Annotated in this window: 50 protein-coding genes, 1 tRNA gene and 1 other RNA gene (1 of these 52 only partly in view); 37 read left to right on the top strand and 15 right to left on the bottom strand. The window is 70.2% G+C overall.

What is annotated here, in order from left to right:
* Positions 1–317 precede the first annotated feature (317 nt).
* The 4 genes from M2283_RS42815 (at position 318) to M2283_RS42800 (ending at position 5604) form a co-directional block, all read left to right on the top strand.
* Entirely contained in the window at positions 318–2000 is a 1683-nt protein-coding gene (locus M2283_RS42815; RefSeq protein ID WP_280881993.1) for a serine/threonine-protein kinase, read from the top strand.
* A gap of 191 nt (positions 2001–2191) precedes the next feature.
* On the top strand, positions 2192–3436 hold the full coding sequence (locus tag M2283_RS42810) for a serine/threonine-protein kinase (protein WP_280881992.1): 1245 nt from the start codon (positions 2192–2194) through the stop codon (positions 3434–3436).
* Between the two features lie 169 nt (positions 3437–3605).
* Positions 3606–4712, top strand: a complete 1107-nt coding sequence (prfB, locus tag M2283_RS42805) for a peptide chain release factor 2 (protein WP_280881991.1) — start codon at positions 3606–3608, stop codon at positions 4710–4712.
* A gap of 286 nt (positions 4713–4998) precedes the next feature.
* Positions 4999–5604: a hypothetical protein gene (locus tag M2283_RS42800; protein ID WP_280881990.1), complete on the top strand. Its 606-nt coding sequence runs from the start codon at positions 4999–5001 to the stop codon at positions 5602–5604.
* 99 nt (positions 5605–5703) lie between these two features.
* Here the strand turns inward: M2283_RS42800 and M2283_RS42795 are convergent, their stop codons facing one another.
* Positions 5704–5895 (bottom strand): hypothetical protein, encoded by a 192-nt coding sequence (locus M2283_RS42795; protein ID WP_280881989.1) that lies wholly within the window; start codon positions 5893–5895, stop codon positions 5704–5706.
* A 241-nt stretch (positions 5896–6136) separates the two neighbouring features.
* On the opposite strand from M2283_RS42795, the gene ftsE reads away from it, so the two are divergent.
* The 5 genes from ftsE to ssrA all read left to right on the top strand — a co-directional run bounded on the left by ftsE (position 6137) and on the right by ssrA (position 10134).
* Positions 6137–6826 (top strand): cell division ATP-binding protein FtsE, encoded by a 690-nt coding sequence (gene ftsE, locus M2283_RS42790; protein WP_020132390.1) that lies wholly within the window; start codon positions 6137–6139, stop codon positions 6824–6826.
* Between the two features lie 36 nt (positions 6827–6862).
* Entirely contained in the window at positions 6863–7783 is a 921-nt protein-coding gene (gene ftsX / locus M2283_RS42785) for a permease-like cell division protein FtsX (RefSeq protein WP_280881988.1), read from the top strand.
* A gap of 67 nt (positions 7784–7850) precedes the next feature.
* A complete protein-coding gene (locus tag M2283_RS42780) occupies positions 7851–9029 on the top strand; it encodes a S41 family peptidase (RefSeq protein WP_280881987.1) in 1179 nt (392 codons plus the stop codon).
* A 46-nt stretch (positions 9030–9075) separates the two neighbouring features.
* Entirely contained in the window at positions 9076–9618 is a 543-nt protein-coding gene (gene smpB, locus M2283_RS42775) for an SsrA-binding protein SmpB (protein ID WP_168528389.1), read from the top strand.
* 128 nt (positions 9619–9746) lie between these two features.
* Positions 9747–10134: a transfer-messenger RNA gene (gene ssrA, locus M2283_RS42770) on the top strand.
* A gap of 65 nt (positions 10135–10199) precedes the next feature.
* Here the strand turns inward: ssrA and M2283_RS42765 are convergent.
* The 7 genes from M2283_RS42765 to M2283_RS42735 all read right to left on the bottom strand — a co-directional run bounded on the left by M2283_RS42765 (position 10200) and on the right by M2283_RS42735 (position 21114).
* On the bottom strand, positions 10200–13100 hold the full coding sequence (locus M2283_RS42765; protein WP_280881986.1) for a glycoside hydrolase family 3 protein: 2901 nt from the start codon (positions 13098–13100) through the stop codon (positions 10200–10202).
* A 47-nt stretch (positions 13101–13147) separates the two neighbouring features.
* Positions 13148–14155, bottom strand: coding sequence for a LacI family DNA-binding transcriptional regulator (locus tag M2283_RS42760; RefSeq protein ID WP_280881985.1), 1008 nt, complete (start codon positions 14153–14155; stop codon positions 13148–13150).
* Positions 14149–16404, bottom strand: a complete 2256-nt coding sequence (yicI, locus tag M2283_RS42755; protein ID WP_280881984.1) for an alpha-xylosidase — start codon at positions 16402–16404, stop codon at positions 14149–14151. The genes M2283_RS42760 and yicI overlap by 7 nt, the downstream gene beginning before the upstream one ends.
* Before the next feature lie 11 nt (positions 16405–16415).
* Positions 16416–17237 carry a carbohydrate ABC transporter permease gene (locus tag M2283_RS42750; protein WP_280881983.1) on the bottom strand — a complete coding sequence of 274 codons (822 nt, stop codon included), beginning with the start codon at positions 17235–17237 and terminating at the stop codon, positions 16416–16418.
* A complete protein-coding gene (locus tag M2283_RS42745) occupies positions 17234–18205 on the bottom strand; it encodes a carbohydrate ABC transporter permease (RefSeq protein ID WP_280881982.1) in 972 nt (323 codons plus the stop codon). The genes M2283_RS42750 and M2283_RS42745 overlap by 4 nt, the downstream gene beginning before the upstream one ends.
* Entirely contained in the window at positions 18202–19530 is a 1329-nt protein-coding gene (locus M2283_RS42740; RefSeq protein ID WP_432423209.1) for an extracellular solute-binding protein, read from the bottom strand. Before M2283_RS42740 ends, M2283_RS42745 begins: the two co-directional genes overlap by 4 nt.
* 249 nt (positions 19531–19779) lie before the next feature.
* A complete protein-coding gene (locus tag M2283_RS42735; RefSeq protein ID WP_280881980.1) occupies positions 19780–21114 on the bottom strand; it encodes an MFS transporter in 1335 nt (444 codons plus the stop codon).
* Between the two features lie 99 nt (positions 21115–21213).
* Between M2283_RS42735 and M2283_RS42730 the strand changes: the two genes are divergently transcribed.
* The 4 genes from M2283_RS42730 to M2283_RS42715 all read left to right on the top strand — a co-directional run bounded on the left by M2283_RS42730 (position 21214) and on the right by M2283_RS42715 (position 26936).
* The gene (locus tag M2283_RS42730; protein ID WP_280881979.1) at positions 21214–22179 is read left to right on the top strand and encodes a LysR family transcriptional regulator; all 966 of its coding nucleotides are present in this window, start codon (positions 21214–21216) and stop codon (positions 22177–22179) included.
* A 490-nt stretch (positions 22180–22669) separates the two neighbouring features.
* Positions 22670–23419, top strand: coding sequence for a hypothetical protein (locus M2283_RS42725; protein ID WP_280881978.1), 750 nt, complete (start codon positions 22670–22672; stop codon positions 23417–23419).
* Complete coding sequence (locus M2283_RS42720) at positions 23419–25617, top strand: bifunctional polysaccharide deacetylase/glycosyltransferase family 2 protein (RefSeq protein ID WP_280881977.1); 2199 nt, start codon at positions 23419–23421, stop codon at positions 25615–25617. The genes M2283_RS42725 and M2283_RS42720 overlap by 1 nt, the downstream gene beginning before the upstream one ends.
* Positions 25614–26936, top strand: a complete 1323-nt coding sequence (locus tag M2283_RS42715; protein ID WP_280881976.1) for an acyltransferase family protein — start codon at positions 25614–25616, stop codon at positions 26934–26936. The genes M2283_RS42720 and M2283_RS42715 overlap by 4 nt, the downstream gene beginning before the upstream one ends.
* Before the next feature lie 69 nt (positions 26937–27005).
* Here M2283_RS42715 and M2283_RS42710 read toward each other — a convergent pair whose 3' ends face one another.
* Positions 27006–27266, bottom strand: coding sequence for a helix-turn-helix domain-containing protein (locus M2283_RS42710; protein WP_280881975.1), 261 nt, complete (start codon positions 27264–27266; stop codon positions 27006–27008).
* Positions 27266–27805, bottom strand: a complete 540-nt coding sequence (locus M2283_RS42705) for a hypothetical protein (protein ID WP_280881974.1) — start codon at positions 27803–27805, stop codon at positions 27266–27268. Before M2283_RS42705 ends, M2283_RS42710 begins: the two co-directional genes overlap by 1 nt.
* A 134-nt stretch (positions 27806–27939) precedes the next feature.
* Between M2283_RS42705 and M2283_RS42700 the strand changes: the two genes are divergently transcribed.
* From M2283_RS42700 to M2283_RS42685, 4 genes are read left to right on the top strand one after another with little or no spacing between them, the layout of a single operon-like run.
* Positions 27940–28596: a hypothetical protein gene (locus M2283_RS42700; RefSeq protein ID WP_280881973.1), complete on the top strand. Its 657-nt coding sequence runs from the start codon at positions 27940–27942 to the stop codon at positions 28594–28596.
* Positions 28593–28904, top strand: a complete 312-nt coding sequence (locus M2283_RS42695) for a hypothetical protein (RefSeq protein WP_280881972.1) — start codon at positions 28593–28595, stop codon at positions 28902–28904. Before M2283_RS42700 ends, M2283_RS42695 begins: the two co-directional genes overlap by 4 nt.
* Positions 28901–30292, top strand: a complete 1392-nt coding sequence (locus M2283_RS42690) for a putative T7SS-secreted protein (protein WP_280881970.1) — start codon at positions 28901–28903, stop codon at positions 30290–30292. The genes M2283_RS42695 and M2283_RS42690 overlap by 4 nt, the downstream gene beginning before the upstream one ends.
* A gap of 8 nt (positions 30293–30300) precedes the next feature.
* Positions 30301–30888: a hypothetical protein gene (locus M2283_RS42685; RefSeq protein WP_280881969.1), complete on the top strand. Its 588-nt coding sequence runs from the start codon at positions 30301–30303 to the stop codon at positions 30886–30888.
* On the opposite strand, the gene M2283_RS42680 is transcribed toward M2283_RS42685, so the two are convergent.
* The gene (locus M2283_RS42680) at positions 30871–31389 is read right to left on the bottom strand and encodes a hypothetical protein (protein WP_280881968.1); all 519 of its coding nucleotides are present in this window, start codon (positions 31387–31389) and stop codon (positions 30871–30873) included. The genes M2283_RS42685 and M2283_RS42680 overlap by 18 nt on opposite strands.
* 175 nt (positions 31390–31564) lie before the next feature.
* Here M2283_RS42680 and M2283_RS42675 point away from each other — a divergent pair, with 175 nt between their 5' ends.
* Together M2283_RS42675 and M2283_RS42670 are read left to right on the top strand one after the other, a co-directional pair.
* Positions 31565–32947, top strand: coding sequence for a nitrate/nitrite transporter (locus M2283_RS42675; protein ID WP_280881967.1), 1383 nt, complete (start codon positions 31565–31567; stop codon positions 32945–32947).
* Between the two features lie 109 nt (positions 32948–33056).
* Positions 33057–34217, top strand: a complete 1161-nt coding sequence (locus M2283_RS42670; protein WP_280881966.1) for a uroporphyrinogen-III synthase — start codon at positions 33057–33059, stop codon at positions 34215–34217.
* Here M2283_RS42670 and M2283_RS42665 read toward each other — a convergent pair.
* Complete coding sequence (locus tag M2283_RS42665) at positions 34166–34693, bottom strand: DUF1772 domain-containing protein (protein WP_280881965.1); 528 nt, start codon at positions 34691–34693, stop codon at positions 34166–34168. The two genes, M2283_RS42670 and M2283_RS42665, sit on opposite strands and share 52 nt — an antisense overlap.
* Before the next feature lie 210 nt (positions 34694–34903).
* On the opposite strand from M2283_RS42665, the gene M2283_RS42660 reads away from it, so the two are divergent.
* The 6 genes from M2283_RS42660 to M2283_RS42635 all read left to right on the top strand — a co-directional run bounded on the left by M2283_RS42660 (position 34904) and on the right by M2283_RS42635 (position 42096).
* Positions 34904–35500 (top strand): CGNR zinc finger domain-containing protein, encoded by a 597-nt coding sequence (locus tag M2283_RS42660; protein WP_280881964.1) that lies wholly within the window; start codon positions 34904–34906, stop codon positions 35498–35500.
* 329 nt (positions 35501–35829) lie between these two features.
* Positions 35830–36351: a sigma-70 family RNA polymerase sigma factor gene (locus tag M2283_RS42655; protein WP_010039908.1), complete on the top strand. Its 522-nt coding sequence runs from the start codon at positions 35830–35832 to the stop codon at positions 36349–36351.
* Entirely contained in the window at positions 36351–37166 is an 816-nt protein-coding gene (locus M2283_RS42650; protein ID WP_432423208.1) for an anti-sigma factor family protein, read from the top strand. Before M2283_RS42655 ends, M2283_RS42650 begins: the two co-directional genes overlap by 1 nt.
* 69 nt (positions 37167–37235) lie before the next feature.
* On the top strand, positions 37236–39665 hold the full coding sequence (locus M2283_RS42645) for a HelD family protein (protein ID WP_280881962.1): 2430 nt from the start codon (positions 37236–37238) through the stop codon (positions 39663–39665).
* 372 nt (positions 39666–40037) lie between these two features.
* Positions 40038–41453, top strand: coding sequence for an NAD-dependent malic enzyme (locus tag M2283_RS42640; RefSeq protein WP_280881961.1), 1416 nt, complete (start codon positions 40038–40040; stop codon positions 41451–41453).
* A 361-nt stretch (positions 41454–41814) separates the two neighbouring features.
* Entirely contained in the window at positions 41815–42096 is a 282-nt protein-coding gene (locus M2283_RS42635; RefSeq protein WP_105974351.1) for an HU family DNA-binding protein, read from the top strand.
* Positions 42097–42214: 118 nt separating this feature from the next.
* Here M2283_RS42635 and murA read toward each other — a convergent pair whose 3' ends face one another.
* A complete protein-coding gene (murA, locus tag M2283_RS42630) occupies positions 42215–43561 on the bottom strand; it encodes a UDP-N-acetylglucosamine 1-carboxyvinyltransferase (protein WP_280881960.1) in 1347 nt (448 codons plus the stop codon).
* 251 nt (positions 43562–43812) lie between these two features.
* Between murA and M2283_RS42625 the strand changes: the two genes are divergently transcribed.
* The 11 genes from M2283_RS42625 (at position 43813) to M2283_RS42575 (ending at position 56787) form a co-directional block, all read left to right on the top strand.
* Positions 43813–44385 carry a YqgE/AlgH family protein gene (locus tag M2283_RS42625; RefSeq protein WP_280881959.1) on the top strand — a complete coding sequence of 191 codons (573 nt, stop codon included), beginning with the start codon at positions 43813–43815 and terminating at the stop codon, positions 44383–44385.
* A 29-nt stretch (positions 44386–44414) separates the two neighbouring features.
* Positions 44415–44699: a DUF3039 domain-containing protein gene (locus tag M2283_RS42620; protein WP_280881958.1), complete on the top strand. Its 285-nt coding sequence runs from the start codon at positions 44415–44417 to the stop codon at positions 44697–44699.
* A gap of 206 nt (positions 44700–44905) precedes the next feature.
* A complete protein-coding gene (locus tag M2283_RS42615; protein WP_280881957.1) occupies positions 44906–46198 on the top strand; it encodes an extracellular solute-binding protein in 1293 nt (430 codons plus the stop codon).
* Between the two features lie 25 nt (positions 46199–46223).
* The gene (locus M2283_RS42610) at positions 46224–47150 is read left to right on the top strand and encodes a carbohydrate ABC transporter permease (RefSeq protein WP_432423207.1); all 927 of its coding nucleotides are present in this window, start codon (positions 46224–46226) and stop codon (positions 47148–47150) included.
* Positions 47147–47992: a carbohydrate ABC transporter permease gene (locus M2283_RS42605; RefSeq protein WP_280881956.1), complete on the top strand. Its 846-nt coding sequence runs from the start codon at positions 47147–47149 to the stop codon at positions 47990–47992. Before M2283_RS42610 ends, M2283_RS42605 begins: the two co-directional genes overlap by 4 nt.
* A gap of 1 nt (position 47993) precedes the next feature.
* Positions 47994–49625, top strand: a complete 1632-nt coding sequence (locus M2283_RS42600) for a beta-N-acetylhexosaminidase (protein ID WP_280881955.1) — start codon at positions 47994–47996, stop codon at positions 49623–49625.
* Between the two features lie 267 nt (positions 49626–49892).
* Positions 49893–50786: an FAD binding domain-containing protein gene (locus tag M2283_RS42595; RefSeq protein WP_280881954.1), complete on the top strand. Its 894-nt coding sequence runs from the start codon at positions 49893–49895 to the stop codon at positions 50784–50786.
* Positions 50783–52597, top strand: a complete 1815-nt coding sequence (locus tag M2283_RS42590) for a 2Fe-2S iron-sulfur cluster-binding protein (RefSeq protein ID WP_280881953.1) — start codon at positions 50783–50785, stop codon at positions 52595–52597. Before M2283_RS42595 ends, M2283_RS42590 begins: the two co-directional genes overlap by 4 nt.
* Positions 52594–54903, top strand: coding sequence for a xanthine dehydrogenase family protein molybdopterin-binding subunit (locus M2283_RS42585; RefSeq protein WP_280881952.1), 2310 nt, complete (start codon positions 52594–52596; stop codon positions 54901–54903). Before M2283_RS42590 ends, M2283_RS42585 begins: the two co-directional genes overlap by 4 nt.
* 19 nt (positions 54904–54922) lie before the next feature.
* Positions 54923–55465 (top strand): AAA family ATPase, encoded by a 543-nt coding sequence (locus tag M2283_RS42580; RefSeq protein WP_280881951.1) that lies wholly within the window; start codon positions 54923–54925, stop codon positions 55463–55465.
* A 149-nt stretch (positions 55466–55614) separates the two neighbouring features.
* Positions 55615–56787, top strand: coding sequence for an SUKH-4 family immunity protein (locus M2283_RS42575; RefSeq protein ID WP_280881950.1), 1173 nt, complete (start codon positions 55615–55617; stop codon positions 56785–56787).
* Between the two features lie 44 nt (positions 56788–56831).
* Here the strand turns inward: M2283_RS42575 and M2283_RS42570 are convergent, their stop codons facing one another.
* Both M2283_RS42570 and M2283_RS42565 read right to left on the bottom strand, forming a co-directional pair.
* Positions 56832–57212: an antibiotic biosynthesis monooxygenase family protein gene (locus M2283_RS42570; RefSeq protein WP_280881949.1), complete on the bottom strand. Its 381-nt coding sequence runs from the start codon at positions 57210–57212 to the stop codon at positions 56832–56834.
* 74 nt (positions 57213–57286) lie between these two features.
* Positions 57287–57361 (bottom strand) — tRNA-Cys (locus tag M2283_RS42565).
* A gap of 173 nt (positions 57362–57534) precedes the next feature.
* On the opposite strand from M2283_RS42565, the gene M2283_RS42560 reads away from it, so the two are divergent.
* Positions 57535–57671, top strand: the 5' end (the start) of a protein-coding gene (locus M2283_RS42560; RefSeq protein WP_280881948.1) for an MFS transporter. It continues 1315 nt past the right edge of the window; 137 of the gene's 1452 nt are visible here — the first part of the coding sequence; it begins with the start codon at positions 57535–57537; its stop codon lies off the right edge, out of view.

Here is a 57671-nt window from a genome sequence, read left to right as displayed (position 1 = left end):
CCCCACCCCACACGAGCACGTCGGCCAGTACTCCACGCATCCTCGCACCTGCCACTGACAACACGCCCACGGTCCAGCCAGAAGTGATCTTGATTGGTCGGCTCTGCCCTCAAAAGTGCCTGATCAGTACTTCACTGACGACCGCTTGAGATCGGTCACGCGCGGATCGGGCAACCGGAGGGACCGAGTCGAGCGTCTTTCCTTCGAACATGTACGACAAGCGGTACGTAAGACGCACGGAAAGTTGAGAAGTCGGTGCCGAGGGTGTCGGCACTACAGTGGGTCGGAACGTAGGCAATCGACAGGGAGCGCATGACGTGCGGCCGGTAGGCAGCAAGTACATCCTCGAGGAGCCGCTCGGACGCGGCGCCACGGGGACCGTCTGGCGAGCCCGCCAGCGAGAGACCGCGGGCGCCGAGGCGGCCGTGGCCGGTCAGCCCGGCGAGACCGTCGCGATCAAGGTCCTCAAGGAGGAGCTCGCCAGCGACGCGGACATCGTGATGCGGTTCCTGCGGGAGCGCTCCGTCCTGCTGCGCCTGACCCACCCGAACATCGTCCGAGTGCGCGACCTGGTCGTCGAGGGCGATCTGCTGGCCCTGGTCATGGACCTCGTCGACGGCCCCGACCTGCACCGCTACCTGCGGGAGAACGGCCCGTTCTCGCCGGTCGGCGCCTCCCTGCTCACCGCCCAGATCGCGGACGCGCTCGCCGCCAGTCACGCCGACGGCGTAGTCCACCGCGACCTGAAGCCGGCCAACGTCCTGCTCGCGTATCAGGGCGGCCAGATGCACCCGATGCTCACCGACTTCGGCATCGCGCGCCTCGCCGACTCCCCGGGCCTCACCCGCACCCACGAATTCGTCGGCACGCCCGCGTACATCGCGCCGGAGTCCGCCGAGGGCCGCCCGCAGACCTCCGCGGTCGACATCTACGGCGCCGGCATCCTGATCTACGAACTCGTCACCGGCCGCCCGCCGTTCTCCGGCGGCTCCGCCCTCGAAGTGCTGCACCAGCACCTGAGCGCCGAGCCGCGCCGTCCCTCCACGGTCCCCGACCCGCTGTGGACGGTCATCGAGCGCTGCCTGCGCAAGAACCCGGAGGAGCGGCCCAGCGCCGAGAACCTCGCGCGAGGCCTCCGTGTCGTCGCCGAGGGCGTCGGCGTGCACGCGAACGCCGCGCAGATCGCCGCCGCCGATTCCGTCGGGGCGCTGCTGATCCCCGAAGCCATGCCCGCCGCGGTCCCCGGTTCGGCCGACCCGACCCAGGTACTGCAGCACGGCCAGGGCGCGTACGACCCGAACGCGGCGACCAGCTACCTGCCGCACACCGGCGCACCCGGCCCGGCCGGCGCCGCCGACCCCACCGCCGTACTGCCGAACACGGGCGCGGCCGACCCGACCGCGGTCCTGCCGCCGGTGCCGCCCGGGCAGCCCGGCCAGCAGCCCGAGCAGCCGCACCCCTGGCAGAACCAGCTGCGCGCGGCCCGCGACCGCAACGAGCAGACCCAGGTCCAGTACCTCGACCCCAACGAGGACCCGCTGCGCCGCCGCCCCCAGCGGCAGGTCTCCCGGGGCCAGCAGCAGCCGCAGCAGCAACGCCCCCAGCAGCAGCGCCCGCCGCAGCGACAGCAGCCCGGACCCGGCTACGGCTATCCGCAGCAGCAACAGCCGCAGCAGTACGGCCCGCCGCAGCACCAGCAGGGCCGGCGCCCCCAGGAGCCGCAGCCCCAGCGCTACGCCCCGCCGCCGCAGCAGCCCCAGCGTGAGCCCAGGGAGCCGCGGCAGCGCGGCGCCAACCCGATGAAGATCCCGGGTCTCGGCTGCCTCAAGGGATGCCTGTTCACGATCGTCATCCTCTTCGTCGCCAGCTGGCTGATCTGGGAACTGAGCCCGCTGCAGGACTGGATCGGCACCGGCAAGGGCTACTGGGCGCAGCTCAGCGACTGGTTCGACACGGTGACGGGCTGGATCGGGGACCTCGGCGGAACCTCCTCGAACTAGTCGAACCGGCGGCACCTCCTCCAACGGGCGCGCGAACCGGCCGAACCAGGCGAGCGAATCAGTCGAACTGGACGAACCGACGACAGGGTTGGTGACTTGTCGACATCTGGCGGGTGATTTCCGCCTCCGCAGTGAAGGTTGACCCCTCGGACGCGTAGTTTTAGCGACAACACGCGTCGGTAGGAGCAGTCTTGGCACGGAAGATCGGCAGCCGGTACACCGCGAACCAGATCCTGGGGCGGGGCAGCGCCGGCACGGTGTGGCTGGGCGAGGGACCCGAGGGACCCGTCGCCGTGAAGCTGCTGCGCGAGGACCTCGCGTCCGACCAGGAACTCGTCGGACGCTTCGTGCAGGAGCGCACGGCACTGCTCGGCCTCGACCACCCGAACGTCGTCTCCGTCCGCGACCTCGTGGTCGACGGCAACGACCTCGCGCTGGTCATGAACCTGGTCCGCGGCACCGACCTGCGCACCCGCCTGGACCGCGACCGGCGACTGGCACCCGAGGCGGCGGTCGCGATCGTCGCCGACGTCGCCGACGGCCTCGCCGCCGCGCACGCGGCCGGGATCGTGCACCGGGACGTCAAGCCGGAGAACATCCTGCTCGACATGCAGGGCCCGCTGGGCCCCGGCGGCGCGCACCCCGCCCTCCTGACCGACTTCGGAGTGGCGAAACTCATCGACTCACCGCGCCGCACCCGCGCCACGAAGATCATCGGCACGCCGGACTACCTGGCTCCCGAGATCGTCGAGGGCCTCCCGCCGCGCGCGGCGGTCGACATCTACGCCCTGGCGACCGTCCTCTACGAACTCCTGGCGGGCTTCACCCCCTTCGGCGGCGGCCACCCCGGCGCGGTGCTGCGCCGCCATGTCACGGAGACGGTCGCCCCGCTCCCCGGCATCCCCGACGAACTCTGGCAACTCCTCGTCCAGTGCCTCGCCAAGGCCCCCGCCTCCCGGCTGCGCGCCTCGGAACTGGCCGCGCGCCTGCGCGAGTTGCTGCCCATGCTCGCCGGAATGCCCCCACTGGACGTCGACGAGCCCGACCCGGAGCTCGACGAGGAACCGGAGACGCCCACCGGCGAACAGCCCCCGCCCTCGGGCGAGCCGGTCCGCCGCCGCGGTGCGGTCCCCCTGGTCCCCGGCGCCAAACCGGCCGACTCCAACCGCGACACCCACACCTCGATGCGCGTCCCGGCCCCCGACGAACTCGCCGGCGGCGCCCGCGGCACGGCCCGAGTCCCCCGCCCCGCGGGCGCCCGCCGCCCCGGCTCCGCCCGCCACAAGGCCATCGCCCGCCGCCGCCGGATCGCGTTGAGCGCGGGCACGGTGGTCCTGGTCGCGGCGGTGGGTGCGGGCGCGTGGTGGGCGACATCGGGAGACGACGCCGGGGCGACCCCGCAGGACACGAGGACGTCGGCACCGGCGACGCCATGACGCCGGGGTCCGCATCTTTCAGCCCGTCCGGCGTCTGAGGGCGAGGCCGTCCAGGCCGAAGCGGGGGTCTGGGGGCGGCAGCCCCCGGCAGACGGCCACGAAAGCCCCGGTCACAGCTCAGGGACGCCTCACGACAGACCCCGGTTGCCACAGCCGTTAGGCTGGTGACGTGGCAGTCGTCGATGTATCCGAAGAGCTCAAGTCCCTCTCCTCGACCATGGAGTCGATCGAGGCCGTTCTGGACCTCGACAAGCTGAGGGCAGACATCGCCGTGCTCGAGGAGCAGGCGGCCGCGCCGTCCCTGTGGGACAACCCGGACGAGGCGCAGAAGATCACCAGCAAGCTGAGCCACCTGCAGGCCGAGGTCAGGAAGGCCGAGGCACTGCGCGGTCGGATCGACGATCTCTCCGTGCTCTTCGAGATGGCCGAGGAGGAGGACGACCCGGACACCCGCGCCGAGGCCGAGTCCGAGCTCACGTCCGTCAAGAAGGCACTGGACGAGATGGAGGTCCGGACGCTGCTCAGCGGTGAGTACGACTCCCGCGAGGCCCTGGTCAACATCCGCGCCGAGGCAGGCGGCGTCGATGCCGCCGACTTCGCCGAGAAGCTCCAGCGGATGTACCTGCGGTGGGCCGAGCAGAAGGGCTACAAGACCGAGATCTACGAGACCTCGTACGCGGAAGAGGCCGGCATCAAGTCGACCACCTTCGCGGTCCAGGTGCCGTACGCCTACGGCACGCTCTCCGTCGAGCAGGGCACCCACCGCCTGGTGCGCATCTCGCCCTTCGACAACCAGGGCCGCCGCCAGACCTCCTTCGCCGGTGTCGAGATCCTGCCGGTCGTCGAGCAGACCGACCACATCGAGATCGACGAGTCCGAGCTGCGCGTGGACGTCTACCGGTCCTCCGGCCCCGGCGGCCAGGGCGTCAACACCACCGACTCCGCGGTCCGCCTGACCCACCTCCCCACCGGCATCGTCGTCTCCTGCCAGAACGAGCGCTCGCAGATCCAGAACAAGGCGTCCGCGATGAACGTGCTGCAGGCCAAGCTCCTCGCCCGGCGCCGCCAGGAGGAGCAGGCCAAGATGGACGCCCTCAAGGGCGACGGCGGCAACTCGTGGGGCAACCAGATGCGGTCGTACGTGCTGCACCCGTACCAGATGGTCAAGGACCTGCGCACCGACTTCGAGGTCGGCAACCCGGAGGCCGTTTTCAACGGTGAGATCGACGGGTTCCTGGAGGCCGGAATTCGCTGGCGCAAGCAGCAAGAGAAGTAATTTTGTCGACTTGGTAATCCCAGGCAACTGCCGCCCGATGGGCGGCAGTTGCTTTATGTCTGGGTTTTACATCACACTCACAGGCTCCAACCCATCGCATAGAGCCCTTAGTTGGACATTGCGCACGCAACGGCCTTGACGTTGCTCTGAAAAATGGGAAGGGTGAAGGGTGGCATGCGTATCTCTGGGGCGCATGTGAACCGGGGGGCTCTCAACGAGCCGTCCCTGTCGATCACCGCCCCGGGCGCCGCCTCACCGACGATCAGCTACTGGGGGTAGCAAGCATATGACGAAGAAGACGCGGATCCGTGTCGCACGGATAGCCGCGGGCGCGGTGATCGCCGCCGGTGCCTCGCTGACCGCCGCCGGTGCCGCCTCGGCGCTGGACATCACCGCGAGTGTGGACGACAGCGGCGTCGCTGTGAACGTCAACACCGGCCTCGACGACGAGACCACTCCGCCGGCGACCGAGCTGCCCACGGACCCGCCGACCACCCCGGAAGAGCCCACGGACCCGCCGACCACCGAGGTGCCGACGGACCCGCCGACCACGGACGACCCGACCGAGCCCACCGGGGACCCGACGGAGCCCACCGAGGACCCGACGGACGACCCGACCGCCACGCCCACCGAGAGCAGCGGCACCGGGACCGGCAACAACAACACCGACCCCGACGGCGGCTCCGACGCCTCCGCGCAGGAGGAGGGCTCCTCGGCCCTCACCGACACGGGCTCGGACACCACGGCCCAGGGTGGCGGCGACGAGCTCGCCGAGACCGGTGCCGGCCAGACCGCGTTCCTGCTGATCGGCGCCGCGACGATGATCGCCGGCGGCATCGGCTTCCGTTTCCTGCCGCGCCTCGCGAGCGGCCGGGGCGGCGCTGCTGCCTGACGGTAGTCGCACGCACACACAGCGTGTGCACCGACGTACGACGAGGGGCCCGGAGCGACACACTCGCTCCGGGCCCCTCGGGGTGTCTGAGGTCCCGCGCTACGCGGTCTGGTGCGCCACCAGCGCGAGCGCCGCGATCAGCACCGCGAGCAGTGCGATCAGCGCCATGGGGTTCAGTCCCGCGAAGAAGTTCTCCTGCTGCAGCCGCTCGCGGTTGGCTCGGCACACGTGGCACCGGCCCTCACTCACGGGCGACGCGCAGTTCGCGCACACCAGCCGGTCGTACGTCATGCGCGCCCTCCTTGCCCAATGGTTCCTAGTGGAGAACGCCCGCCGGTCCGCGAACGTTCCCCCACTCACTACTCTGCCAGGTTCCTCCGAAGGGCGCGCGGGGGTCGCATCACGGCCCCGCGCCCGTACCGGCGTGCACATATGGGCACATCCGATACGCAACCCACTCCCGCGCCTGCGCTCGCACACCCGACTCGCGTATGGTCACGCTCATCTACCCCCGGCGACCCGTGGTGCACCCGTGATCCGATTCGACAACGTCTCCAAGGTCTACCCCAAGCAGACCCGCCCCGCACTCAGGGATGTGTCCCTGGAAGTGGAGAAGGGCGAGTTCGTGTTTCTTGTGGGGTCCTCGGGCTCCGGAAAGTCCACCTTCCTGCGGCTGGTGCTCCGTGAGGAGCGGACCAGCCACGGTCAGGTGCACGTTCTGGGCAAGGACCTCGCGCGCCTGTCCAACTGGAAGGTGCCGCAGATGCGGCGCCAGCTGGGGACGGTGTTCCAGGACTTCCGGCTGCTGCCGAACAAGACGGTGGCGGAGAACGTCGCCTTCGCGCAGGAGGTCATCGGCAAGTCCAAGGGCGAGATCCGCAAGTCCGTGCCGCAGGTGCTCGACCTCGTCGGGCTCGGCGGCAAGGAGGACCGGATGCCCGGCGAGCTGTCCGGTGGTGAGCAGCAGCGCGTGGCCATCGCGCGCGCGTTCGTCAACCGGCCCAAGCTGCTGATCGCCGACGAGCCGACCGGAAACCTCGACCCGCAGACCTCGGTCGGCATCATGAAGCTGCTCGACCGGATCAACCGGACGGGAACGACCGTGCTCATGGCCACGCACGACCAGAACATCGTGGACCAGATGCGCAAGCGCGTCATCGAGCTGGAGCAGGGCCGCCTCGTCCGAGACCAGGCACGCGGCGTCTACGGCTACCAGCACTGACCGCGACCGTCCACGGAAAGGCCTGAAGAAGACGCCATGCGCGCCCAGTTCGTACTCTCCGAGATCGGTGTCGGTCTCCGCCGCAACCTGACCATGACGTTCGCCGTCATCGTCTCCGTCGCCCTGTCGCTCGCCCTGTTCGGCGGGTCGCTGCTGATGAGTGATCAGGTCAGCACGATGAAGGGCTACTGGTACGACAAGGTCAACGTCTCGGTGTTCCTCTGCAACAAGAGCGACGCCGAGTCGGACCCCAACTGCGCCAAGGGCGCGGTGACCGACGACCAGAAGAAGGACATCCTCTCCGACCTGGACAAGATGACCACGGTCGTCCAGCAGGTGACGTACGAGTCGCAGGACGAGGCGTACAAGCACTACAAGCAGCAGTTCGGCGACTCGCCGCTGGCCAGCTCCCTGACGCCGGACCAGATGCAGGAGTCGTACCGCATCAAGCTGAAGGACCCGGAGAAGTACCAGGTCATCGCGACCGCCTTCGACGGCCGTGACGGTGTGCAGTCCGTGCAGGACCAGAAGGGCATCCTGGACAACCTCTTCGGGCTCCTCAACGGCATGAACTGGGCCGCCCGCGCGGTGATGGCCCTGATGCTCGTCGTCGCCCTGATGCTCATCGTCAACACGGTGCGCGTCTCCGCGTTCAGCCGTCGGCGCGAAACCGGCATCATGCGCCTGGTCGGCGCCTCGGGCTTCTACATCCAGGCGCCGTTCATCATGGAGGCCGCCGTCGCCGGACTGATCGGCGGCTCGGTCGCGTGCGGATTCCTGGTGGTCGCCCGGTACTTCATCATTGACCACGGCCTGGCCCTGTCCGAGAAGCTGAACCTCATCAACTTCATCGGCTGGGACGCCGTACTGACGAAGCTCCCGCTCATCCTCGCCACGAGCCTGCTGATGCCGGCGCTGGCTGCGTTCTTCGCGCTGCGCAAGTACCTCAAGGTGTGACGCACGACAAGAGGGCCGTACGGTCAACCGCCCGTACGGCCCTTCGGCTTGTCCTAGACTCACCGGCATGTCAGGTCGAGACCTGTTCTGTCAGCCCCGCCGCAGGCGCCGCGGGGCCGCTCTGACATTGGTTTTCGCGAGTGTGCTGGTGGCCGGGGCGGCGACGGGTTCCCTGCCCGAGGGTGAGCGGAAGTCCGCTGCCGGGCAAGACCGTTCGACGGTTCCCGCCAGTCATCATGAGGACGTGGCCAAGGCCGCCGCCGATGCCATGGCTGACGGGAAGTCACCCATGGAGGCCGCCGAGCGGGCGGTCAGTCGGAGTGGGGACCGGTGGGGGGCCGTGTACTCCGAGGGGGAGTACGAGGAGTTCGAGGAGGCCCTCGACGGGCAGTACACCGGCGTCGGGCTGTGGGCCCGCCGGGAGCGGGACGGGCGGATCGAGGTGACCAAGGTGCAGTCCGGGTCGCCCGCGGCCGCCGCCGGGATCCACAAGGGCGACCGGCTGCGCAGCGTCGACGGCGCGTACGTCGACGGGCGCCCGGTCACCGAGGTCGTCTCCTTACTGCGCGGCGACACCACGGACGCGGCGGCCGGTACGGCGGTGAAGCTCGGTCTGGAGCGCGGCACGCACGCGTGGAGCGAGACCGTGCACCGGGCCAAGCTGTCCACCGACTCGGTCACCGTCCAGCGGCTGGCCGGCGGGATCACCGTCATCAAGATCGCCGCCTTCACCAAGGGCTCCGGGGACGTCGTCCGCACCGCCGTGCAGCAGGCCTCCGCCGACGCCGGCGTCATCCTCGACCTGCGCGGCAACTCCGGCGGCCTGGTCACCGAGGCCGTCACCGCCGCCTCCGCCTTCCTCGACGGCGGCCTCGTCGCCACGTACGACGTGGACGGCGAGCAGCGCGCCCTGCACGCCGATCCCGGCGGCGACACCACCAGACCCCTGGTCGCGCTCGTCGACGGCGGCACGATGAGCGCGGCCGAACTGCTCACCGGAGCGCTCCAGGACCGCGGCCGTGCGGTGGTCGTGGGCAGCCGCACCTTCGGCAAGGGCTCGGTCCAGATGCCGAGCAAGCTGCCCGGCGGCGGGGTCGCGGAGCTGACCGTCGGTCACTACCGCACCCCCTCCGGCCACAGCGTCGACGGCCGGGGCATCACTCCCGACCTGGACGTCACCTCCCAGGGACAGGCCGCCGTCGAGCGGGCCGAGACCGTACTGGGCGGGCTCGGGGACGCTTCGTAATCGACTTTCCCTCGGACCCCTCCGTAGTGCGAAAATGGACGGCACTATGAGCAAGGGAATGTACGTACCCAAGGAGTCCCAGCCCAAGCAGGGCGGAGGGGCCGCGAAGGCCAAGGACGGCAAGCGCAAGATCGTCGCGCAGAACAAGAAGGCACGGCACGACTACGCGATCATCGACACCTACGAGGCCGGGCTCGTGCTCACCGGCACCGAGGTGAAGTCGCTGCGCCAGGGGCGCGCCTCCCTGACCGACGGCTTCGTCCAGATCGACGGGAACGAGGCGTGGCTGCACAACGCCCACATCCCGGAGTACAGCCAGGGCACCTGGACCAACCACACGGTCCGCCGCAAGCGCAAGCTGCTCCTGCACCGCGAGGAGATCGACAAGCTGGCGTCCAAGTCGGAGGAGACGGGCCACACGATCGTGCCCCTCGCCCTGTACTTCAAGGACGGCCGCGCGAAGGCCGAGATCGCGCTCGCGCGCGGCAAGAAGGAGTACGACAAGCGCCAGACCCTGCGCGAGAAGCAGGACCGGCGGGAGTCGGACCGGGCGATCGCGTCGGCGAAGCGCAAGCAGCGCGGCGAGTAGCCGCCGGGCGGCCCCCGGGTGTCCGCCCGGAATACGGTGGCATCGGCGTGCGTTGTTCACGTATGATGGCAACTGCACCCCACAGCGGGTGTGGCGCCCTCTTCACGGGGGGCTTGAAAAAACAACATGGGGATGATCGGTTTCGACAGCGGCTGTCGAAGCAGGTGAAGCGTGTCGAGGAAGCGGCAATGATCTCGTAAACCATATGTCGCAACCAATAATCGCCAATTCCAAGAGCGATTCCCAGTCCTTCGCCCTCGCTGCCTAATAACAGCGACTGAAGGACCCTAAAAGGGTGTCAGCCCGGGAGTGTTCCCGACCCGGACCCTGGCATAATCTAGGGAACTAAACCATCGAGCCCGGTCACGGGGTTCGATGGGAAATCAAACAGTGACTGGGCCCGTCGGCGACTTGTTCGCGTGATCACCGGGGCCGAGAAAATCACAGCGAACTGCACACGGAGAAGCCCTGATTCTGCACCGGTGGACGCGGGTTCGATTCCCGCCATCTCCACTCATCCCATGTTTCTAATTGAATACAGTGGTAAAGCCCCGCTGCTTCGGCAGCGGGGCTTTTTCCTTTTACCGGAGCGAGAAGGTCGATATGCGCATGCCTTCGCTCAGGACCAGATACACGTCCGTACGACCCTTCGCCCCGCCCGACAGCTCGCCGGTCACCGTCGTGTAGTCGTACGCCGATGACGTGCCCGAGAAGTGTGCCGTGCCCGCGAGGGTGCCGGTCGGCGAGCCCAGGCGTATCTCGATCGTGCCGGCGGCCGTTCCGGCGACGCGTGCGCTGAACCCGCCCGCCTTCAGGCGCGCGTCCGCGAACTTCAGCCACGCCCCGGCCGACGACGCCGACACCGCCGTACCCCGCTCCTTCGACTCGTCGGCCAGGCGGGTCCCGGAGTAGTCGTCGAAGTTCTCGGCGCGGGTCGGCTTCGACAGGTCGCGGGGCGGGATGGTCTCCCCGTGCACCTGCCAGGTGGCGCGGGCGCGGACGTCGGTGGAGGAGGAGCCGGCCAGGACGTCGTACATGCCGCTCTCCACGACCCACTTCGAGCGGGTGACGTCCCAGTGGGCGAGGTCCTTCGGCGTCAGCTTCAGGCGGACCGTTCTCGTCTCGCCCGGCTTCAACGACACCCGCTGGAACGCCTTCAGTTGCTTCAGGGGCTGTTTGTCGCGGGACGTGCGCTGGTGGGTGTAGAGCTGGACGACCTCGTCGCCGGGCCGGGTGCCGGTGTTGGTGACCCGCACCTCGTAGCCGCCGTTCACGCGCTTCAGGTCGCCGTAGCGGAAGGTCGTGTACGAAAGGCCGTAGCCGAAGGGGTAGAGGGGCCGGCCCTTGAAGTACTGGTACGTGCGGTCGGACTTGATGATGTCGTAGTCGAGGATCGACGGGAGGTCGGCGGTGGAGCGGTACCAGGTCTGGGTGAGGCGCCCCGACGGGTTGACGTCGCCGTAGAGGACGTCGGCGAGCGCGTTGCCCGTCTCCTGGCCGGCGTGGGACGTCCACAGGAGGGCCGGGGTCTCCTGCTGGAGGGCGCCGAGGGTGGTCGGGTAGCTGTTCTCGACGATCACCACGGTGTGCGGGTTGGCTGCCTTCACCGCTTTGACCAGGGACTCCTGGGAAGGGGCGAGGCCCATGTCCGTGCGGTCGTGGGCCTCGCGGCCGTTGATCGACGGGTTGGAGCCGATCACGACCACCGCCGTGTCCTTGCCCTTGACGGCCGCCACCGCCTCGGCCGTGCCGCTGCGGACGACGTCCTTGGTGTAGTGCGCGGCCTGGTCCTTGGCGACCAGGCCCAAGGTGCCGTCGGCATCGACCGGGCCGAGGTAGACCGGGCCGGCCCACCAGGGCTCCTCGGTCTCGTAACCGGCGTAGCGGAGCAGGTACGTGCCGTCGTCCTGCTGCTCCAGCTTGAACTGCTGCTGGACGTACCAACCATTGGGCTGTGCCTGGTCGTTGACGAAGGTCGACCAGTTGTACCCGACGTACTTCCCGTTGGCGGCGGAGCGCAGGGTCACGATGCCCGAGCCCCAGTCGAAGGCGTCGAACTGGGTCGGGGTTCCGGTATCCGCCGTCTCCTTCAGGGGAGTTCCCGCGTCGCCCGTCCCCGCCGTCACGTACTTGCCGGTCGCCGTGTTCCTGAGCGCGATGCGGTCGACGCCCTCGCTGCTCGTGACGTCCGTGCCGAGCTTGGCCGCGATGCCCTCGGCGGGGGTGACGGCGTAGGGGAGGGTGCCGGAGTACCAGTCGGTGTAGAGGGTGTCGGCGAGGGGGCCGACCACGGCCACGTCCTTGTCCGCCTTCCTCAGGGGCAGTTGGCCGGAGTTCTTCAGCAGGACGGTGCCCTCGGCCGCCGCCTTGCGCGCCAGTTTCCGGTGGGCCGGGCTGTCGATCACCGAGCGGTCGATCGAGCCGTACTTGCCGCCGCCCGGGTCGAACTCGCCCAGCCGGACACGGATGGAGAGGATATGGGACACCGCGGTGTCGATGTCCTTCTCCTTCAACAGGCCTTGCTGCAAGGCCGCGTTGACGGCGGCCACCGTCGGTCCGGCATCCGCGCTGTTGTCCGTGAAGCTGTCGATGCCGGCCTTCAGGGCTGCCGCGTCGCCCTCCGCGAGGGTGGGGTAGTAGCGCTGGTCGCCGGGGAGGTTGCCGGGGGCGAAGGCGTCGGTGACGTTCAGGAGGTCGCGGGAGGTCCAGGAGCGTACGAGGTCGTTCAGGTCCGGATTGACGGTGTTGGGGCGGCCGTTGACCAGGTTGTACGAGGACATCACGCCCGTCGCCGCGTCCGCCGCGATCGCCGGTTCGAAGGCCGCCTCGTCGTACTCCTTCGCGACGCGTGGCCGCAGGTCGGAGGAGGTGGTGGTGCGCTGGTACTCGTTGTTGTTGGCGAGGTAGTGCTTGAGGGTCGGGGCGGTCTTGAGGTGGTCCGGGTCGCCGCCGGTCAGGCCCTCGCCGTACGCGGTCGACAGCGCGCCGGTCAGTTCCGGGTCCTCGCTGTAGCCCTCCTCGTTGCGGCCCCAGCGCGGGTCGCGCAGCAGATTCACCACCGGTGCCCAGAGGTTGAGGCCCCAGCCGTCGGGGCGTTCCTGCTGGAAGCCGCGCGCCTCGTCGCCGACCGCCGAGCCGACCTGCTCCATCAGCGCCGGGTCCCAGGTGGAGGCGAGCCCGATCGCCTGCGGGAAGACGGTGGCCTTGCCGAGCCAGGCGACACCGTGCAGGGCCTCGGTGCCGGTGCGGAAGGGCTGGATGCCGAGGCGGGGGATCGCGGGCTCGTACTGGTGGAGGAGGGAGACCTTCTCTGGGAGAGTCAGGCGGCCCACGAGGTCGTCGACACGCTGGTGGACGGAGAGGCTCGGGTCGCGGAAGGGGTACGGCGTCTCGGCCGTCGCCGGAACGGTCGCTCCCAGACCGGCGATCAGCGCGAACGCCACGACGAGCGTGGTTCTGTGTCCTCTTCTCTTGCCTTTCATGTCACGGCTCCTTCAAGTAGGGCCTTGCACAGGGGACTTGTCGGAAATCAGGCATCCCGTGGCGCCGTGCTTCCGCGCTCCGTCAGCCGCGGTGGCAGCAGGGTCGCCTCCGGTACGGCCGTCCCGCCCAGCTTCTTCATCAGCAGTCCCACCGCCCGCTCGCCCACCTCGGCGGACGGCAGGGCGACGGAGGTGACGGGGACGCGGAGGGACTCGGCGAGTTCGTCGGGGCAGATGGCGGTGACGGAGAGGTCGCCGGGGACGCGCAGGCCGAGTTGCTCGAAGGCGTCGATCAACGGCTCCAGGATCGGCTCGTTGTGGACGACGACGCCCGTCAACGCGGGGTGTTCGCGCAGCAGTTGCTCCGCGATCCGGCGGGCGGCGGCGGGGGAGGCCTCGCAGGGGTGGACGGAGGAGGCCAGGCCGTTCCGGTCGGCGGCGGCCGTGAAGCCCTGCACCACCCGCTGGGCGAACGCGGTCTGGCGTACGTACACCTCGGGCGGCGAGCCGACCAGCGCCACCACCCGGTGGCCGAGTCCCGCGAGCCGTTCCACGCACACCTCGCCGGCCGCCATGAAGTCGAGGTCGATGCAGGTCAGCCCGGCGGGTTCGGCGGGGAAGCCGATCAGTACGGACGGGCGGTCCAGGGAGCGCAGCAACGGCAGCCGGGGGTCGTGGAGTTGGACGTCCATGACGATCAGGGCGTCCACGAGTGCCGTGTCGGCGACCCGGCGCAGTCCGTCCTCGCCCTCCTCCTGGGTGAGCAGCAGCACGTCGTGGTCGTAGCGGCGGGCCGTCGTCACCACCGAGACCGCGAACTGCATGACGACCGGGACGTGGATGCCGGTGCGGAGGGGGACGACCAGGGCGAGGACGTTCGAGCGGCTGCTGGCCAGGGCCCGGGCGCCGGCGTGCGGGCGGTAGCCGAGTTCGCGGATGGAGGCCTCGACGCGTTGCCGGGTCTCCTCGGAGATGGGCCGTTTGCCGCTGAGGGCGTAGGAGACGGTGCTGGGGGAGACGCCGGCGTGCCGGGCCACATCGGTGATCTTCACCATCGGCCCAGCTCCAGGGAGAGGAAGCCGGTGCCGGCCGGCGCGCTCGCCGTCCGTTCCCCGACGGCCAGGTTCCACGGCGCCGACGGGTCGCTGCACGAGGCGCGCAGGGTGTCGCCCTCGCGGACGACGGTGAAGGTCAAGTCGCCGACGGGTACGGTCACTTGGGCGCCGCGCGCGAGGCCGTACGCCCGGACCGTCACCCCGTCGGCGAAGTCGTAGTCGGGCCGGTCCGCCACCGCGCCCACCGGGATCACCGCCCCCGGCCTGACCAGCAACGGAACGCTCAGGAAGCCGTGTTGCTCGCGCACCCAGCGCGGGCCGGTGACGGTACGGCCGGTCAGGAAATGGGTCCAGTCGCCCTCCGGCACGTAGTAGGAGACGTCTCCCTCGTCGCTGAAGACCGGTGCGACCAGCAGGTCGGGGCCGAGCATGTACTGCCGTTCCAGGTGCGCGCACCCGGGGTCGTCCGGGAACTCCAGGACCATCGCCCGCATGACCGGCGTGCCCTCGGTGTGGGCGGTGCGGGCGGACTCGTAGAGGTAGGGCATGAGCTGGAGCTTGAGGCGGGTGAACAGGCGTAGCACGTCGACGGATTCGTCGTCGAAGAGCCACGGCACGCGGTAGGAGGAGCTGCCGTGCAGGCGGCTGTGCGAGGAGAGCATGCCGAAGGCGAGCCAGCGCTTGAACAGGGCCGGGGTGGGGGTGCCTTCGAAGCCGCCGATGTCGTGGCTCCAGTACCCGAAGCCGGACAGGCCAAGGGAGAGTCCGCCGCGCAGCGACTCCGCCATCGACTCGTACGTCGCCTCGCAGTCGCCGCCCCAGTGCACCGGGAACCGCTGGCTGCCGGCGGTCGCCGAGCGGGCGAAGACGACGGCCTCGCCCTCGCCGCGGTGTTTGCGCAGCACGTCGAAGACCGTGCGGTTGTAGAGGTACGCGTAGTAGTTGTGCATCCGCTCCGGGTCGGAGCCGTCGGACCAGGCCACGTCGACCGGGACGCGCTCGCCGAAGTCGGTCTTGAAGCAGTCGACGCCCTGCGCGAGCAGCGCCTCCAGCTTGCCGGCGTACCAGTCGCGGGCGGCCGGGCTGGTGAAGTCGACCAGGGCCATGCCGGGTTGCCACAGGTCCCACTGCCAGACGCTGCCGTCGGGCCTGCGCAGCAGATGCCCGAGCGCCTTGCCCTCCGCGAACATCGGTGAGCGCTGGGCGATGTACGGGTTGATCCAGACGCTGACGTGCAGGCCGCGCTCCTTCAGCCGGGCCAGCATGCCCTCCGGGTCGGGGAAGACCCGCGGGTCCCACTCGAAGTCGCACCAGTTGTACTCGCGCATCCAGAAGCAGTCGAAGTGGAAGACGGACAGGGGCAGTTCGCGCTCCCGCATGCCCTCGATGAACGAGGTCACCGTCCGCTCGTCGTAGGAGGTGGTGAAGGAGGTCGACAGCCACAGGCCGAACGACCAGGCGGGCGGGAGCGCGGGGCGGCCGGTGAGCTCGGTGTACTTGCGCAGGATGTCCTTCGGGCTCGGGCCGTGGATGACGTAGTACGTCAACTCCTGTGTCTCCGCGCTGAACTGGACCCTGGACACCGCCTCCGAGCCCACCTCGAAGGACACCTTGCCCGGGTGGTCGACGAAGACGCCGTAGCCCGCGTCGGTCAGATAGAACGGCACGTTCTTGTAGGCCTGTTCGGTGGCCGTGCCGCCGTCGGCGTTCCAGATGTCCACGACCTGGCCGTTCTTGACCAGCGGGCCGAAGCGCTCACCGAGGCCGTAGACGGAGGTGCCGACGCCGAGGCCGAGTTGCTCCAGCAGGTAGTGGGCGCCGGTCGCGTCCCGCATGATGCCCATGCCCTTGGGGCCGCTGGAGGTGAGGACGCGGCCGTGGGCGAGGAAGTCGACGCGCCAGGGGCCGGTGCGGGCCACCCGGACCGACAGCGCGCCGGCGGTCAGGGTCGCGTGCTCGTCGTCGTAGGAGACCTGGGGGCTGAACTCCGTGCGGTGCAGGTCGAATTCGGGGCCGCGCGGTTGCTCGCCCTCGAAGTGGGTGAAGGTGACGCCGATGACGTCGGGCAGCGGGGCGTGGGCGCTGATCGTCACGACCGGTCCCTTCAGCAGGTCGCCACGGTGGCGGACGGGCTGCGTCGGCGCGTGGATCTCCAACTCGCCGTCCACCGCGCTGACATCGAGCACCTCGGCCGGGTGGGCCGCGGTGACGCCCTCGCGCAGCAGCCAGTAACCGTCGGTGAACTTCACGTGGCGGGTCCTTACTTGACCGCGCCCACGGCGATGCCGCGGGTGAGGGTCCGCTGGAAGACGAGGAAGAAGACGAGGGCGGGCAACACGCCGAGCAGGGCTGCCGCGTTGGTCATCGTGGCGTCCATCAGACGTTGGCCCTGGAGGACGCCGAGGGCTACGGACACCGTCTGGTTGTCGTTGGAGATCAGCATGACCAGCGGGAGCAGGAACTCGTTCCAGGTCCAGATGAAGAAGAAGACCAGGAGCACGCCGAGGGTCGGGCGGCTGACCGGGACGACGACCCGCCACAGCACCTGCCACTTGTTGGCGCCGTCGATACGGGCCGCCTCGATGATCTCCTTCGGGAACCGGCTCAGCACCGACGAGAGGAGGTAGGTGCCGAAGGCCGCCTGGACCACCGTGAAGACGATGATCACGCTGAGGCGGGTGTCGTAGAGACCGGCCTGCTTGCTCAGGTAGTAGATCGGGTAGACCAGCGCCTCCTGCGGCAGCATGTTCGCCAGGACGAAGAAGGCCAGGACCCAAGTGCGGCCCCTGATCCGGCCGATGCCGATCGCGTACGCGTTCAGCACGGACAGGACGACCGCCAGGATCGCCACCGACCCGCTGATCAGTACCGAGTTGACGAGTTTCTGGCTGTAGTCGACGCGTTCCCAGAAGTCCTTCAGGCCGTCCAGATAGACGTCCTTGGGAAGGCTGAGCGGGCCGTGCTGGCTGTACTCCGTGGGGGACTTGACCGCGTTGACCGCCACGATCAGGAACGGGACGACCATGAAGAGGGCGGCCAGGCACAGGGCCACGAGGACCGGGTAACGGCGTACGGCGGTCATGCGGCTCGGGCTCCTTCCTCCGCGTCCTCCGTGCGGGTCTGGAGTTTCAGGAAGACCAGCGAGAGGACGAGGATGATCACGGTGAGGACGGTGGAGATCGCGGCGCCGTAGCCGACCTGCGTCTTCTCGAAGAACGTGGTGAAGGAGAAGTAGGACGGCACGTCGGTCACGCCGCCGGGACCGCCCTTCGTCAGGACGTACACCGCGCCGAACACCTTCAGCGCGGCGATCGTGCACCAGGTCAGGACGACGTAGATCTCCGGGCGGATCTGCGGCAGCGTGATGTGCCAGAAGCGGCGCCACCAGCCGGCCCCGTCCAGCTCGGCCGCCTCGTACAACTGCGGGTCCACGCGCTGGAGTCCGGCCATGAAGACGACCAGCGGGAAGCCGAGCTGGACCCAGACCATCACGCCCATGACGCTGTAGAGCGCGAGGTCGGGGTCGCCGAGCCAGTCCTGCTGCCAGGAGCCGAGGCCCACCGCTTTCAACAGGGCGTTCAGGGAACCGTTGTCGGGGGCCAGGATCCAGCTCCAGACGATGCCGGCGACCGCGATCGGCAGCACCTGCGGGAGGTAGAAGCAGGCGCGCAGGACGGCGGCGATCCGGGTGCCGAAGTGCTTGGCGACGTAGTCGAACAGGGCGGCGGCCAGGACGAGTCCGAGGACCGTCGGGACCGCCGCCATGGCGACCACCATGAACAGGCTGTGCCGGAAGGACGCCCAGAACTCCGAGTCGTCCAGCAGCTCACGGTAGTTGGCGAGGCCGGTCCACTTCGGGGTGCCCACGCCCTGCCACTCGGTGAAGCTCACCCCGGTGTTCATCAGGAACGGCACGACGATGACGACCAGGAAGGCGAGGATCCCGGGCAGCAGGAACAGGGCGTACGACTCGCGTGGGCGGGGGCGGCGCGGGCCGGTGTGCCGGTGGCTGCCGGCGGCTCGCGTGCCCCGTTCGACGGTGACCGTCATTGGTCCGGTACGCCCTTGTCGTACGCCTGTTGGAGGGCGCTGAGGTAGGCGTCCGGTTTTTCGCCGCCGGTCATGAGCTTCTGGGTCTCGGAGGTGAGGACGTCGTAGAAGCCGGTCACCGGCCAGTCCGGGTAGAAGGCCAGGCCGTCCTTGGTGGAGAGGGTGTTGAAGTTCTCGATCAGGGCCTTGGACTTGGGGTCGGTGATGGCCGCCGGGTCGGCGGCGACGGGGACTCCGCCCTTGTTGCCGAGCAGGTTCTGGATCTTCTTCGACATGGTGATGTCGATGAAGTCGTAGGCGAGGTCCTTGTTCTTGGCGTTCTTGGGGACCACCCAGAGGTTGCCGCCCGAGCCGAGGGTGAGGTTCGAGCCGGGCCACAGGGCGGTGTCCCAGTCGAACTTGGCCTCGGTCTGGAAGCGGCCGTACCACCAGCTGCCGGAGAACAGGATCGGCGCCTTGCCCTGGATCCAGGACACGCCCGCGTCCTCGGCCTTGGTACTGGTCGTCTTCTTGCTGATGTAGCCCTTCTTCACCCAGTCGGCGAAGGTGTTGGCGGCGTACGTCCAGGCCGCGTCGTGGAAGTCCGTCTTGCCCTTGTACAGCTCGTACTTGTCGACCCAGGAGCGGTCGGCCTTGGAGAGAGCGAGTTGGTAGAGGTACTGCTGGGCCATGTACTCCGCGCCCGCGTTGGCGAGCGGGGTGACGCCCTTGGCGACGAACTGGTCCATGGCGGCGGTGAGTTCGTCGAAGGTCTTCGGCTGGGCGATGCCGTACCGCTTGAACAGGGCCTTGTTGTAGAAGACCATCGTGTACTCGGCGTAGTTGGGGACGCCGTACCACTTGCCGGAGCCCATCACGCCGTTGGTGTCGTAGGTGCTTGTCGTGCGGACGGCCGCGCTGAGTTTCTTGTCCCAGCCGCGCTTGGTGGCTTCGGCGGTGAGGTCGGTCAGCAGGCCTTGTTTGGAGAGTTGGCCCGCGGTGGCGTTGCCCTTGTTGTATTCCATGAGGTCGGGGGCGTCCGAGGAGTTCAGGACCATGGGGGCCGTCTTCTGGATCTGTTCGAAGCCCTTCTCCTCGAACTTGACCTTGACGCCCGGGTGTTGGGCCTCGAACTCCTTGATCGCCTCGGTCCAGGCCGCGCCCATCGCGCTGTCGGGGCCCTCGTAGTGCCAGAGGCGGAGGGTCTTGGCGTCGCCTGACCCGCCGCCGTCCGAGTCGCCGCCGCATGCGGTGAGGAGCAGTGAGCCGGTGATGGCCAGTGCCGTGAGCGTCATCGCACTCCGTGCCGTACGCCTTCGTGCGCTACGCCTTCTTGCCGTCAACATCCAGTGCCTCCGGGGAGTCGGATGGGTATCGGGGCGTCACGTCCATCGGTCGTCGAATCGATTCGATGGGTGACGTCGAAGCGCTTCGACGGGGGAAGGTATGTGGGGGTTGCGAGCGCGTCAATGGATTGGACGGGATTCGGTTGGCGGGGGCTTGGTCGGGTGCGGGTCGGTGGGGGCTGGTCGCGCGGTTCCCCGCGCCCCTGGGTCGGTTTGCCGATCGCGTCTTCGGATGCGCCGCTGGTGTCATCAACCGGTTGGCGGCGTCCGCCACGTCAGGCTGATCATCAGAGCCGTTGCCGCCGCCGTCACCGGTACTCCGAAGGCCGCCGTCGCTGAGGCGTGGTCCGTCATCCAGCCGCCCGTTGCCGAGCCGCAGGCGATGCCCGCCAGGAGGCCTGTCACCGCGAGGGTCATGCCCTCGTTCAAGTGGGCCTCGGGGGTGCGTTGTTGGACCAGCGTCATGGTGGTGATCATCGTCGGGGCCGTTGCCATGCCGGAGATCAGGAGGGCCAGTGCCAGGAGCGGCAGCGAGTTCGTGCGGGCGGCGGCCAGGAGAGGGAGGGTCAGGAGGGTTGTCATCGCCGCCACGCACCAGGGGAGGCGGTGTTCCGCGGGGCCCGTCGGGCGGAGCGCTCCGAACAGCAGGCCCGCCGCGCACGAACCCGCCGCCTGGAGCGCGAGGATCACCCCCGCCGCCGCCCGGTGGCCCTCCGCGTCCGCGAACGCGATCGTGGCGACCTCCATCGAGCCGAATACCGCGCCCATGGCCAGGCAGGTGGCGAGGAGGGGCGGTATTCCGGGGGCCCGGAGGGGGGACCTGGCGAGTACGCGCGCGTGCACCGGCGGTTCCGTCGAGCGTTGTGCGGCGAACAGGAGCACGCCCGTCAGCAGCAGCACCGCCCCGACCAGCGTGCCCGCCTCCGGGAAGAACGCCGTGCACAGGAAGGCCGCGAGGACCGGGCCCAGCATGAAGCACAGTTCGTCGGCGGCCTGCTCGAAGGAGTTCGCGGTGTGCAGGGCGTCGTCGTCGCCCTTGAGCAGGTGGGACCAGCGGGCGCGGGACATGCCGCCGGTGTTCGGGGTCGTCGCGGTGGCGGCGTAGGAGGCGAAGAGGGTCCAGGCGGGGGCCTCGTAGTGCACGCACAGCAGGAGCGCGAGGGAGCCGAGCGCGGCGATCGCCGTCGCGGGTACGGCGATCCGGGCCTGGCCGTACCGGTCGACGAGCCGTGCGGTCCACGGGGCGACGAGGGCCGTGGCCGCGAGGCCCGTCGCGGTGACGGCGCCGGCCAGGGCGTACGAGCCGCGCGTACCGGCGATCATCACCACCGCGCTGATGCCGAACATGCCCATCGGGAGGCGGGCCAGGAGGTTCCCGAGGGTGAAGGCGCGGGCGCCGGGGACGGTGAACAGGCGGCGGTAGGGGCCGGGTGGGCGGGTGCGCCGGCTGCGGTTGCCGAAGCGGGGGCCGAAGTCGACGGCGACGAGGGCGTCGGCCGTCACGGTGTAGAGGGGTTGGCGGGGATCGCGGGGGTTCGGGCGGTTCGGGGCGTCCCCGGGCCGTGGCGGAGTCGGTTGCGGCATGGGCATCACCGTCGCCCCCGGCCGAGCACCGGGTCCAACACCTTCTCCGGGCCGATTCACGCACTTCCGTTGTGAGTTGGGCCGCTGTACGTTCGCCGGATGTCCGCTCACCTTGACACCCGCCTGCTGCGCGCCTTCGTCGCCGTTGCCGAGGAACTGCACTTCACGCGGGCCGCGGCCCGGCTCTTCATCGCCCAGCAGGCGCTCAGTCGGGATGTGCGGCGGCTGGAGCGGGAGCTGGGCGCCGACCTGTTCGTACGGACCACCCGGCAGGTGACGCTGACGGCCGACGGCGAGCGGCTGCTGCCGTATGCGCGGCGGGTTCTTGAGGCGCAGGACGAGTTGCTCGCCGCGTTCGGTGAGGCCCGGCCGCTGCTGGTCGATCTGAACTCCCCGGGCCTTGTCACGGGGCGTCGGGTGCTGCACCGGGCCCGGGAGCTCGCCCCCGAGTGCGAGCTGATGGCCCGCTTCGAGAGCGGTCTGACCGGCGCGGCCGGTGAGTTGCTCGCCGGGCGGCTCGACGCGTCCTTCGGGCGGTTCGCGGGTCTTGATCCGGTGCTGCGGGCGCAGTTGGAGCAGCAGCCCGTGCGGTACGAGCCGATGGCGGTCGTGCTGCCCGAGGACCACCGGCTGGCCTCGCTCGCGGCGGTGCCGTTGGCCGAGCTGGCGGGGGAGACGGTGTACGCCGGTGCGGGCAATCCCCGTACGCCGGAGTGGACCGATCTCGCGCGCCGCCTTTTCGAAGGACGGAGCATACAGATCGCGCCACCGGTGCCGCTCGCGGTCGGTGACGAGGAGTTCGAGCGGATCATGGCCAAGATGCGGAATCCGATTCTGGCCGTGGTGGATTTTCCGGCCATGCCTCGGACCGTCGTGCGTCCCTTGGTCGATCCCGTTCCTTTGTCGCTCGTGTCACTGGTGTGGCGGAAGGGGCTGGTGCACCCGGGATTTGCGGCGCTTCGGCGGGCGGCGGCCGAGCTTGCCGCGGCTGAGGGGTGGCTGTGCAAGCCAGATGATGGATGGATTCCAGCCACGGATTCGTACACTGTTCGGACCCACAATTGACACATTGCGAACACAGGACCCGCGCGTGCGCTACATTCGTGGCCTGAGCACCGTGTGGTAAAGGGGGCGCTCGGGCCGGGTGGGGGCCCGGTTCGGACGGCGGGTGCTTGAGTCGTAGGCGCACCCGGAACAGTCCCGTGGGGGGATGAGCGTGCGCGTGGAGAAGTGGCGAGAAGACACCCAACCGGAGTGGCCCGAGTCCGCATCAGGGCCCCGGCCCGGGGTGCAACCCGGGGGTACCACCCAGGAGTTTCCCGAGACGACGTTCTCGGATCTCCCGGAGGTGATCTCTGAGACAAGGAGAACCGGAGGGCGGGGCGGAAGCCTCGCCGACGCAGACGAGGCCGAGGTGCTGAAGGCGCCTGCGGAGGCTCGTGAGGCAGGCCGGTTTTCGGCCACTGACGGTCTCCCGGAGACCGGTCGTCCGGCCGCTCTCCGTGATCCCTGGGGGAGTTCGGCCGACGCCGATCACGCCCATGACCCGCACGAGGTGACCGTTCAGCTCGACGGCGTCGCTCTCCAGCGGGACCAGCGCCTGAAGGAGGCGGACGGCTCTGCGGCCGGTGCTCCGGGGAGTGCTCCGGGCAGTGCTTCGGCCGCCGGTGCGGACGCGTCCGACGCGCCGGTCTTCGTGGACGAGTCCGGTCGCCGCAGCCGCCGGTTCCGCCGTCTCGGCATAGCCGTCGGCCTGGCCTGCGCGGTGTACGCCGTCGTCATCGTCGTCACCCTGCTGTCCGGCAGTTCGGACGCGCCCTGGCTGCCCGTGCCGGGTCAGAAGGACGACCAGCCGGCCGGCAAGGTCGACACCTCGCCGCAGCCGACGCGTTCGGTCATACCCTCCGGGGCCGCCGGCGTCGTACCCGGTACGACCCCGACCGCCGTCGACGGCATCGTCCCGACGCCGGGTGCCAGCGGCACCGCTCCCGGAACCGGCACCAGCACCGGCGGCAACGGCACCCGCCCCGGCACCTCGGCCGACCCCGGGCCGACCGCGACCAAGACCACCACCGACCCGGGCACCGGCCCCAGCGGCCCCGCCTCCTCGGACCCGGTGGTCGATCCGTCGGTCAGCACGTCGCCCGATCCCAGCGGCCCGGCCACCACCTCGCCCGACCCCAGCCCCTCCATCGGCGGGGGCGGCCCAGGCCCCGTCGCGGACGGTCCGAGCGAGCCCAGCCCGATCGCCGTCGACCCGTCCGGTCCGGCGTCCCACTCACCGTCCCCGGAGCACATCCTCTGATGGCATCCCGCACCCGCCGTCAGGGGGCCGCGCACGGAGCCCCTGACGGCTCTCCGCGCCGCCGCCTGCCCATGCGCCTGTTGCTGCCCATGCTCCTGCTGGTCGCGCTCGTCGCGATGCTGATGCTGCGCGGCTACGTGCACAGCGAGATCCTCGCCGACCACCGAGTCCAGCCCGAGGCCTCCACCGACAAGGTGCCGGAGAAGATCATCGACGGCGGCCCCGTCATCGACACCCGCAGCGGCCGCACCACCAGCCTGAACGTGCCCGACCACCGGATGGTCCTCACCTTCGACGACGGCCCGGACCCGACCTGGACCCCGAAGGTCCTGGACGTGCTGAAGAAGCACCACGCCCACGCGGTCTTCTTCGTCACCGGCACCATGACCTCGCGTTACCCCGGTCTGGTCAGGCGGATGGTGGCCGAGGGCCACGAGGTGGGCCTGCACACCTTCAACCACCCCGATCTCTCCTATCAGTCGAAGAAACGAATCGACTGGGAGCTGTCCCAGAGCCAGTTGGCGCTCGCGGGCGCGGCCGGCATCCGCAGCTCGATCTTCCGGCCGCCGTACTCGTCCTTCGCCGACGCCATGGACAACAAGTCCTGGCCGGTGACGCGGTACATCGGCACCAAGGGCTACATCACCGTCGTCAACAACACCGACAGCGAGGACTGGCGCAAGCCCGGCGTGCGCGAGATCGTCCGCAACGCCACCCCGAAGGGCGGCAAGGGCGCCATCGTCCTGATGCACGACTCCGGCGGCGACCGGCACCAGACGGTCCAGGCCCTGGACACCTTCCTGCCCCGGATGCAGAAGCAGGGCTACGAGTTCGACAACCTCACCGAGGCCCTCGACGCCCCCAGCGCCTCGACCCCGGTCACCGGCGCCGAGCTGTGGAAGGGCAAGGCGTGGATCTTCCTGGTCGGTGCCTCCGACGGCATCACCGGTGCGATGGTGGTCGGCCTCTCGGTGATCGGCTCCCTGGTCATCGGCCGCTTCGTGCTGATGCTCGTGCTGTCCGGCGCGCACGCCCGCCGGGTGCGGCGCAAGGACTTCAGCTGGGGCCCACCGGTCACCGAACCGGTGACGGTGCTCGTGCCGGCGTACAACGAGGCCAAGTGCATTGAGAACACCGTGCGTTCACTGATGGCGAGCGAGCACCCCGTCGAGGTGATCGTCATCGACGACGGTTCAGGCGACGGCACGGCACGGATCGTCGAGGCGATGGGCCTGCCCAATGTGCGGGTGGTGCGCCAGCTCAACGCGGGCAAGCCGGCCGCCCTCAACCGCGGTCTGGCCAACGCCAGTCACGACATCATCGTGATGATGGACGGCGACACGGTCTTCGAACCGGCCACCGTCCGCGAACTCGTCCAGCCCTTCGGCGACCCGCGCGTCGGCGCCGTCGCCGGCAACGCGAAGGTCGGCAACCGCGACACCCTCATCGGCGCCTGGCAGCACATCGAGTACGTGATGGGCTTCAACCTCGACCGCCGTATGTACAACCTGCTGCGCTGCATGCCGACCATCCCCGGCGCGGTCGGCGCCTTCCGGCGCTCGGCGCTGGAGCGGGTCGGCGGCATGAGCGACGACACGCTCGCCGAGGACACCGACATCACGATGGCGATGCACCGCGACGGCTGGCGCGTCGTCTACGCCGAGAAGGCGCGGGCCTGGACCGAGGCCCCGGAGTCGGTGCAACAGCTGTGGTCCCAGCGCTACCGCTGGTCCTACGGCACCATGCAGGCGATCTGGAAGCACCGCCGCGCGATCGTCGAGAAGGGCCCCTCGGGCCGCTTCGGCCGCGTGGGCCTGCCGCTGGTGTCGCTGTTCATGGTCCTGGCCCCGCTGCTGGCCCCGCTGATCGACATCTTCCTGCTGTACGGGGTCGTCTTCGGCCCGACCGAGAAGACGATCCTGGCCTGGCTGGGCGTCCTCATGCTGCAGGCGGTGTGCGCGGCGTACGCCTTCACGCTGGACCGCGAGCGCCTCACACCGCTCATCTCCATGCCGTTGCAGCAGATCCTCTACCGCCAGCTCATGTACGTCGTGCTGCTGCAGTCCTGGATCACCGCGCTCACCGGCGGCCGGCTTCGCTGGCAGAAACTCCGCCGCAGCGGACAGGTGGCCACCCCCGGGGGTGTGCCGACACAGCGCCGACGCGTCGCGCACGAGGAACGGGAGTCCATCCGATGAGCGCGCTGCCCCCGCAGTCCCCGTGGCCACCGAGTGCCGGGGGGCCCATGGCCGACCTGCCGCCGTCCCGGGCCCACCCGGGGCGGGCCACGAACGGCACCCTGTTCACGGACACGGCCGTGCGCACGGACCCGGCACCGCCCGCGGCGCCCGCCTCCGCTCCCACCGCCGACGCCCCGCCGAAGCGGGCACCCGTCCGCGACCGCTACTTCGACCTGCTGCGCGCGGTGGCCCTGTTCCGGGTCGTCTTCTACCACCTCATGGGCTGGTCCTGGCTCCCGGTGGTCTTCCCGTCCATGGGTGTGATGTTCGCGCTCGCGGGCAACCTCATGGCCCGCTCGCTCAAGCGCCCGGCCACCCAGGTCATACGCAGCCGGATGCGCCGCCTGCTGCCTCCGCTGTGGCTGCTCGGCGCGATCGGCGTCACAGGCATGGTGCTCCAGGGCTGGGGGCCCAACTCGGAGGGACACCCCGGCTGGTGGTGGCTCCACCTCACCTACTGGATCGTCCCGCTGAGCGACCCGCCCTACGCCGACGGCCTGCCCGGCTTTCACCACATCCTCGGCGAGGACTGGGGCGCCGAACTCGCGGGACCGCTCTGGTACATCCGCGCGTACCTCTGGTACGTACTCCTGTCGCCGTTCATCCTCAAGGCGCTGCGGGCGCTGCCCTGGTCGACGATCCTGTCGCCCATCGCGCTGGCCGCGGCCCTGGAGTTCGGCTGGGTGCACATCCCGAGCGTGCGGATCGACTCGGCGGTCACCGACTTCAGCACCTTCGGAGCGTGCTGGATCCTCGGCATGGCCCACCAGGAAGGCATCCTGAAGCGCCTCCCGCGCTATGTCGTGCCGTCTTTGGTGCCGTTCGTCGCCGCTCTCGGTCTCTGGTACGCGCTGACGCACGGGTTCAAGGCGGGGCACGACCTGGACGACATCCCGTTCGCCCAGTCCCTGTGGTCCTTCGCCACCGTGCTGCTGCTCCTGCACATCAGCCCCTCGTGGTCCGAGTGGCCACGGCCGCTGCGCCGCTTCGACAGACTGATCACCCTGCTCAACTCCCGCGCGGTGACCATCTACTTGTGGCACAACCTCTGCATCCTCATCGCCGCGACCCTCTGGGACCGGCTCTGGGGCTTCGACGCGCTGGGGGAGCACTACGCGTGGCTGCTGAACAGCTCGTGGCCGGTCCTGGTCCTCGTCTGGATGCTCATCGCCACCTGCATCGTCAGCTTCGGCTGGATGGAGGACGTGGCGGCGAAGCGCAGTCCGCAAGTGTGGCCGGACGGGCATCAGAACAAGCCTGCTCACAAGCACAGGTGAACTCCGTGATGCATCTGTGAGACGGCCGGCCGGGAGTTTCGCCGAACTCCCGGCCGCCTTACGGGTCGTTCAGGGGGCCGGCGGACTCTTCCGACAGGTCAACAGGTCTCCCGGCTGGCACCCCAGCACTTCACAGATTCGGGTGAGGGTGGTGAACCGGATCGCCTTGGCGCGGCCGTTCTTGAGGACGGACAGATTCACGTTGGTCACGCCGACCTGGTGGGCGAGTTCGGTGAGGGTCATGCCGCGCTCGCTGAGGAGCCTGTCGAGGTGGACCTCGATGTCGTGGCCCTCGGCCCCCTCCTGGCCCTCGTGCGCGTCGCCCGCCATCAGACGACCCCTTCGAGGTCCTCGCGCATGGCCGCGCCGGCCCGGGTGATCCGGGCGAAGGTGAGCAGGCCGAGGCCGGTCAGGACGGCAAGCCAAGGGGGCGACCACAGGCCCAGCCAGGTCCCGGCCGTGAAGTCCGCCGTCCGGGCGAGGTCCGCGAGCACGGCCGCTCTGGCGTTGGACTCGATGATCTCGGCGACCAGGCTCCCGAGCAGCAGCCACCAGACGAGCAGCCGGAGCCGGGACGCCGTCTGTGCCGTGTATACGCCGTCCCGCGCCGCCCCTTGGAGGAGCCGGTGCAGCAGGAAGAGACCGCTGATCAGCAGCAGCGTCGACGGCAGATCGCCGAGCTGGTTCAGCAGCCGCAGGGTTGTGCCGGGGTTCTCGGCGCAGTAGCGGGGGACGGAGCCGAGCTGCGCTCCTGGCTCGGGGAGGAGGCCGGCGGGGGCGGCCGAGCTGGTGGCCGAGTCGTCGGTGACGCAGACGCTGACGTCCGCCCAACCGCCGTGCACGACGCTGGAGATCAGCCCCGCCGTCACGAGAGGCCCGGCGCAACCCGGGTAGGGAAGGGCGTCGGAAGGCGTGACGGATTCATGTGCGACCGGCGCGTTCCGGCCGCCGATCGCTAAGATGCGCGAGGCATGACGGGGGCAGGAGAACCACAGTGAGACAGGTGTCGAGTACGGAGTCGGGTGGAGAGCCGGGCGCGGACGAGCCGTCCGTGAGGGCGTCCGGCCGGGCGGTCCCGGTGTTCGGGCTGATCACACCCGGGGACTGGTACCGCATTCCGCTGCAGCCGCGGGAGCGCCGTGAGGCGTCCATGAGCGCGCTGATCAAGCGGCAGTTCGCGGGCGTCGACGACCAGCCGATCCTGCGCCGGAAGGCGGAGGAGCAGCTGCGCGGCACCGCCGAGGCGGGGGTCGAACAGGGCGGCGTGGTGCTGTACCTGTCCTTCCTCGAAGCCGGCGGCATCCCGCTCTCCGCCTCGCTGCTCGTCTCCCACCTGCACCGGAAGTTCGACAGCCTCGACGCCGTCGTCGCGCTGGCCGGCACCGGCGAGGTCGGTGTGGTCACGCTGCCCGAGGCGGGGCGGGCGGCCCGGCTGCTGCGGCGGCAGCGCACCAAGCAGGCACGGAAGCTGGGCTCCGAGTTCGAGGACACCGTCGTCGAGTACTTCGTCCAGGTGCCGGACCGCGACGAGGTGCTGATGCTGACCTTCAGCACACCGCTGGAGCCCATCGCGGACGCCATGGTGGGACTGTTCGACGCGGTGGCCGAAACCCTGCGCTGGCAGCGCCCGAGCGAGGAGACGAAGGGGGAACGGGAGTGAGCGGCGACGAGGGGAAGCTCAAGGTCTCCACGGACGATCTGCACACGGCCGGGGTCGGCCTGCGGACGGTGGCGACCGAGCTCGACGGGCTCGACAAGCTGATGGACGCCTACGACCTGCGCACGGTCGGGCACAAGACACTGCACGAGCGGCTGCAGGACTTCTCGGACGGCTGGGACGACAACCGCAAGAAGATGATCGAGGAGATCCAGGGCCTGGGCACCCTCGCCCACGAGGCCGGCAAGGCCTACAAGGAAGTCGACACCGCGCTGTACGACGCGCTCGTGGGCAAGGGGAAGAAGCAGTGACCCGGCCCGCGGACCAGCGCTGGGAGGCACTGGGGGAGCCCGCCGACCCGGTGCCCGGCGACGTCACGGACCTCAAGGCCCTGTCCCGCCGGTTCGAACTCACGGCGAAGACCATCTCCGACACCGCCGAGGCGCTGCGCCGGCTCGGGAACCTGGAGAGCTGGGACTCCAAGGCGGGCCGCGCCTTCGCCGAGAAGGCGACCGACACGGCGAAGACGGTCAGCAAGGCGCACGACCGCTATGCCGACGCCTCCTCCGCCCTGAAGACGTACTACACCGAGCTCGATTCGGTGCAGACCGAGGCCGACAAGCTCCTGCACCAGGCCGAGACGAAGAGCGGCGACCTGACGACGGCCAGGTCCAAGGCCGGCAGCCCGCCCAAGGGCACCGACGAGGCCGGGCAGAAGACGCTCGACAAGTCGGTGACCGACCTCCAGAAGGGGCTGGACGGGCTGCGCGATCAGCTCCCGCCGCTGAAGACCCGGCACAAGGACGCGGGCGACAAGGCGGCCCGGGCCATCCACGACACCACCGAGCGCGACGGCCTCAACGACTCGTGGCTGGACGACCTGCGCGACACCCTCAATCTCGTCGCCGACATCGCGGGAGCCGTCGCCGCGGTCTGCGGGGTGCTCGCGCTGCTGGTCGGCTGGATCCCGGTGATCGGCCAGGCCCTGGCCGGGGTGCTCGGCACCATCGCCCTGGTGGCGACGTGCGTATCGCTGGTCTGTCACGTCCTGCTCGCCATCAACGGCGACGGTTCCTGGGGCGATGTCGCGATGGACGTCCTCAGCCTCGCCACCTTCGGCGTCGGGCGCGTCTTCTCCGCGGGCGGCAAGGCCGCCGCCGTGGTCGGGCGCAGCCGGGTCTGGACGGCGGCGACGCAGTACGTCCGCGGCTGGAACCCCGCGATGTCCTCCGCCGCGCGCCGGGTGCTCGTCGAGTCGATGGTCGGCCCGCGGGCCGGCGCCACCGCCCGCGCGGCCCTGCCCGACGTGTCGCTCTCGGCCGCCTTCCGGGGGCTGCCGCGCTCCTTCGCGGAGGACCTGGGCGCCGTCCGCGGCAACTGGCGCCAGGCCTTCAAGTTCGGCGACAACCTGTCCGCGGCCCGCGACGCCTACTCCGCGGCCGGTCCGCGCGGCCTGGCCAGCATGTACGCCGGGCCCGGCATGGTCGACGAACTGGCCCGCGTCAAGAACATCGACCCGACGGACCTGGGTTTCATCGGTACGCCGGACGCCTTCAAGCAGGCCATGAACTACAACTCCCTCGCCCTGGGCGGCACCGGGGTGGGCGCGGCGGCCGACAGCTACCAGTTCGCCGGGCTGTTCGGCGGCGACGAGCAGCCCTCCGTCACCGGCCCTGACGCGTCCCTGGCCGGGAAGTGAGCGCCGCCATGGAACCCACCGCGGACTGGACCGAGTGCCAGGTGGCGCTGCCCGCGCTGCAGAACTGGCTGGTCCTGGACCTGGCCACCGAGGACCCCGAGCCCTGGGCCCGCGCGCTGGCCGCCGAGCACCTCGACAGCGGGGCCCGCCCGGAGTGGTGCGAGGCCTTCGCGGCGGACCTGCTCTGGTACTGGGGCGCGGCCCGACGGCAGGGCGCCCTGTGCGCGGCCGTGCTGGCGCCGGCCGACGGCGCGGTCATGGCGAGCTACACCGTGCGGGAGCTGAAGCTTCCGGCGGAGTACCTGAGCGTCGCCGCGTTGCGCGCCGAAGTGGCGCTCGCGGAGGGGCCGTTCTTCGGCTCCCAGGACCTCACGGAGGTCGACCTCCCGTTGGGACCGGCGTTGCGTGTGCACCGACTGGAACCCACGGAGCCCGAGTCCGACACCGGCGGCATCACGGAAGGCGTCGCCCACTACGTCCTGCCGAGCCGGTACCCGACGGCGCTGGAGTGCCGGCTGCTGTGGTCGACGCTCGGCTTCGGCGAGGAACTGGAGAAGGTGGCCGACGAGTTGGCGCGGTCAGTCACCCTGGCGTGAGGCCAGCCCGAGCCGCTCCCGCGGGATCATCGCCAGCGGCATCCAGCTGAAACCGACGGCGAACACGGCGATGGTGGTCGTGACCGCCTTCGGGAGCACCCACCCGAGCTGGGCCACCACCACCGCGAGCACCAGCACGTACACGTCGAAGGCCGGCAGCGCGAGCAGCTTGCGCCCGGCCGCACCGGCGCCGACCCGCGGCGTCTCCTCGTCGCCCTTCGCCATCCCGAACAACACCAACGGCAGTACGAGTCCGGTGACCCCGCCGGCCGCGATGCCCCCGACCACCAGGGCGTTGCGTCCGTCGGCGGGGACGATCGAGGACAGGGGCGCCGCGTCTGCCGCGGCCAGGAGCAGCGCCACCAGCGCGAAGGCGCCGAGCAGCGTGGTCGCCAGCACGACGAAGAACCCGGCCGCGAAGGCGACGTCTCCACCGATGGACCGCTGGGAGCGCTGCGGACGCCGCGCGTTCGGGCGTCCGGGGCCGGGCTCGGCGGACATGGGCTCTCCTGCTGGTGTGGGGGTCCGCTAGAGGATAGCCGCCGGGAACCTCTCACTCCCTGCCCGCGCCAGGTGAGAGCAACGTTCCTTTCCGGTCACCCAGTGCCACGGGCCGGAAACGCGCTCTCCCTACCTTCAGGGGCATACCCGAGCCCCGGAGCCCCGTGGAGGCGTCATGACAGCCCCGAGCACAGCCCCCGCACCCCCGAGCAGGGGCGGCCGCTGGATCCAGGAATGGGATCCGGAGGACGAGACCTTCTGGCGCGAGAAGGGGGAGAAGGTCGCCCGGCGCAATCTCCTCTTCTCCGTCCTGTCCGAGCACATCGGCTTCTCGATCTGGACCCTGTGGTCCGTCCTTGTACTCTTCATGGGCCCGGAGTACGGGCTCACCCCGGCCGACAAGTTCCTGCTGACCTCGGTGGTCACCCTGGTCGGCGCCGTCGCCCGCGTGCCCTACACGTTCGCGGTCGCGATCTTCGGCGGGCGCAACTGGACCATCGTCTCGGCGGGCCTGCTCCTCGTCCCGACGATCGCCGCGTTCGTCGTCATGGAGCCGGGCACGTCCTTCTCCACCTTCCTGTGGGTCGGCCTCCTCGCGGGCGTCGGCGGCGGCAACTTCGCCTCCTCCATGACCAACATCAACGCCTTCTTCCCGCTGCGGAAGAAGGGCTGGGCGCTCGGGCTCAACGCGGGCGGCGGAAACATCGGCGTACCCGTCATCCAGCTCGTGGCCCTCGCCGTCATCGGCGCCAGCGGCGGTCCGCGCGTGCTGCTCGGGATCTACATCCCGCTCATCGTCGTCGCGGCCACGCTCGCCGCGCTGTACATGGACAACCTGGAGAACGTGAAGAACGACACCGGGGCCGCCAAGGACGCGGCGCGGGACGCGCACACCTGGATCATGTCCTTCCTCTACGTCGGCACGTTCGGGTCGTTCATCGGCTACGCCTTCGCCTTCGGCCAGGTGCTCCAGGTCCAGTTCGGGCGGACCCCGCTGCAGGCCGCGTACCTCACCTTCATCGGCCCGCTGCTCGGCTCCCTGATCCGGCCGCTGGGCGGCTGGCTCGCCGACAAGTACGGCGGCGCGAAGATCACCCTCTACAACTACGTCGGCATGGCCGCCGCGACCGCCGTCCTGATCGTCGCCAGCATGCAGAAGTCGCTGCCGCTGTTCGTGACCGTGTTCATCGTCCTGTTCGTGCTCAGCGGGCTCGGCAACGGGTCGACGTACAAGATGATCCCCGGAATCTTCCAGACCAAGGCCCTCGCCAAGGGGCTGGAAGGCGAGGCGGCGGCTGCCTACGGGCGCCGGCTCTCCGGGGCCTCGATGGGTCTCATCGGCGCGGTGGGCGCGCTCGGCGGGGTCGGCATCAACCTCGCCTTCCGCCAGTCCTTCCTCAGCTCCGGCTCCGGCACCGGCGCCTTCGTGGTCTTCCTCGCCTTCTACGCCGCGTGCTTCGCGGTGACGTGGGCCGTATACCTTCGCCGCCCGGCCGACGCGGCCCGCGCCACGGCTGCCGCAGAGTCGAAGCCCCAGCTCAGCTATGCCGAGGTGTGACGTAACACCGGCGACATGAAGCCGAACCGAGCCTGTCACGAGCGGTTGACAGGCTCGGTCGTCATGCGGGCCAGCCGACCTGAGCCGAAAGACAGGCCCTAGGAGATCCATGTACGAGCAACAGCAGCCGCCGGATCCCGCCCCGCACGGCCCCCTCGCGGGGTTCACCGTGGGTGTGACGGCCGCGCGTCGCGCCGACGAGCTGGGCGCGCTGCTCCAGCGTCGTGGCGCCGCCGTGCTGCACGCGCCCGCCCTGCGGATCGTGCCGGTCGCCGACGACAGCGAACTGCTGGCCGCGACGAAGGGGCTGATCGACCGGGCGCCGGACGTCGTGGTGGCGACCACCGCCATCGGCTTCCGCGGCTGGGTCGAGGCGGCCGACGGGTGGGGGCTCGGGGAGGCGCTCCTGGACCGGCTGCGCGGGGTGGAGTTGCTCGCCCGCGGGCCCAAGGTCAAGGGTTCGATACGGGCGGCCGGGCTGACCGAGGAGTGGTCGCCGTCGAGCGAGTCGATGGCCGAGGTGCTGGACCGGCTGCTGGAGGAGGGCGTCGACGGGCGCCGTATCGCCGTACAGCTGCACGGCGAGCCGCTGCCCGGGTTCGTCGAGGCGCTGCGGGCCGCGGGCGCCGAGGTGGTGGGCGTGCCGGTGTACCGGTGGATGCCGCCGGAGGACATCGGGCCGGTGGACCGGCTCCTCGACGCCGCCGTCTCCCGGGGTGTGGACGCGCTGACCTTCACCAGCGCGCCGGCCGCCGCCTCCCTGCTGAACCGGGCCGAGAAGCGCGGGCTGCTGCCCGAGCTCCTCGCCGCCCTTCACCATGACGTCCTGTCGGCCTGCGTCGGCCCGGTCACCGCGCTGCCCCTCCAGGCGCAGGGCGTCGCCACGGTCTCGCCGGAACGCTTCCGGCTCGGCCCCCTCGTACAGGTGCTGTGCCAGGAACTCCCGGCCCGGGCGCGGTCGTTGCCGATCGCCGGCCACCGCGTGGAGATCCGCGGCCACGCGGTCCTGGTCGACGACGCCCTGCGCCCCGTACCGCCCGCCGGCATGTCGTTGTTGCGGGCCCTGTCCCGCCGCCCGGGCTGGGTGGTGGCCCGCTCGGAACTCCTGCGGGCCCTGCCGGGCGCCGGCCGCGACGAGCACGCCGTGGAGACGGCAATGGCTCGCCTGCGAACGGCACTCGGCGCACCGAAGCTGATCCAGACGGTGGTCAAGAGGGGTTACCGGTTGGCGTTGGACCCGGCGGCAGACGCCAAGTACGCCGACGTCTGACCACCACGGCCGTACAGCACCAACCCCCGGGCCAGAAGCCCCATCGCCACCGTCGACCCCACCGCCCGCACGATGTTCCACGCCACCCACGGATCCTCGAAGTGCTCGCGTGCCGCCGCCGGATCGGTCATGTCCGCGAGGTCGTTGTTGAGCGGGATGTTGACGACGACGGTGATGAGGAAGACCAGGGCGTAGGCGGCCAGGCCCGCCCACACCCACCACCGGTACGGCTGCCCGCGCAACTGCCACGCCGAAACCGCGGCCAGCAGCAGCGCGCCCATGAAGCTGAGGAAGAACACCGGGTTCTGGATCACGTCGTTGATGTCCCGCATGACCTCGACGAAGACCCGGTCGTCGCTGCGGGCCAGCGCGGGCATGATCGCGCAGGCGAAGGTGTAGAAGAGCCCGGCGATCAGGCCCATGGCGACCGTGGCCGCGCCCAGTACGAGTCCGGAAGCAGTCCTGTTCTGTGTCATGCCTCCAGTCAACGGCCGCCGCCCCGCCCCGGACATCGCCGAGACGCGCACCCGCATAAGCGCTCGTCCACCGCCCCTTCCTCCGCCCTTCGGTCCGCCCTTCCGCCCGTCCCGCCGGTAGGAGGGGTTCCGGCCGGGAGAGCGGGAAGGCACTGTATGAGGGAACGGTTCCTCTGCCCTCAGCTTCCCGAGCCAGGCGGTGACAGGCACATGGCACTGGGTACGGCCACGGTCGCGTACGAACTCCGGTACGACGCCGGGCGGGTCTGCCTCGACCTGCTCGCGACCTCCCACCCCGAGGAACGGTTCGACTCCGTGGAGGTTCTGTGCGCGTGGATCACCGGCGCGGACCTGGTCCCACCGGGTGCCCCGCTGACCCACGCCGGCCCCTCCTGGCTGGTCGACTTCCGTGAACTGCGCGGACATATCGGTCAGTTGGTGAGCGGCGCGGTGACGGCCCCGCCCAGGCCGGCGTACGACATCGCGCTCGCCCGCGTGAACGAGATCGCCCGTATCGCGCCGCCCGCTCCCAGAGCCGTGCGCGGCGAGGACGGCTCGCTGGTGCGGGAGTTGGACGGGCCGCCCGGGTGCGCGGCGCTGCTCGGGGCGATCGCGCGGGACGCCGTGGAACTGCTCACCGACCCGGTCGCGCGGGCCGGACTGCGCCAGTGCGAGGGCGACAACTGCCCGATCTTTTATGTCGATTCGTCCCGGGGGCGCAGGAGGCGCTGGTGCTCCAGTGAGGTCTGCGGAAACCGCGAAAGAGTGGCCCGGCACCGTCGGCGGGCGGCACTCGCCCGAGCCTAGGTGTCCGGTACGCGGCTTCTGTGGGGGGAGTGAAGCGGAGTTGTCGAAGTGATTTCGACAACACTCCGTTTGGACTGAATATGCCATCGGCACTTGGCGCGATCGGGTCGATGTGGTGGAAATGTAAAGATCGCGCGGTAGGAATGTGCACCCATGTCCCCCTCGTCATGACACCCCGGAGAAAACTGTCGCCCCCTGTTGAACATGACGGAGACCACATCCGTACCCGTGGGGGAGCGACCGACTGGGGGATCCCCCGGACACCGGAGGTGGGCGTGCGCAAGGATTCCGTCGTGGCCAATGAACGTGGATCGAGGGCCCGACATCGCATGTCCCAGCCCTCGGAACCTGATGAGGAGCTGATGCGTGCCCTCTATAGAGAGCATGCCGGACCTCTCCTTGCGTACGTACTCAGGCTGGTCGCCGGAGATCGGCAGCGAGCAGAGGACGTCGTGCAGGAGACACTCATCCGTGCCTGGAAGAACGCCGGTCAGCTCAATCGAGCGACCGGATCGGTACGCCCCTGGCTGGTGACGGTCGCTCGCCGCATCGTCATCGACGGCCACCGCAGCCGGCAGGCCCGGCCGCAGGAGGTCGATCCGTCGCCGCTGGAGGTCATCCCCGCGGAGGACGAGATCGACAAGGCGCTGTGGCTGATGACGCTGTCGGACGCGCTCGACGACCTGACCCCGGCCCACCGGGAGGTGCTCGTCGAGACCTACTTCAAGGGGCGTACCGTCAATGAGGCGGCTGAGACGCTCGGCATTCCCAGTGGCACCGTGCGCTCGCGGGTGTTCTACGCGTTGCGCTCGATGAAGCTGGCACTGGAGGAGCGGGGGGTGACGGCGTGATGAGTGTTTACGGGGGAAACCAGGGATTCGGCACAGGTGGTTCGGGTATGTCTGGCTCCATGATGGGATCTCCGGGCCCGAACGAGCACGAAACCGTCGGAGCCTACGCCCTCGGCATCCTCGACGACTCCGAGGCCACCGCCTTCGAAATCCACCTCGCCACCTGCGAATGGTGCGCCCAGCAGCTCGACGAGCTGGCCGGGATGGAACCGATGCTGGCCGCCCTCGCGGACCTGCCCGGCACCGGGACGCCCGCCATCGGCGAGTCCCTCTCCGCCAAGCCGAGCCCTCGGCTCGTGGAGAAGCTGGTCGACGACATCGGCGAGCGCCGTGCCCTCAAGCGGCGGCGCAGCTTCTACATGGTGGCGGCCGCGGCCGCGCTGATCATCGCCGGTCCGCTGGCGGCGATCGCGGTGAACGGCGGCGACTCGGGCGCCGGCAAGTCGGACGAGGCCGGCGCCAAGGCGGCCTTCACCACCATCTCCGACAAGGTCTCCGCGACCGACTCCTCCACCAGGGTCCAGGCGACCGTCGCGATGGAGAAGAAGGACTGGGGCACCTGGGGTGTCGTCGAACTGAGTAACGTCAAGGGCCCGTTGAAGTGCTCGCTCATCGCCGTCGGCAAGAACGGCGAGCGCGAGACGATGTCCACCTGGTCGGTCCCGAAGTGGGGCTACGGCATCCCGAACGCCAAGACCGAGCAGGCCAAGGCACCCCTCTACGCCCAGGGCGGCGCCGCTTTCCAGCCCAATGAGATCGACCATTTCGAGGTCATGACCTTCGACGGCAAGAAGCTCGTGGCAGTAGACGCGTAGTGTACGTAGCTTCCACCGGCCCCCTTCGCGTACGGTTGACGGCTGCCCAGCACGTCAGAAGGGGGCCCGGTGGCCGCACAGGCTCAGCAGGAAACCGCGGTCGACGCCGCAGCGGATTCGGTCCGCGATCGAGAGATCAGCGTCGAACAGAAACATCTCGACCGGGTGTACCGGCGCCTTGAGGAGAAGATCCACGAGGCCGAGTTTCTGATGAACGACGCGGCCAAGCGTGGCCAGGTCGGCACGCCCGGCGCGCTCGCCGAGCGGGATGCGCAGGTCTTCCGGGCCGGCATCCATCTCAACAGGCTCAACAACGAGTTCGAGGACTTCCTCTTCGGCCGGATCGACCTGCTCCTCGGCAAGGACGGCCAGAAGGGTCCCGACGGCGCCTACACCGCCGTGGAACCCGCCGAAGGCGCCGTACGGGACGACAACACCGCCGACATCGCGGAGACCCTGCACATCGGTCGCATCGGTGTCCTGGACTCCGAGTACGCCCCGCTGGTCATCGACTGGCGGGCGCCCGCGGCGGCGCCGTTCTACCGGTCCACCCCGGTGGACCCGGGACGGGTCGTGCGGCGCCGGGTCATCCGCTCCAAGGGGCGCAAGGTGCTCGGCGTCGAGGACGACCTCATGCGTCCCGAGCTCACCGCCCTCCTGGACGGCCAGGAGCTGCCCGTCATCGGCGACGGCGCCCTGATGGCCGCCCTCGGCCAGGCCCGCGGGCACACCATGCGGGACATCGTCGCCTCCATCCAGGCCGAGCAGGACCTGGTCATCCGCGCCCCCGCCGCCTCCGTGACGTATGTCGAGGGCGGCCCGGGGACGGGGAAGACGGCGGTGGCGCTGCACCGTGCCGCCTACCTGCTCTACCAGGACCGGCGCCGGTACGCGGGCGGCATCCTCATCGTCTCGCCCACGCCTTTGCTGGTCGCCTACACCGAGGGCGTCCTGCCCTCCCTCGGCGAGGAGGGCCAGGTCGCGATCCGGGCGATCGGCTCGCTGGTCGACGGCGCCGAGGCCACGCTGTACGACGCCCCGGCCGTGGCCCGCGCCAAGGGCTCCTACCGCATGCTCAAGGTGCTGCGGAAGGCCGCCCGCGGGGCGCTGGAGCAGGGACGGCCGGGTGCCTCCGGGTCCAGTCGGCCCGCGTCCGGTCAGCTCTCCTTCGGCGACGACTTCGGCGACGGCCCGGGCGGCGACTCCGCCGAGACCGACCCGCGCGGGCCGGTCTCGACCTCCCGGCTGCGCGTCGTCGCCTTCGGGCGCCGCCTGGAGCTGGAGGCGGACGCGCTGGAACGTATCCGCCAGAGCGCCCTCAGCGGCACCGCCCCCGTGAACCTGCTCCGCCCGCGTGCCCGCAAGCTCCTCCTGGACGCCCTGTGGGCGCGGTCCGGCGCGGGCACCCGGCACACCGACCCGGAACTCGCCGCCGAGCTGCGCTCCTCCTTCGACGAGGACGTCGCCTCGGAGGACGCGTTCACGGCGTTCCTGGACGCCTGGTGGCCCGAGCTGACCCCCAGGGCCGTGCTGGACGCGATGGCCGACGAGCGACGCCTGGGCCGCTGGGCCCGCCGGATCCTCAACCCCGGCGAGATCCGCCGGGTGGCCCGCTCGCTGCGCCGCGACGGCTACTCCGTGCACGACATCGCCATGCTCGACGAGCTCCAGTCGATCCTCGGCGTCCCCGCCCGCCCGCGGAAGCGGCGCGAGCTGGACCCGCTGGACCACCTGACCGGCCTGGAGGAGCTGATGCCGACCCGCGAGGAGTCCCAGTGGGAGCGGGCCGAGCGGCTCGCCCAGGAGCGCACCGAGTACGCGCACGTCATCGTCGACGAGGCCCAGGACGTCACCCCGATGCAGTGGCGCATGGTCGGCCGCCGCGGCCGGCACGCCACCTGGACGGTCGTCGGCGACCCGGCCCAGTCCTCCTGGTCCGACGTGGACGAGGCGGCGGAGGCCCGCGACGAGGCCCTGGGCACCCGTCCGCGCCGCCGCTTCCAGCTCACCGTCAACTACCGCAACCCCTCCGAGATCGCCGACCTCGCCGCGAAGGTGCTGGCGCTGGCCATGCCCGGCTCCGAGTCACCACGGGCGGTGCGCTCCACCGGCGTACAGCCCCGTTTCGTGGCCACGAGGCACGAACACGGCGGCGCCCGCGAATCCCTCGCCCACACCGTCCGTGAGGAGGCCGCCCGGCTGCTCGGCCTCGTCGACGGCACGGTCGGCGTGGTCGTCGCGATGAACCGGCGCGAGGAGGCCGCACGCTGGCTCACCGGGCTCGGCGACCGGGTGGTGGCCCTGGGCAGCCTGGAGGCCAAGGGGCTGGAGTACGACGCGACGGTCGTCGTCTCCCCGGCCGAGATCGCGGACGAGTCACCGGCCGGCCTGCGGGTGCTGTACGTGGCCCTCACCCGGGCGACCCAGCAGCTCACGATCGTCTCCGCCGAGCGGGACGAGCCGGACGCGTCAGGGGTGCCCGACCTGCTGAGGGACTGACTGCCGAGGGACCGGCCACCGGACTGATTCCTGTGAACTCCCCGTACGGGAATGGTCTTACGGGATCTGTTTGTTAGCCTGGATGTGACACCGGCCCGATCCAAGCCCCCGGGCCCAACCTTCGTCGCTACGAGCGACCACTTGCCGCGAGGCGAGCATGGCGGGTCGGTGTCATTGATCGTCGGAGAGGCCTCCGTCACCCGAAAGGTGACGGGGGCCTCTTTTCGCACCGCTTTTCGCACCGCCTCCCGCGAACACAACGTTCGCAATCGGGGGCGGCTAACGCCTACCGGGCAGTAGGTGCGACGATCGGATGGCGTACCCAGCTGTACGGCATACCCAGCTCCACGGTGAAAGCAGAGGAAGTCGGACATGGCAACGGCGCCCAGCGTCTCCTACTCGATCACGGTCCGTCTGGAGGTGCCCGCGAGCGGAACGGCGGTCTCCCAGATCACCACCGCCGTGGAGTCCCACGGAGGCTCGGTGACCGGCCTCGACGTGACCGCGTCCGGGCACGAGACGCTCCGGATCGACGTCACCATCGCCGCGACCTCCACCGCGCACGCCGACGAGATCGTCCAGCAGCTGCGCGGCATCGAGGGCGTCACCCTCGGCAAGGTCTCGGACCGTACGTTCCTGATGCACCTCGGCGGCAAGATCGAGATGCAGTCCAAGCACCCCATCCGCAACCGTGACGACCTGTCCATGATCTACACCCCGGGCGTGGCCCGTGTGTGCATGGCGATCGCCGAGAACCCCGAGGACGCCCGCCGCCTCACCATCAAGCGCAACTCCGTTGCGGTCGTGACGGACGGTTCCGCGGTCCTCGGCCTCGGGAACATCGGCCCCAAGGCCGCCCTGCCGGTCATGGAGGGCAAGGCGGCCCTCTTCAAGCGCTTCGCCGGCATCGACGCCTGGCCGCTGTGCCTGGACACCCAGGACACCGACGCGATCGTCGCGATCGTCAAGGCGATCGCCCCGGGCTTCGCCGGCATCAACCTGGAGGACATCTCCGCGCCGCGCTGCTTCGAGATCGAGGCCCGGCTGCGCGAGGCCCTCGACATCCCCGTCTTCCACGACGACCAGCACGGCACGGCGATCGTGGTGCTGGCCGCGCTGACGAACGCGCTGCGTGTGGCGGGCAAGGAGATCGAGAACATCCGGGTCGTCATGTCCGGCGCGGGCGCGGCCGGTACGGCCATCCTCAAGCTGCTGATCGCCGCGGGCGTGAAGAACGCCGTCGTCGCCGACATCCACGGCGTCGTGCACTCAGGCCGCGAGGACCTGGTGGACGCCGCGGCCGACTCGCCGCTGCGCTGGATCGCCGACAACACCAACCCCGAGAACCTGACGGGCACGCTGAAGGAAGCCGTTCGCGGAGCGGATGTCTTCATCGGCGTCTCCGCCCCGAACGTGCTGGACGGGGACGACGTGGCCGCCATGGCCGAGGGCGCCATCGTGTTCGCGCTCGCGAACCCGGACCCCGAGGTCGACCCGGCGATCGCCCGCCAGACGGCGGCCGTCGTGGCCACCGGCCGCTCCGACTTCCCGAACCAGATCAACAACGTGCTGGTCTTCCCGGGTGTCTTCCGCGGCCTGCTGGACGCCCAGTCCCGCACCGTCAACACCGAGATGATGCTGGCCGCGGCGACCGCCCTCGCGGACGTGGTGACCAGCGACGAGCTGAACCCGAACTACATCATCCCGAGCGTCTTCAACGACAAGGTCGCCGGCGCGGTGGCCGGAGCGGTCCGGGATGCGGCGAAGGCGGCGGCCGCGGCCTCGTAGGGACGGCGCCATGGGCCCGACCGGGTGGCATGGCGTACGGTGCTTGGGCTGTGAGGATCGCCACCCTGACCCCCACCGGCGCGTCGCGAGGACTCGGGCCGTTTGTCGCCCTTTAAGGTGTCGGCCAGGCTCAGGCCTCTTTTCGTGTGACACCCAAGGGTGTTCGCTCGATTCCTCCGAGCGCCGGATTGGCTTTCCCGCCGCAGGTAGGGGCAGGATGCGTCTCTGGGCGCGAGGGTCTGACGACGGACCCGGGTCCGGGGGCCTTCCGAGGACCCTGGCAGCATCGGCTTGACTGTGCCCGATATGCGGCTCCGCAGCGGGCACGCCCCAACAGCAAGAAGAACACGGGAGTAACGACATGAACCGCAGTGAGCTGGTTGCCGCGCTGGCCGACCGCGCCGAGGTGACCCGCAAGGACGCCGACGCCGTTCTGGCGGCGTTCGCCGAGACCGTCGGCGAGATCGTGGCCAAGGGCGACGAGAAGGTCACCATCCCCGGCTTCCTGACCTTCGAGCGCACCCACCGTGCCGCTCGCACCGCGCGCAACCCGCAGACCGGTGACCCGATCAACATCCCCGCCGGCTACAGCGTCAAGGTGTCCGCGGGCTCGAAGCTCAAGGAAGCCGCCAAGGGCAAGTAAGCCTTCGCGTACGCGACGGTATTGCGTACGAGGCTCAGCAACGCGAATGGGGCGGCCACCCGGTCAGGGTGGCCGCCCCATCGTCGTGGAAGCGCTTCTTTCGGTGTTCCCCGCAGGGCTATCCGAGTGCCTTGCCCGGCAGTTCCACCTTCGCGCCGAGCTCCACCAACTTCTCCATGAAGTTCTCGTAGCCGCGGTTGATGAGGTCGATGCCGTGGACCCGGGAGGTGCCCTGGGCCGCCAACGCGGCGATGAGGTACGAGAAGCCGCCGCGCAGGTCGGGGATGACCAGGTCGGCGCCCTGGAGGCGGGTCGGGCCGGACACCACGGCCGAGTGGAGGAAGTTGCGCTGGCCGAAGCGGCAGTTCGAGCCGCCCAGGCACTCGCGGTACAGCTGGATGTGAGCACCCATCTGGTTGAGTGCGGAGGTGAATCCGAGGCGCGACTCGTACACCGTCTCGTGGACGATCGACAGGCCGGTCGCCTGGGTCAGGGCCACGACGAGCGGCTGCTGCCAGTCCGTCTGGAAGCCAGGGTGCACGTCCGTTTCGAGGGCGATGGACTTCAACTGGCCACCCGGATGCCAGAACCGGATGCCCTCGTCGTCGATCTCGAAGGCCCCGCCCACCTTCCGGTAGGTGTTCAGGAACGTCATCATCGAGCGCTGCAGGGCGCCGCGGACGTAGATGTTGCCCTCGGTCGCCAGCGCCGCGGACGCCCACGAGGCGGCCTCCAGGCGGTCCGGGAGGGCGCGGTGGTTGTAGCCGTCCAGCCGGTCCACGCCGGTGACGCGGATCGTGCGGTCGGTGTCCATCGCGATGATGGCGCCCATCTTCTGCAGGACGCAGATCAGATCCTCGATCTCCGGCTCCACGGCCGCGTTCGAGAGTTCCGTGACGCCCTCCGCGAGGACGGCCGTCAACAGCACCTGCTCGGTCGCGCCCACGGACGGGTACGGCAGCTGGATCTTCGTACCGCGCAGCCGCTGCGGCGCTTCCAGGTACTGGCCGTCCGCGCGCTTCTCGATCTTCGCGCCGAACTGCCGCAGCACCTCGAAGTGGAAGTCGATCGGCCGGCCGCCGATGTCGCAGCCGCCCAGGCCCGGGATGAACGCGTGGCCCAGGCGGTGCAGCAGTGGGCCGCAGAACAGGATCGGGATACGGCTGGAGCCCGCGTGCGCGTCGATGTCGGCGACGTTCGCGCTCTCCACGTGGGAGGGGTCCATCACCAACTCGCCCGGCTCCTCACCCGGACGGACCGTCACCCCGTGCAGTTGCAGCAGGCCGCGTACGACACGCACGTCACGGATGTCCGGAACGTTGCGCAGTCGACTCGGCCCACTGCCCAGCAGGGCGGCGACCATGGCCTTCGGCACGAGGTTCTTCGCACCGCGGACCCGGATCTCGCCTTCCAACGGGGTTCCACCGTGGACAAGCAGTACGTCGTCAGAGCCGTTGACGGTCATGTATCTCGCGTTCCGGTGAGGGGGGCAGGGCCAGAGGGGCAAGCGTAATCGCCGCCTACCCCCCTTCTGTAAGCCCAGGCACGCCCCAGCCACGTCATAGCTCTGTCACAACACGAACCGCTGCCCGTCGGACACATGGGGTCACCGCCGCTCCCGTGCGCTCGGGACGCACCTGTGCGCCCTGAGCTGCATTCACCCGCGAACGCCCATTGCCTCCCCATGCGGAGGGAAGATGCGGGATCATGTCAGGCATGACCGAGGTGTCCTCGCTCACAGGGCGGCTGCTCGTGGCCACGCCCGCCCTGGCGGACCCGAACTTCGACCGTGCGGTGGTGCTCCTTCTCGACCACGACGAGGAGGGCTCCCTCGGTGTCGTCCTCAACCGACCGACCCCGGTGGACGTCGGCGACATCCTGGACGGCTGGGGCGACCTGGCCGGCGAGCCCGGCGTCGTCTTCCAGGGCGGCCCGGTCTCCCTGGACTCCGCCCTCGGCGTCGCCGTCATCCCCGGCGGCTCCTCCGCCGAGCGCGCCCCGCTGGGCTGGCGCCGGGTGCACGGTGCGATCGGCCTGGTCGACCTGGAGGCCCCGCCGGAACTGCTCGCCTCGGCCCTCGGTTCGCTGCGGATCTTCGCCGGATACGCCGGCTGGGGCCCCGGTCAGCTGGAGGACGAGCTGGTGGAGGGCGCCTGGTACGTCGTCGAGTCGGAGCCCGGCGACGTCTCCTCGCCGTCCCCGGAGAGACTCTGGCGCGCGGTCCTGCGCCGCCAGCGCAACGAGCTCGCGATGGTGGCCACGTACCCGGACGACCCTTCGCTCAACTGATGCGTGTGAGCTTCAGTACCCTTGGCGCTATGAGCACTCTTGAGCCCGAGCGCGGGACTGGTACGGGGACCCTCGTAGAGCCGACGCCACAGGTGTCCCACGGCGACGGCGACCACGAGCGCTTCGCCCACTACGTCCAGAAGGACAAGATCATGGCGAGCGCCCTCGACGGGACTCCCGTCGTGGCGCTGTGCGGCAAGGTCTGGGTGCCGGGCCGCGATCCGAAGAAGTACCCCGTGTGTCCCATGTGCAAGGAGATCTACGAGTCCATGGGCAGCGGTGGCGACGACGACAAGGGCAAGGGCGACAAGTAACCCGCCTGTGCACTAGCTCGGCTGTGTAGTACCTCGGCTTTCTGAGGCCCTTGGGGCGCGTTGGGCGCGCCCCGGGGGCCTTTTGCATGTCACGAAGTGGTTGAGACCTCTTGTGGGCGTGTTCATGTTGTCCCTAGTCTCCGGATCGTTGTGCAGAGCGAAACAGCCATTGCATATGTTGCAACGCACTCTCGGAGGTTCACTCCATGAAGCTCTCCCCCAGACTCGCCGTCGTGCTGACCGCCCTGGTCGTCACCGCCTGCGCCCCCCAGACGTCTTCCAACTCCTCCTCCGAGAAGGACGACAAGAGCGGCACCCTGCGGGTGTGGCTGTTCCAGGAGGTCGGAAACAAGCCGAAGGAGAAGGTCGTCGACTCCGTGGTCGACGCCTTCCAGAAGGCGCACAAGGGCACCAAGGTCGACGTCGAGTACATCCCGATCGAGACCCGCGCCCAGCGCGTCAAGGCCGCCTTCAACGACCCGAAGTCCGCGCCCGACGTGATGGAGTACGGCAACACCGACACCGCCGGCTACGTCCACGACGGCGGACTCCTCGACGTCACCAAGGAGTTCGGCGCCTGGAGCGAGGCCAAGGACAGCGACCCCACCGCCAAGCAGTCGGTCACCGTCGACGGGAAGCTGTACGGCTCCCCCTTCTACGTCGGTGTCCGCGCCCTGTACTACCGCACCGACGTGTTCCAGGACCTGGGCCTGCAACCCCCGAAGACCATGGCCGAGTTGGCCACCACGGCCCGCAAGATCCGCGCCGAGAAGCCCGACCTGTACGGCCTGGTCGTCGGCGGCGCCTACACGTACGGCGCGATGCCCTTCGTCTGGGCCAACGGCGGCGAACTCGCCACCGGCGAGGGCGACTCGTACACCTCCGCCATCGACGGCGCGGCCGCCCAGAAGGGCATCAAGGCCTACACGTCCCTGTTCACCGCCGACAACTGTCCGGCCGCCAAGTGCGCCGGGATGGGCGGCAACGACACCATCACCGCGTTCGCGGCCGGCAAGGCGGGCATGGCGATCGGCGGCGACTTCAGCCACACGGCGGTCGAGGCGGGCAAGGTGAAGGGCAAGTACGCGGTGGTGCCGCTGCCCGGTGTGGCCTCCGGCTCGATCGCGCCGGCCTTCGCGGGCGGCAACAACATCGGCGTCCTGAAGAGCACTTCGCACCGCAGCCTCGCGGTCGACCTGATGGAACAGCTCACCTCGAAGAAGACACAGAGCGCGATGTTCGACGCGATGGGCTTCCTGCCGACGTTCACCGACGTCCGGGACGCCGCCGCCGCGAAGGTGCCGTTCGAGAAGCCGTTCGTGCAGACGCTGGGTGCCGGGACGAAGTTCGTGCCCGCGTCGCCGGCGTGGTCGCAGATCGACTCCCAGCTGGTGCTGCCGAACCTCCTCCAGGAGGTCATCAGCGGGAAGAAGGGTGTGGCGGCGGCTGCCAAGGACGCGGCGCAGAAGATGAACGACTCGTTCGCCTCCGCGGGTTGAGCCAGTGGTCGCACAGGACACGGTCGTGGAGAGGAGGGCCATCTCCACGACCACGCCCCGCAAGCCCGGCCGCCGTAACCGCGCCGGCTGGACACCCTGGCTCTATCTCGCCCCCGCCCTCGTCGTGCTCGGCGGGCTGCTCGTCTACCCGATCTACCAGCTCGGCCTGATCTCGTTCTTCCATTACACGCAGGCTCAGGTGAGTGGTGGGGAACCGACCACCTTCGAGGGATTCGGCAACTACTCGGCGCTCTTCTCGGACCCCGAGTTCTGGCAAGTGCTGCTGGCGACCGTGGTGTTCGCGGCCGGGTGCGTGGTGTCGACCCTCGCCGTCGGCTGCGCGCTCGCCGTGCTGCTGACCCGGGTGCGTGCCGTGCCGCGGCTGGCGCTGATGCTGGCCGCGCTCGGCGCGTGGGCGACCCCGGCCGTCACCGGCTCCACGGTCTGGCTGTTCCTCTTCGACCCGGACTTCGGGCCGGTGAACCGGATCCTCGGACTCGGTGACCACTCCTGGACGTACGGGCGGATCAGCGCGTTCTTCCTGGTCCTGCTCGAAGTGGTGTGGTGCTCCTTCCCGTTCGTGATGGTCACGGTCTACGCCGGCATCCGCGCCGTACCGGCCGAGGTGCTGGAGGCCGCCGCCCTGGACGGCGCCTCGCAGTGGCGCATCTGGCGGTCCGTGCTGGCGCCGATGCTGCGGCCGATCCTGACCGTGGTGACCATCCAGTCCGTCATCTGGGACTTCAAGGTCTTCACCCAGATCTACGTCATGACCAACGGCGGCGGCATCGCGGGCCAGAACCTCGTCCTGAACGTGTACGCCTACCAACAGGCGTTCGCGTCCTCGCAGTACAGCCTCGGCTCGGCGATCGGCGTCGTGATGCTGCTGATGCTGCTCGCCGTGACGCTCGTGTACCTGCGGCTGCTGCGCCGGCAGGGGGAGGAACTGTGAATCTCGTACGGGCCCAACTGCAGCGCCCCTGGCGGCTGGCGGCCGAACTGTCGGCGCTGCTCGTCGCCGTCGTCGTCGCCTTCCCCCTCTACTGGATGGTGCTCGGCGCCTTCAAACCGGCCGGCGAGATCGAGTCCAGCGAGCCGCGGCCCTGGACGCTGGCGCCCTCGCTGGATTCCTTCCGGCGCGTGTTCGGGCAGCAGGATTTCGGTCGGTATTTCGTCAACAGCCTTGTCGTCGCGGGCAGTGTCGTGATCGCCTCGGCGCTCATCGCGTTTCTCGCCGCGATCGCCGTGACGCGATTCCGGTTCCGCTTCCGGACCACGCTGCTGATCATGTTTCTGGTGGCCCAGATGGTGCCGGTCGAAGCCCTCACGATCCCCTTGTTCTTCCTCATGCGGGACTTCGACCAACTGAACACGCTGGGCTCGCTGATCCTGCCGCACATCGCCTTCTCGCTGCCCTTCGCGATCTGGATGCTGCGGGGGTTCGTGAAAGCCGTGCCGGACGCGCTGGAGGAGGCCGCGTACATGGACGGGGCGAGCCGCGCGCGATTCCTGTGGCAGATCCTTTTCCCGCTGGTCTTCCCGGGGCTCGTCGCCACGAGCGTGTTTTCCTTCATCTCGGCCTGGAACGACTTCCTGTTCGCCAAGTCCTTCATCATCAGCGACACGTCCCAGTCGACCCTGCCGATGGCCCTGCTGGTCTTCTTCAAACCGGACGAGCCGGACTGGGGCGGCGTGATGGCGGCCTCCACGGTGATGACGATTCCGGTGCTGGTGTTCTTCGTACTCGTGCAGCGACGCCTGGTCTCGGGGCTGGGCGGAGCGGTTAAGGACTGACGTGACTTCAGAGACGGAACTGATCCCGGCGCCCACGGCCGTCGAGGGCCCCACCCGGTGCGGCTTCCTGTTCGAGACGGACACCGCCCTGTGGGGGGAGGCCGGCACCGAGGGCACACAGCGTTGGCTGCGATCCACGCTCGGCGCGGCCCTCGGACTGCCGCTGCCGCCGGGCAAGGAAGGCGACCGCAACACCATCGCGCTGCGCCTCGACGACACCCTGGCATCGGAGGCGTACCGCCTGGAGGTGGTCGCCGAGTGGGGTGCCGTGATCAAGGGCGGCAGCCCGGCCGGCGTGTTCTGGGGCGCCCAGACGCTGCGTCAACTGCTGGGCCCCGCGGCCTTCCGCCGCGCGCCGATCCACCCCGACACGACCTACGGCGTGCCGCACCAGACCATCGACGACGCGCCCCGCTTCCGCTGGCGCGGCCTCATGCTCGACGTCGCCCGGCACTTCATGCCGAAGGAAGGCGTCCTGCGCTACCTGGACCTGCTGGCCGCGCACAAACTCAACGTCTTCCACTTCCACTTGACGGACGACCAGGGCTGGCGCGTCGAGATCAAGCGGTACCCGAAACTGACGGAGACCGCGTCCTGGCGGTCGCGCACGAAATTCGGCCACCGGGCCTCGCCGCTGTGGGACGAGAAGCCGCACGGGGGCTTCTACACCCAGGACGACATCCGGGAGATCGTCGCGTACGCCGCCGAGCGGCATATCACCGTCGTCCCCGAAATCGACGTACCGGGCCACTCGCAGGCCGCCATCGCCGCGTACGCGGAACTCGGCAACACCGACGTCATCGACACCACCGCCCTCTCCGTCTGGGACACCTGGGGGATCAATCCCAACGTACTGGCCCCCACTGACAACACCCTGAGCTTCTACGAGGGGGTGTTCGAGGAAGTGCTCGATCTCTTCCCCTCGGAGTTCATCCACATCGGGGGCGACGAATGCCCCAAGGACCAGTGGCGGGAGTCGCACACCGCGCAGAACCGCATCAAGGAACTCGACCTCGACGACGAGGACGCGTTGCAGTCCTGGTTCGTCCGGCACTTCGACAAGTGGCTGACCGCGCGCGGGCGTCGGCTGATCGGCTGGGACGAGATCCTGGAGGGCGGCCTCGCCGAGGGCGCGGCCGTCTCCTCCTGGCGGGGCTACGGGGGCGGGATCGCCGCCGCGCGGGCCGGCCACGACGTCGTCATGTGCCCCGAGCAGTACGTGTACTTGGACCACCGTCAGCACGGCGGCCCCGACGAGCCCGTGCCCATCGGGTTCGTGCGCACCCTGGAGGACGTCTACCGCTTCGAGCCGGTTCCGGCGGAGCTGACTCCGGACGAGGCGAAGCACGTCCTCGGTACGCAGGCCAACGTCTGGACCGAGGTGATGGAGGATCAGGCACGCGTGGACTACCAGACGTTCCCGCGCCTCGCCGCCTTCGCCGAGGTGGCCTGGAGCGCCCTGCCGGCCCCGGCGGAACGGGACTTCGCCGACTTCGAGCGGCGGATGGCCGTCCACTACGCGCGCCTCGACGCCCTGGGCGTCGCCTACCGCCCGCCGGCCGGACCGCTGCCGTGGCAGCGACGCCCCGGTGTGCTCGGCCGCCCGATCGAAGGGCAGCCGCCGCACAGGTAGCCCACCCCGCCGAACAAGTAGCCGCCCCTGCCGAACAGGTAGGGGAAAAAACGTCGCAAGCATCACCGAAGAGTGCCAATTCGCATGCTCCGGTGATGCTGTGCGAAAACGGGTCATCTCGCTGGTGAGGCGGGCGAATGCCGCCTAGCGGACCCCTGTCTTCGGCCCCGGCGAAGATGTGCCAGAGTTGCCACGTCCGCCCTGTCAGCACGTACCGTACGGCAGCACAGGTGGGACCAGGTGGGGCAGCGGGAAGGGGCAGCCGGTTTGACCACGCAAGCACCGCAGTCGGCGCAGTCCGTCACGCTGCCCACGACGCTGGACGAAGCCGTGGCGGCCCTGGCCGCCATGCCCGCCGCCGTGCCCGTGGCCGGCGGCACCGACCTCATGGCCGCCGTCAACTCCGGACAGCTCAGGCCCGCCGCGCTGGTCGGCCTCGGCCGGATCAGCGAGATCCGCGGCTGGCAGTACCAGGACGGCCACGCACTGCTCGGCGCGGGCCTCACGCACGCGCGTATGGGCCGCCCCGACTTCGCCGCCCTGATCCCGGCGCTGGCCGCCGCGGCCCGCGCCGCAGGGCCGCCGCAGATCCGCAACGCGGGCACCCTGGGCGGCAACATCGCCTCGGCCGCCCCCACCGGGGACGCGCTGCCCGTGCTGGCCGCCCTGGAGGCGACGCTGATCATCGCGGGCCCGGCCGGCGCCCGCCGGGAGATCCCGGTCTCGCACCTGCTGGCCGGCGTGGACATGCTGCGCGGCGGCGAACTCATCGGCTTCGTAAGGATGCCGCTGCTGCACGCGCCCCAGGTCTTCCTGAAGGCCACCGGACGGACCGGCCCCGGACGCGCCGTCGCGTCCGTCGCGGTCGTCCTGGACCCCGCCCGGCGCGGAGTGCGGTGCGCCGTCGGAGCCATAGCGCCGATGCCGCTGCGCCCGCTGGACGCCGAGCACTGGGTCGCCCGCCTCATCGACTGGGACAACGGCCGCACGATCGTCCCGGAGGCGCTCACCGCCTTCGGCGAGTACGTCGCCGCGGCCTGCATCCCCGACCCGGTCCCGGAGGCGGACGGGTCCGTGCCACAGCTTCCGCCCGCCGTACTGCATCTGCGGCGCACCGTCGCCGCGCTGGCCCGACGAGCACTGGGGAGGGCGCTGTCGTGACCGACGACCAGCACGGAGAAGGCGCCCCCCGGGGCGGCGGCCGCTGGGACCCGCTGCCCCAGGGCGACTACGACGACGGCGCCACCGCCTTCGTGAAACTCCCCGAGGGTGGCATCGAGGCGCTCCTGGCCTCCGCCGAGCCGCTGGCCGCGCCGGGACACGGGTATGTGCCGCCGCAGATAGCGGCCACGCCCGGCTCGACGGAGGCGGACCCCTCGGGGACCGGCAGCTGGGCGATGCCCGCGCCGGGCGAGGGCGCCCAGTGGCCCGACCCGAACAGCGTGCCGCAGGACGCCGGGAACGACCGGTTCGCGTACAACCCCGCGTCCACGCAGCAGTGGGCCTTCGAGGAGCCGCCCGGCGGCACCGGGGCTCAGCCCGGGCCCGGTCATCCCGGCCAGGACGTGACCGGGCAGTGGTCGATCCCGGTCGCCGACGGTGATCTTCCGGACGAATCGGGCGAGTTCACCACCTCGTCCCTGGTCCAGCAGTGGGGCGGCGGCACCCCGCCGGCCACGCTGCCCGGGGGTGCCGCCGCGCCCTGGGCGACGGACGGGACGGGCCAGCCGTGGGCGCAGGAGTCCGGCGCCGTCACGGACGAGCCGCCGGGAACGGCCGCACCCCATGCGGGCGCCGGGCACGCGGGCACGCGTCGCCCCTTGAGCATGCCGCCGCACGCCGGCGACGAGGACGCACGGGCGCGTGCCGGTGAGTACGCCGACGAGTACTCCGCCGAGCCGGTCGCCGACGACCACGTCGGTGCACGACAGGCGGCCGGAGCGCAGGACGTCGCCCCCCGCGCCGACGAACAGCCGCCCGGGGCCTACGGGGAAGTGTCCGCCGTGGCCGCCTCCAGGCCCCCTCGCGACCCCGGAGAGGCCGCCGCGGCGGCGAGAGTGTCCGAGGGCGCCCAGGAGGCCGCTGAGGCGCCTGAGAGGCCCGTGGAGCCCTTCCCCGGGTCCGAGCGGGACACCGCGAGCGGACGGAACGGCGCCGAGGCGCACGCCTCCGCCGGCCCCGACACCCTTGACGCCTCGGACGGTTCGGACACCGCGGTCCGCCCTGCGCCTGCCGGTCCCGCCGAGTCCGACGGTCACGAAGGCTCCGCCGACGACGGCCACGCGGCGTCCGACGGCCACCCCGACACCTCGGCCGACGACGCCCCGCCACCGCCTCCCGGTGAGGAACACCCCCTCGCCTCCTACGTCCTGCGCGTCAACGGCGCCGACCGGCCCGTCTCCGACGCCTGGGTCGGCGAGTCGCTGCTCTACGTGCTGCGCGAGCGGCTCGGCCTCGCGGGCGCCAAGGACGGCTGCTCGCAGGGTGAGTGCGGGGCCTGCAACGTCCAGGTCGACGGACGGCTCGTCGCCTCCTGCCTGGTCCCCGCCGTCACCGCCGCGGGCTCCGAAGTACGCACCGTCGAGGGCCTCGCCGAGGACGGACAGCCCTCGGACGTGCAGCGGGCGCTCGCCAAGTGCGGCGCCGTGCAGTGCGGCTTCTGCGTGCCCGGCATGGCGATGACCGTCCACGACCTCCTGGAGGGCAACCCGGCGCCGACCGAGCTGGAGGCCCGCCAGGCACTGTGCGGCAACCTGTGCCGCTGCTCCGGCTACCGGGGTGTCCTGGACGCCGTCAAGGAGGTCGTCGCCGAACGCGAGGCGCATTCCGGGGGCGACTCGTCCGAACAGGACGGCGACGAGGCACGTATTCCTCACCAGGCGGGCCCGGGAGCCGGCGGGATCAACCCGTCCGCGTTCGAGCCCCACCGGGCGCACGACAAGGCGCACGGACAGGACGGAGGCCAGGCGTGACCAACGAAGCCGCCACCGCGACCAGCACCGCGGAGGCAGCCCCCGCCGCCGAGCCGATCCCGCACGGCCTCGGCTCCTCCCTGCCCGCGGCCGACGCGCGCGCGAAGACCGAGGGCACGTTCCCGTACGCGGCCGACCTGTGGGCCGAGGGCCTGCTCTGGGCCGCCGTACTGCGCTCCCCGCACCCGCACGCGCGCATCGTGTCCATCGACACCACCCACGCGCGGGAGATGCCCGGCGTACGGGCCGTCATCACCCACGAGGACGTCCCCGGCAGCGAGTTCTACGGCCGCGGCCAGGCCGACCGCCCGGTGTTCGCCTCCGAGGTCGTACGCCACCACGGCGAGCCCATCGCGGCCGTCGCCGCCGACCACCCCGACACCGCGCGCATGGCCGCCGCCGCCATCGGCGTCGAGTACGAGGTGCTCGACCCGGTGACCGACCCCGAGCAGGCCTTCGAGGCCGAGCCGCTGCACCCCGACGGCAACCTGATCCGGCACATCCCGCTGCGCCACGGCGACCCGGACGCGGCCGGCGAGATCGTCGTCGAGGGTCTCTACCGCATCGGCCGCCAGGACCCCGCCCCCATCGGCGCCGAGGCCGGCCTCGCCGTGCCCCGCCCCGACGGCGGCGTCGAGCTGTACCTGGCCTCCACCGACCCGCACGGCGACCGCGACACGGCCGCCGCCTGCTACGGCCTCGAACCCGAGCGCGTGAAGATCGTCGTCACCGGTGTGCCCGGCGCCACCGCCGACCGCGAGGACCAGGGCTTCCAACTCCCGCTCGGCCTGCTGGCGTTGAAGACCGGCTGCCCGGTGAAACTCACCGCCACGCGCGAGGAGTCCTTCCTCGGCCACACCCACCGCCACCCCACGCTGCTGCGCTACCGCCACCACGCCGACGCCGAGGGCCGGTTGGTGAAGGTCGAGGCGCAGATCCTGCTCGACTCGGGCGCCTACGCCGACACCTCCGCGGAGGCCCTGGCCGCCGCCGTCGGCTTCGCCTGCGGCCCGTATGTCGTCCCGAACGCCTTCATCGAGGGCTGGGCCGTACGCACCAACAACCCGCCCTCCGGGCATGTCCGCGGCGAGGGCGCCATGCAGGTGTGCGCCGCCTACGAGGCGCAGATGGACAAGCTGGCGAAGCGCCTCGGCGTCGACCCGGCCGAACTGCGCATGCGCAACGTCATGGCCACCGGTGACGTACTCCCGACCGGCCAGACGGTGACGTGCCCGGCCCCGGTCGCCGAACTCCTCCAGGCGGTACGGGACTTCCCCCTGCCCGCCCTGCCCAAGGACACCCCCGAGGACGAGTGGCTGCTGCCCGGCGGCCCCGAGGGCGCGGGCGAACCGGGCGCGGTGCGCCGGGGCGTGGGCTACGGCCTGGGCATGGTGCACGTGCTCGGCGCGGAGGGCGCCGACGAGGTCTCCACGGCGACCGTGAAGGTCCACGACGGCATCGCGACCGTCCTGTGCGCGGCGGTGGAGACCGGCCAGGGATTCACCACGCTCGCGCGCCAGATCGTCCAGGAGACCCTGGGCATCGACGAGGTGCACGTCGCGCCCGTGGACACCGACCAGCCCCCGGCCGGACCGGGTTGCCGCGGTCGCCACACCTGGGTGTCGGGCGGCGCGGTGGAGCGGGCGGCCAAGATGGTCCGCACCCAGCTCCTGCAGCCCCTGGCGCACAAGTTCGGCATGTCCACGGAACTGCTGCAGATCACCGACGGCAAGATCACGTCGTACGACGGCGTCCTGTCGACCACCGTCACCGAGGCGATGGACGGCAAGGAACTGTGGGCGACGGCCCAGTGCCGCCCGCACCCGACCGAGCCGCTGGACGAGACGGGCCAGGGCGACGCCTTCGTCGGCATGGCGTTCTGCGCGATCCGCGCGGTCGTGGACGTCGACATCGAACTCGGCTCGGTACGCGTCGTGGAGCTGGCGCTCGCCCAGGACGTCGGCCGCGTGCTCAACCCGGCGCAGCTGACCGCCCGGATCGAGGCGGGCGTCACCCAGGGCGTGGGCATCGCGTTGACGGAGAACCTGCGCACCGCGCGCGGGGTGATCCGCCACCCCGACCTCACCGGCTACTCCCTGCCGACGGCCCTGGACACACCCGACATCCGGATCGTCAAGCTCGTCGAGGAACGCGACGTGGTCGCCCCCTTCGGCGCGAAGGCGGTCAGCGCGGCGCCCGTGGTCACCTCCCCGGCGGCCATCGCGTCCGCCGTACGGGCCGCGACGGGCCGCCCGGTGAACCGCCTGCCCATCCGCCCCCAGGCTGCCGTGGTGACGGGCCAGTGATCTCTTTGTAGGTGCGGCGATGCGTGGTGTCGTCCTGGTTACCGGCGTGATGGCGGCCGGCAAGTCGACGGTGGCTCAGGCGCTGGCAGAGAGCCTCCCGCGGGCGGCACACGTGCGTGGAGACGTCTTCCGACGGATGATCGTGTCGGGTCGCGAGGAGTACGAGCCCGGGGCCGACGGGGATACCGACGGCGAGGCGGCGGCCCAACTCCTCCTGCGCTACCGCCTGTCGGCGGCGACGGCGGACGCGTACGCGGAGGCCGGGTTCACCGCGGTGGTGCAGGACGTGGTTCTGGGCGAGCAACTGGCGTCGTACGTCGACCTGGTGCGCACGAGGCCCCTCTACGTCGTCGTACTGGCACCGGACGCGGAGACGATCGCCGCGCGCGAGAGCGAACGCACGAAGACCGGCTACGGGCCCGCCTGGACGATCCCGGACCTCGACGACGTGCTGCGCACCCGCACGCCCCGCATCGGCCTGTGGCTGGACAGTTCGGAGCTGACGGTGGGGGAGACGGTGGAGGCGATCGTGGCGGGACGGGAACGGGCGAGGGTGTCCTGAACGTCCTGTGATCCGGGGGACGCGGCCCGGGGGCCGTTGTCAGTGGCGGGGCGTAGTGTTCTGGGCAGTGGGGAACGGGCGGCCGACGCATCCGTCCGACGGCCCCCTGTGCGGGGGCTGTGCGCGGGAACATCCGGGGGAACGGGACGATGAGCACGACCGATGTCGCCACACCGGCGATCACTTTGACCGAGGATCAACTCGATCCGTACGTGACACACGCGGCGACGCGCCGCTGGCTGACGGGACCCGGACTGCCGGGCGACAGCGGCCTGTTCAACTTCCTGGAGCTGAGCCGTGAGGGCCTGCGGACGGTACGGGACGCGACAGCCGACCCGGACGACCGCCTGGCGGCGGAGCTGCGCGACCAGTTGGTGATAGGCGCGCTGCTCGGCCCGGCCGGCCTGGAGACGGAATCCCTGCTCCTGGACGGCGCGACGGGCGAGATAGCGACGACGTACTTCCTGCATGACCGCCCCGACCTGATGGACTCCCGCCCGCTGGCCCCGTCGCTGCGGACGCTCGTGCGCTGCGCGACCGCCGCGGACGAACTGGCGGGATTCCGCGGGCAGTTCGCCTCCTACGCCGGCCGCTTCGGCCCGAAGGTGGCGACGGAGGCGTCCCGGCAACTGCTGGCACTCTTCGAGGAGGGCGCCGACGGTGAGATGGCGCCGTTCTGGAAGATGGCGGCCCTGATCCGGCCCCTGTCCCTGGTGGCGGGCCCCGGCACGGCATCAGGCCTGGCCCTCGACCTCCCGGCCCGCCTCCTGGACGAGGAGTTCGGCCAGGGCAAGGTGGCCCGCTTCGAGGACCTCGACTTCCCGGCGACCCTCACCCACGCGCCGACCCGCCTCTTCCTGCGCGAACGGGGCCTGCCGGAGGACGGTTTCCTCTTCCACCTGGACACGGACGTCCCCCTGCAGACCCTCGCCGAGTACTACGAGGACGAGTGCTCCGCCGTGCCGCAGGACCGACTCCCGTCCCGGGCCGACCACTTGATACGCCTCGGCCACCTCATCGAGGACAACAGCCTGGTCGTCGACGGCACCACGGGCGCGGTCCTCAACTGGAGCGAGCCCGAGGCCACGCTGTACCCCCTCAACACGGACGTCTCCACCCTGGCCTTCACCCTCTGGCTCCTCCACCGCGAGAAGACGATCGACGACGGCCTCTCCGGCGAACTGACGACCGAGGCGTACGACCAACTGGCCACGACCATGCTCCAGACCCTGGCGACGGTCGACCCGACGGGCTCGGATGTCGGGGCCGGCCACCACTACTGGACGGAGACCTTCCAGGACGAGGCGGGCGGGGTGCTCTGAGGGTGAGCACGCGGCGGGGCGGCCGCTGAGGTGCCGTCGGTCGGTCAGCCTGCCGTCGGGCTCTGCGAGCCCTGCGCCCGTATGAAGCCGTGGCTCCGCTCCACCTTCGCCACGTGCAGCGTGTAGCTCTCGTACCACTGGTCCCGCCCGCGCTGTTGCGCCGCGCGATGCTCGGCATTGGTCCGCCACTCCGTGAGGGCGTCGGCGTCACGGAAGTACCCGACGGTGATGCCGAGCCCGCCGGGAGTCTGGGCGTGGTCCATTCCCAGGTACCCGGGGATGCCGTTCACCAAGGCTTCCATGCGCGCGTTGGTCTCGCTGTAGTCGCCCTGTTCCTGGGATCGCACCGTGGTGAAGACAGCCACGTAGTACGGGGGTTCATAGGCCTCGACGGGCGTGACAGGCACTTCGGAGTGATCGCTCATGGCGCCACCGTAGGGCAGACCGGCAGGAGTGAAAGCCGTATCCGGCCTGAGAACATGCAGATCAGACGTACTACTGGAGGCCGTGGCGGGAATCGAACCCACGTAACTCGCTTTGCAGGCGAGTCCCTAAACCACTCGGGCACACGGCCGTGTTCGTGGGATGAAGGTATGGCGGGGTGGGGGAGGGGTTCAAGGGGACCGGCGGGGCTGCAATGGGACTGCCATACGCCGTTCATGAAGGAGGGGCGTACGACCAAGGTCTCGGGTCGGGCGGGACTCGCGACAGGGGTCAAAGCCGGTTGTGGGTCTTACGGTGGTGGTCATGACCGTCCTTGAGCCGCGTGACGCCGAAGTCGTGGAGGAAGGCGCGGGGAGCGCCGGTGGTGGGGTGCTGGGCCGTTCGTATCGGGCGCTCAGTGTCGGGATCGTCTCCGTCGTGCTGCTGATCGCCTTTGAGGC

This window comes from Streptomyces pseudovenezuelae (assembly GCF_029892565.1).
Classification (GTDB): domain Bacteria; phylum Actinomycetota; class Actinomycetes; order Streptomycetales; family Streptomycetaceae; genus Streptomyces; species Streptomyces pseudovenezuelae_A.
Note: the sequence above shows the minus strand (reverse complement) of the source record. Positions and strands in the feature narration are given on the sequence as shown.

Coding starts and splice junctions, on each gene's coding strand:
- M2283_RS42735 (WP_280881980.1), bottom strand. CDS start 21,114: ATGCCGCAACCGACTCCGCCACGGCCCGGGGACGCCCCGAACCGCCCG.
- M2283_RS42570 (WP_280881949.1), bottom strand. CDS start 57,212: ATGAGCGATCACTCCGAAGTGCCTGTCACGCCCGTCGAGGCCTATGAA.
- M2283_RS42780 (WP_280881987.1), top strand. CDS start 7,851: ATGTCAGGTCGAGACCTGTTCTGTCAGCCCCGCCGCAGGCGCCGCGGG.
- M2283_RS42740 (WP_432423209.1), bottom strand. CDS start 19,530: ATGTTGACGGCAAGAAGGCGTAGCGCACGAAGGCGTACGGCACGGAGT.
- M2283_RS42665 (WP_280881965.1), bottom strand. CDS start 34,693: ATGACACAGAACAGGACTGCTTCCGGACTCGTACTGGGCGCGGCCACG.
- M2283_RS42660 (WP_280881964.1), top strand. CDS start 34,904: ATGGCACTGGGTACGGCCACGGTCGCGTACGAACTCCGGTACGACGCC.
- M2283_RS42670 (WP_280881966.1), top strand. CDS start 33,057: ATGTACGAGCAACAGCAGCCGCCGGATCCCGCCCCGCACGGCCCCCTC.
- M2283_RS42730 (WP_280881979.1), top strand. CDS start 21,214: ATGTCCGCTCACCTTGACACCCGCCTGCTGCGCGCCTTCGTCGCCGTT.
- M2283_RS42715 (WP_280881976.1), top strand. CDS start 25,614: ATGAGCGCGCTGCCCCCGCAGTCCCCGTGGCCACCGAGTGCCGGGGGG.
- M2283_RS42710 (WP_280881975.1), bottom strand. CDS start 27,266: ATGGCGGGCGACGCGCACGAGGGCCAGGAGGGGGCCGAGGGCCACGAC.
- M2283_RS42580 (WP_280881951.1), top strand. CDS start 54,923: ATGCGTGGTGTCGTCCTGGTTACCGGCGTGATGGCGGCCGGCAAGTCG.
- ftsX (WP_280881988.1), top strand. CDS start 6,863: ATGCGCGCCCAGTTCGTACTCTCCGAGATCGGTGTCGGTCTCCGCCGC.
- M2283_RS42795 (WP_280881989.1), bottom strand. CDS start 5,895: ATGACGTACGACCGGCTGGTGTGCGCGAACTGCGCGTCGCCCGTGAGT.
- M2283_RS42760 (WP_280881985.1), bottom strand. CDS start 14,155: ATGGTGAAGATCACCGATGTGGCCCGGCACGCCGGCGTCTCCCCCAGC.
- M2283_RS42625 (WP_280881959.1), top strand. CDS start 43,813: ATGACCGAGGTGTCCTCGCTCACAGGGCGGCTGCTCGTGGCCACGCCC.
- M2283_RS42655 (WP_010039908.1), top strand. CDS start 35,830: ATGTCCCAGCCCTCGGAACCTGATGAGGAGCTGATGCGTGCCCTCTAT.
- M2283_RS42680 (WP_280881968.1), bottom strand. CDS start 31,389: ATGTCCGCCGAGCCCGGCCCCGGACGCCCGAACGCGCGGCGTCCGCAG.
- smpB (WP_168528389.1), top strand. CDS start 9,076: ATGAGCAAGGGAATGTACGTACCCAAGGAGTCCCAGCCCAAGCAGGGC.
- M2283_RS42720 (WP_280881977.1), top strand. CDS start 23,419: ATGGCATCCCGCACCCGCCGTCAGGGGGCCGCGCACGGAGCCCCTGAC.
- M2283_RS42800 (WP_280881990.1), top strand. CDS start 4,999: ATGACGAAGAAGACGCGGATCCGTGTCGCACGGATAGCCGCGGGCGCG.
- M2283_RS42765 (WP_280881986.1), bottom strand. CDS start 13,100: ATGAAAGGCAAGAGAAGAGGACACAGAACCACGCTCGTCGTGGCGTTC.
- M2283_RS42750 (WP_280881983.1), bottom strand. CDS start 17,237: ATGACCGCCGTACGCCGTTACCCGGTCCTCGTGGCCCTGTGCCTGGCC.
- M2283_RS42620 (WP_280881958.1), top strand. CDS start 44,415: ATGAGCACTCTTGAGCCCGAGCGCGGGACTGGTACGGGGACCCTCGTA.
- M2283_RS42685 (WP_280881969.1), top strand. CDS start 30,301: ATGGAACCCACCGCGGACTGGACCGAGTGCCAGGTGGCGCTGCCCGCG.
- M2283_RS42640 (WP_280881961.1), top strand. CDS start 40,038: ATGGCAACGGCGCCCAGCGTCTCCTACTCGATCACGGTCCGTCTGGAG.
- M2283_RS42675 (WP_280881967.1), top strand. CDS start 31,565: ATGACAGCCCCGAGCACAGCCCCCGCACCCCCGAGCAGGGGCGGCCGC.
- M2283_RS42745 (WP_280881982.1), bottom strand. CDS start 18,205: ATGACGGTCACCGTCGAACGGGGCACGCGAGCCGCCGGCAGCCACCGG.
- murA (WP_280881960.1), bottom strand. CDS start 43,561: ATGACCGTCAACGGCTCTGACGACGTACTGCTTGTCCACGGTGGAACC.
- M2283_RS42615 (WP_280881957.1), top strand. CDS start 44,906: ATGAAGCTCTCCCCCAGACTCGCCGTCGTGCTGACCGCCCTGGTCGTC.
- M2283_RS42635 (WP_105974351.1), top strand. CDS start 41,815: ATGAACCGCAGTGAGCTGGTTGCCGCGCTGGCCGACCGCGCCGAGGTG.
- M2283_RS42575 (WP_280881950.1), top strand. CDS start 55,615: ATGAGCACGACCGATGTCGCCACACCGGCGATCACTTTGACCGAGGAT.
- M2283_RS42650 (WP_432423208.1), top strand. CDS start 36,351: ATGAGTGTTTACGGGGGAAACCAGGGATTCGGCACAGGTGGTTCGGGT.